Origin of the sequence: Phenylobacterium sp. (genome assembly GCF_025351295.1) — a bacterium.
Classification (GTDB): domain Bacteria; phylum Pseudomonadota; class Alphaproteobacteria; order Caulobacterales; family Caulobacteraceae; genus Phenylobacterium.
This window is the reverse complement of sequence record NZ_JANXWD010000105.1, coordinates 57216-113546: the sequence shown is the minus strand read 5'-3', so window position 1 is coordinate 113546 and position 56331 is coordinate 57216. Positions and strand designations below refer to the sequence as shown.

The window sequence follows — 56331 nt, the reverse complement described above, 5'->3', positions numbered from 1 at the left end:
ACCCTGCTGCGCAGGGTCCCCCTCCCCCTACGGGTGAGGAGAACTCGGCTTCAGCCTCCGGGGTCGAAGGCTGGCGGACCGCTGGCCTTCGCCAGGATCGCCTCCAGCGCCGCGTCGTCCTCGAACACCGCGCGCACCGGCCAGGGCGTGACGCGGTCGCGCCAGGCGGCCGGCAGGCGCGCCCAGTCCTTCTCGGTGGTGACAAGGCCCGCGTCGAACAGGGCGGCCCGCTCGGCGATCCGGCGCAGGGTCGGCTCGTCATAGGCGCGGTGGTCGGGGAAGGGCCAGAAGTCGGCCAGCTCGCAGCCGGCGGCGCGCAGGGTCCGCTCCACCTTCCAGGGTTTGCCGACGCCCGCGAAGCCCAGCTGGGGCCCCGACGGCGGCGGCGCGGCGGGCGTCAGCCGCGCCACCAGCACCGGGACCGAGGCCAGGGCCGCCAGCAGCTCCGGATCTGGAGCCTCCACGTCGGCCGGCAGCAGGATCACCGCGGCGTCAGCGCGGGCCAGCCCCACCTTCAGCGGCTCGCGCATCGGCCCGGCGGGGAACACCCGGCCGTCGCCGAACGGCCACTCGTCGTCTCGCGTCTCGCCGTCCACCACCACCAGCGACAGGGTCTTGGCGACGTCGGGGTTCTGGTGGCCGTCGTCCATGACGATCAGCTTCGCCCCGCCGGCCGCCGCTGCCTGCGCGCCGGCGGCCCGGTCGCGGCAGACCCAGACCGCCAGGTCCTGGGCCAGCATCAGCGGCTCGTCGCCCACCTCGGCGGCGGTGTGGCGCGCCGGATCCACCCGCACTAGTCCCGCCAGCGACCCGCCGTAGCCGCGTGACAGGACCGCGCCACCCAGCCGCCGCGCGATCTCGCGCACCACCGGGGTCTTGCCGGTCCCGCCCAGCGTGAGGTTGCCGACGCAGATCACCGGCACGCCGGGGTCATAGGGCTGGCCCCGGGCGATCCGCCGCGCGGTGACGGCGGCCCAGATCCAGGAGACGGGGGTCAGCAGGGCGCGGCTGACCGGGGCGATGCGGGCATCGCGGAAATACCACCAGCGCGGCGTGGCCAGCTTCATGCCGGCAGCAGGGGCTCGAGCAGGGCCATGGCGCCGTCCAGCGCCGCGCCCTGGCGGCCCGCATAGGCCAACGCGGCCTCGCCCATCCGCCGCGCGATGGCGGGGTTGTGCAACAGGCCGCGGAGGTGGCGGGCCAGCGTGGCGCCGTCGCTCGCCTCGATGGCGGCGGCGTCCGAGACCATGTCGGCATAGGTGTCGGCGGCGTTGAAGGCGTACGGCCCGGTCAGGATCGGTCGCCCGATCCGCGCCGGCTCCAGCGGATTGTGGCCACCGACCCCGGGGACGAAGCTGCCGCCCATCACCACGACGTCCGCGAGGCGGATGAACAGCCCGAGCTCGCCCAGGGTGTCGGCGACGTGGATCGCCCCGGTGGGCGCCTCATCCGCGCCCCGGCGGGTGGCGCCGAGCTCGCGTGCGATGGCCGGGCCACGGTCGGGGTGGCGCGGGACGACGATCAGCAGCGCCGCCGCCGGATCCGGTGCGGCCTTCCTGAACGCCTCGGCGATCGGGGCCTCCTCGCCCGGATGGGTGCTGGCGGCGAGCACGACCTTGCGGCCGGCGACGGCGGCCTGGAGACGCGCCAGCTCGGCCGGATCGGCGGGCAGCGGCTCACCCACCAGTTTCAGGTTGAGGCGCGCGCCGGGCGCGACGCCCAGGGTCCGGAAGCGCGCTTCGGTGGCCGCGTCCTGCGGCAGGATCAGGTCGAAGGCGCCCAGCAGGGCCCGCGCCGAACCCGCCCAGCCGGCCCAGCGCTCGGCGCTGGCCTGGGTCATCCGCGCGGAGACCAGGGCCAGCAGCACGTCGCGCGCCGCCGCCGCCAGGATCAGGTTCGGCCACAGCTCGCTCTCCACGAACACCGCCAGGCCCGGCCGCCAGTGGTCCAGGAAGCGCCGCACGGCGCCGGGCGCGTCCACCGGCGCATATTGGTGGATCACGCCCTCGGGCAGCCGCTGGCCGAGCAGGCTGGCGGCGGTCACCGTGCCGGAGGTCACCAGCAGGGTGAGGTCGGGGCGTCGCGCCCGCAGCGCCGCGATCAACGGCAGCAGCGAGGTGGTCTCGCCCACGCTGACGCCGTGCAGCCAGACCAGCCCGCCGTCGGGCCGCGGCCTCGGAGCCCGGCCGAGGCGCTCGGACAGCCGCCGGGCGTCCTCCTTGCCCCGCCGGGCCCGACTGCGAAGGATGGCCGGCGCAAAGGGCTCCAGGACGCCCGTCGCCACGCCGTAGAGGGCCAGCGGCAGGGTCGTCGTCACACCACCTCGGCCGGGGCGAGGCGGCAGGCGTGGGCGGCGTCGGTCTCCACCTGCAATGTGGCGTGGCCGATCTGGAAGCGGTTCGCCAGACCCTCGCAGGCCATGTGCAGGAACCTGTCGCCGTCCGGGTTCTGCGGGCGCAGGACGTGGGCGGTCAGCGCCGTCTCGGTGGTGCTCATGGCCCAGATGTGCAGGTCGTGCACGTCCTCGACCCCCGGCAGGCCCCCGAGCCAGCCGCGCACCGCGTCGACGTCGATGCCGCGCGGGGCGGCGTCCATCGCCAAGTCCACCGAGTCACGCAGCAGCCCCCACGTGCCCAGCACGATGACCGCGGCGATCGCCACGCTCAGCGCCGGATCGATCCACAGCAGGCCGGTCCGGGACATGACAAAGGCGCCGACCACCACGGCCAGGGACACCGCCGCGTCGCTGGCCATGTGCACGAAGGCGCCGCGGACATTGAGGTCGGAATGGCTGCCGCGCATGAACAGCATGGCGGTGGCGCCATTGATCAGCACCCCCAGGCTGGCGATCAGCATGACCACCTGGGTGTCGACCGGGGCCGGCGAAGCGATCCGGTCCACCGCCTCCGAGACGATCGCGCCCACCGCCACCAGCAGCAGCACCGCATTGGCCAGCGAGGCCAGGATGGTGGCCTTGCGCAGGCCGTAGGTCCGCCGCCCGGCGGGCGCGCGCTTGGCGAGCACCGTGGCCCCCCAGGCCAGCAGCAGGCTCAGCACGTCGGAGAGGTTGTGGCCGGCGTCGGCCATCAGCGCCAGGGACCCCGTCCACAGCCCGGTCCCGCCCTCCGCCAGCACGAAGACGCTGTTGAGGATCACCCCGATGGCGAAGGCGCGGCCCATGTTGGCCGGCGCATGGTGGTGGTGGCCGCCCGCGTGGCTGTGGCCCCCATGGCTGTGCGCGCCCTGGCCCTGGCCATGGTCGCGCGCATCGGCGTCCGCGTGCCCGTGATCGTGATCGTGATCGTGATGGTCGTGCGCCATTGCCGCCTATGTCTCACCGACCGCCCGGGCGATCAATGCGCGGGGCGTCCCACCAGGATCTCCGCCCGCCGTGTGGCGGCGGAGAGGCGCCGCGACCAATCTTCGATCAGGGCGGCGACGGTGGCCTCATTTGCGTCGGCGGGGACATGCAGCGGCCCGTCCCACACCACGGCGCCGCGGCCGAAGGGGGCGGCGAACAGCACCTTGTCCCAGGTGCTTGCCACCTGCCACGCGGGGTTGGCGGCGATGCCCATCAGGAAGACCGGCTGGCCGGAGCGGCGGGCGATCTGCAGGGCGCCGGGCGCGATCGCCTCGTTCGGACCGCGTGGGCCATCCGGGGTGACCACCAGGGCGCCGCCGTCCCGGACCCAGTTGGTCGCCTCGCGGATCGCCGCGATCGCCTGGCGCATCTTCTCGGTGTCGCCCGTCTTGGCGGACGAGACGCGGATCGCCGGGAAACCCGACATCGCCAGCGCGCGGGCGATGAACTCGCCGTCGCTGGAGGGCGAGATCAGGGCCCTGGTGCGCTTGCGCCACCACTGCGGGGCGGTGGCCAGGCAGAGCGGGATGCGGCCGTGCCAGAACAGCGCGATGGCCCCGCTGTCGCCGGCCAGCACGGGCTCGACGCACGCCAGGTTCTCGTGCCGCCAGCGCACGGTGGAGAGGATTATCCGCAGATAGGTCCCCAGCAGCCAGCCGAGCACCGCCTGCACCGCGTCGCTGCGCAGGAAGGCCTTCACGCGGCGGGCTCCGCCTCCAGGTCCTGGCCCCCAAGGTCTTGAGTCTGCGCTAACCGGGCATAGAGGCCACGCTCCTTCACCAGGCCGGTGTGGTCGCCGGTCTCGACGATCCGGCCCTTGTCGACCACATAGATGCGGTCGGCGCCGCGCACGGTCGACAGGCGATGGGCGATCAGGATGGTGGTGCGCCCGGCCATCAGCCGCTTCAGCGCCGCCTGCACCTGGGCCTCGCTTTCGGTGTCCAGCGCGCTGGTGGCCTCGTCCAGCAACAGGATCGGGGCGTCCTTCAGGAAGGCCCGCGCGATGGCAACCCGCTGGCGCTGGCCGCCGGACAGCCGCGCGCCGGCCTCGCCGACCAGCGCGCCGTAGCCGCCCGGCAGGGCCTCGAAGAACTCATGCGCCGCCGCCGCCCGCGCCGCTGCCTCGACCTCAGCCGGGCTTGCTTCGGGACGCGCATAGGCGATGTTGGCGCGGATGGTGTCGTCGAACAGGAACGGCTCTTGGGTGACCAGGGCGATCTGCTCGCGCAGCGACGGCAGGGTCACGTCGCGCACATCGTGGCCGTCGATCGTCACCCGCCCCGCGGTCGGGTCGTAGAAGCGCGGGATCAGGTTGAGGATCGTGGTCTTGCCGCCGCCCGAGGGGCCGACCAGGGCCACCGTCTCGCCGCGCCGCGCCTCGAAGCTGACCTCGGCGAGGGTCGGCGGCCCGTCGCCGCCATAGGCGAAGCTGACCGCCTCGAAGGCGATGGTGGCTTGGCCGACCGGCAAGGGCAGGGCGCTGGCCCGCTCGCGCACCTCCGGCTCCACATCCAGGGCGGCGAACAGCCGGCGTGCGGCCGACATCCCCTCGGCGAACACCGTCTGCAGGTTGGCCAGCTGGCGCAGCGATTGCGAGGCCACGCCCAGCGCCGCCAGGAAGGCCACGAAGGCGCCGACCGTCATCCCGCCCTGCCTGGCGCGCCAACCCGCATAGCCGATCACCACGGCCATGATCAGGGTCATCAGCAGCTCGGTGGCCGGCGCCGCGCGGGCCCGGGCGTTGGCGCCCTTGACCAGGTGCTGTTGCCGCCGCCGCACCACCTCGCCGACGCGGGCCTCCTCATAGGCCTCGCGGTTCTCCAGCTTCACGACGCGCACGCCGTCCAGGCTCTCCATGATCGCGGTGGACAGCGCCGAGGTCTCGGCCATGGCGCCCTTGGCGGCCTTGGTGGTCCGCTTGGCGAAGCGGCGCATGATCCAGGTGGCGATCGGCGCGGCCAGGATCAGCACGATCGACAGCAGCCGGTCGTTCGACACCATCACCGTGATCGCCCCGATCACGATCAGCCCGTGCTGGGTGTAGTTGATCACCCCCGAGGTCGCCGCCTCGCGGATCAGGCCGGCGTCATAGAGCACCGAGGACACATAGGCCCCGGAGTGCTGGCGGCGCAGATGCGCCAGGTCGGCGCGGACCAGCTTGCCGAACAGCTGCAGCTGGATGTCGCCGACCACGGCGTTGCCGATCCGGTTGACGAAGGTCGCCTGCACCACCTGAGCGACGGCCCGGCCCACGGCATAGGCCGCGATGGTCAGGGGCAGGACCAGCAGGGTCCCGGCCTTGGGGTGGCCGATCAGGTCGTTGGTGGCCGGCTCCAGGATCTGCACCAGGGCGGTGGTGAACCACGCCGCCGCGATCCCGGCGACCAGCGCGGCCGTCCAGGCCATCCAGCGCGGCGCCAGATAGTTGCGCGCCACCCGCGCGACCAGGGCGCGGGCGGAAAGCTCGGGCGGGGCGCGCTCGCTCATCGGCCTGGGGTCGGATGTTGCGCCGCCGGTGTCAAGCTTGGCCCGCCTAGCCAAAGCCCCGCCTAGCCAAAGCCCTGGCGCGTCAGGCGACCCGATCGGCCACGGCGTCCGCGTCCGCCGGCTCCGCTGCGCTCGCGGCCGCGGCAATGGCGGCATAGAGCTCGGCGATGGCGATGGGCTTGCCGACATAGCCATCCATGCCCGCGGCCAGATAGCTCTCGACCTGGTGGCTCATGACATTGGCGGTAAGCGCCACAATCGGCGTGCGGCGCCGGCCGCTGGCCGCCTCGCGGGCGCGGATCAGGCGCGTGGCCTCCGGTCCGTCCATCTGCGGCATCTGGACGTCCATCAGGATCAGGTCGAAGCCGCCCTGTTCCCAGGCCGCGACGGCCTCGGCGCCGGTGTCGACCAGGGTGGCCTGGACGCCGATCTGTTCCAGCAGGGTGCGCAGGACCAGCTGATTGATCGCATTGTCCTCGGCGGCCAGCACCCGCAGGGGCGTCTCGCCCGGCCGGTGCGGCTCGATGGCGAGCGGCGCGTCGGGCGCGCCCTGGGCGTGGCTCCGGGCCAGCGACAGGTCGACGATGAAGGTGGCGCCGCCGCCGGGCGGGCTCTCGACGCAGATAGTCCCGCCCATGGCCTGGCAAAGCTCCCGGCTGATCGCCAGGCCGAGGCCCGTGCCGCCGAAGCGCCGTGTGGTGGAGGAGTCCGCCTGGGTGAACCTGTCGAACAGCCGCTCGGCGAGGCCGGCGGGCACGCCGGGCCCGGTGTCGGTGACGCTGAGCCGCACGCCGCCGGGCCGCGCTGCGACCGACACCGTCACCGCGCCGGCTTCCGTGAACTTCACCGCGTTGGAGATCAGGTTGCAGAGCACCTGGCGGACCCGCGCGGCGTCCCCGTCGAAGGCGCCCCGGACCTCCGGGTCGAAGGCGAGCTCGCACGCCAGGCCCTTGTTGACGGCGCTGGCGCTGAAGGCGTCCATCGCGCTCACCACCACGGCCTCGAGGTCGAACGGCGCGCACTCGACGTCGAGCTTGCCGGCCTCGATCTTCGACAGGTCAAGGATGTCGTTCAACAGCTGCAGGAGCGCCGCGCCCGACTGGCGGATCACCCCGACGCGGGCCCGCTGGTCCGGCGACAGCGCGTCGTTCTCCATCGCCTGGGCCATGCCCAGCACGCCGTTGAGCGGCGTGCGGATCTCGTGACTGGTGACGGCGAGGAAGCTGCTCTTGGCCCGGCTGGCGGCCTCCGCCGCCTCCAGAGCCTCGCGCAGGGCATGGCCTTCCTTAAAGAACGCGCCGGCCAGCCTGACGATGAAGATCGTGTAGGCCAGGGCGCCGACCGTCATCACCACGGCCCCCGTCAGGGTCAGGGAGTTGCCCGTCGCCCAGGCGGTCAGCGGCAGGGCGGCCAGCACCACTGACGAGGGCGAGGTGATGCTCAGGGTGAAGCGCCGCACGCCGCGGGTCATCATGACGTTGTTCAGGTTGATCGCGCAGGCCGCCAGGATCGCCGCGGCGAGGCCGAACCCGGAACGGTCGGTGAGCATCAGCAGGCACACCGCGGCGAAGGAGGCCGCCGAGACCGTCCGGGTGATGTCGTTGATCACGGCGAGGCGGCGGTCATGGATCCTGGACAGGAAGCGCCGTGACACCGCCGAGTCGATCAGTGCCGTGGCCACGGCGACGGCGAGCCACGCGAACGCCAACGGCGACCGGATCTGCAGCCACACCAGCGCGCCGATCAGCACCGCCTGGGAGAGGCGGGGAACCAGGTCCTCGACGCGCCACCGCAGCACCCGAAGGCTGGCAGGGTCTATGGCTTCCATGCGCGCTTGGCCCCCCGGCCTACGACCTCGTGACGGAACCGTCGCATGGCCCGGCTTGTGAAAGTGCAAACGCGGATGACGCCGTTCGCGGAGCCGGTGGACAGATTGTCGCGGCGCCGGCCCGCACGCCGACCGCTTTCGCTGGCGCGCGCCGCGGCCTACTTAGGCCCGATGACCGATGCGCCCGCTCCCGAACCTGGCCGGTTCGACCTGACCACGCCGCTGGGGCGGGCGGTGACCTATGCGGACTACCTCTGGAACGACCACGCCTATCTTCGGCTGGGCTTCTCCAACGCCCACTGGATCTCCGAGGAGCTGGTGCGCGCCAACCAGCCCTGGCCGCACCAGCTCGCCGCGTGGAAGGCCCGCGGCATCCGCACCGTCGTCAACCTGCGCGGCGGCTTCGACGCCAGTTTCCACGCCCTGGAGAAGGACGCCTGCGCGCGGCTGGGCCTGACCTTCGTCAACTTCACTATCACCTCGCGCGAGGTCCCCAGCCGCGAGCGGGTGCTGGCGGCCAAGCGGCTGTTCGAGACCCTGGAGTATCCGGCGCTGATGCACTGCAAGTCCGGCGCGGACCGGGCCGGGATCATGAGCGTGCTCTACCTGCACTTCCGCAAGGGCCTGCCGATCCGCGCGGCGCTGGACCAGCTGTCGTTCCGCTACCTGCACATCCGCCACGGCAAGACCGGCGTGCTGGACTACACCTTCGCCCGCTACCTCACTGAGGGCGAGCCGGCCGGGATGAGCTTCCTCGAATGGGTGCAGAGCCCGCTGTACGACCCGGCCGGCATCAAGGCCGATTTCCGCACCAACATGTGGGCCAATGCGCTGACCGAGGGCGTGCTGCGGCGGGAGTGACCCCTACGAGCGTCATCCCGCGGACAAGCCGCGGGATGACGGCCTAGTGGTGGTGGTCGTGGTGCTCGTCGCTGTCGGGATCCAGCAGCTTGTGGGCGTGGATGATGAAATAGCGCATCAGCGCGTTGTCGACGGTCTGCTGGGCCCGTGCGCGCCACGCCTTGGCGGCGTCCTGGTAGGTCGGATAGGCGCCGACCAGGTCGACCTTGGTCAGGTCAGAGAACTCGGGCGGTCCATCGAGCGATTTCAGTTCCCCGCCGATGACGAGGTGGAGGAGTTGTTTGTCGGGCATGTGCGGTTCGTTTCAGCAGAGGTCATTTCGCCGCGCCAATATGCGACACCCGCGCCAGGATCAATGGCGCGAGGGCCGGGGTGGCGCAGATCAGGCTGGCCTGTGACGGGCGCCGGCGATTGTAGCGGAACGCGCAGCCGTTGTGATCACCCACGAAGCAGCCGGCTTCGCGGGCGATGAGATCGCCGGCCGCGACGTCCCAGTCGGACTTGCGCACCGGCGCCACGGCGGCGTCGAACTCCCCGGCCGCCACCAGGCACATGCGGTAGGCGGTGGAATTGCGCTGCTCGACCCGCATGGTCTCCGGCCACGGCGTGGGCCAGGACCAGTGGGCGAAGACCATCGGATCGCCGGCCATGCGGCAGTCGTCGAGGTCCGTGGCGCCACTGGGCTGGATCGGGCGGTTGTTGCGGGTGGCGCCCTGGCCGGCGGTCGCCGCATAGATCTCGTCCACCTCAGGGGCGAAGACCACGCCGGCCACGGTCAGGCCGTCCTCCACCACCGCGATCGACACCGACCACCAGGGCCGGCCCTTCAGGAACGCGCGCGTCCCGTCGATCGGATCGACCACGAAGATGCGTCGGTGCTCCATGCGCCGGGAATCGTCGGCGGTCTCCTCGGACAGCCAGCCGTAGTCGGGCCGTGCCGCGCGCAGGCGCGCGGTCAGCAGCTTGTCGGCGGCCAGGTCGGCGTTGGTCACCGGGGTGTTGTCCTCGGCCTTGTACTCGACCTCCAGGCCCTTGCGACGGAGGTTACGGGCCAGGGCCCCGGCCTCCTGCGCGGCCTGCACGATCAGGTCGAGGTCCTGCTTCATCGACCCGCGATGGCCAGCGCGTACACCAGCAGCGACGGGGCGTTGGCGGCGCCACGGATCTCCAGGTCGGAGCCCGGAACCACGCGGCTGAAGATCTCCAGCAGGTTTCCGGCCACGGTGATCTCGTTGACCGGATAGGCGATCTCGCCGCCCTCGAACCAGAAGCCGGAGCAGCCCACCGACCAGTCGCCGGTGTTGCCGTTCAGGGACGGGCCGAACATCGAGGTGATCAGCAGGCCCTCGCCCGCGTCGGCCATCAGCCCGGCCTGGTCGCGATCACCCGGCTGGAAGGTCAGGTTGGAGGTCGAGACGCCGGGCGGGCCGGCCAGGCCGCGCGAGGCGTGCCCGGTGGTGCTGAGGCCCAGCTGGCGGGCCGAGGACGAGTTCAGCAGCCAGGTGGTCAGCACCCCGTCGTCGATCAGATTGTGCGCCGCGTTGGCCACGCCCTCGTCGTCGAAGGGCGAGGAGCCGAGGCCGCGCAGCTTGTGCGGGTCGTCCTTCAGATAGATGCCCTTGGCGAACAGCTGCTGGCCCAGCTTGTCCTTGAGGAACGAGGTGCCGCGCGCGATCGAGGGGCCGGAGATGGCGCCGATCAGCGGACCCATCAGCGATCCGGCCAGGCGGTTCTCGAAGATCACCGGGGCGGTGGTCGAGGCGATCTTGCGCGCCCCCAGCCGCGAGGCGGCCCGGCGGCCGGCCTCGGCGCCCAGCGTCTCCGGCGCCGGCAGGTCGGCCTGCCAGCGGACCGAGCGGCCGTCATAGCCGGTCTCCATACCGTCGTCGTCGCCGGCGATCGCCGAGGCGCCGATGGAGAAGCCCGAGGCGCGGTGCACGCCGGTGAAGCCGGCGCTGGTCACCATGGTCCACTGCGAGGACGACCAGGCGCCGCTGCCGCCGTCGGAGTTGGTGACCTTGGGCACCGCGCGGGCGGCCGCTTCGGCGATCCGCGCGCGCGCCTCCAGCGCCTCGGCGGAGGGCTCGGTCGGGTCGTAGAGGTCGAGGTCGAGCAGCGGCCCCTTGGCCAGCCGGTCTGGGTCGGCCAGGCCGGCATAGGGGTCCTCGGGCGCCAGCCGGGCCATGGCCACCGCGCGCTCCACCAGCTTGGCGCGGGCCTCGGCGGAGATGTCCGAGCGGGAGACGGTGGCCTGCCGCCGGCCCACGAACACCCGCAGGCCCAGGTCGCGTGATTCCTCGCGCTCGACCTCTTCCAGGGCGCCCATGCGGACGGAGATCGACAGGCTGCGCCGGTCGGCGCCGACCGCTTCGGCCGCATCGGCTCCGGCCTTCAGGGCGGCGGCCACGACCTCGTTCAACAGGGTTTCGTCCATCGCAGGGATATGGCGGGAACGGGCAGAGGGAACAACCCCGGCGCTTCGCCGCATCCCTGGCCGTCACGGTTCGCCCCCGACTCGTGGGGGATCGGGGTCTGTGGTTTGATCGATTTTGGTGTCGCTTATAGTTGACGATCCTCTTGTCTCGCCTACGGTGTCGCATGCTCGAGGTGCGCCAGACCGAGGCGTTCGCCGAATGGCTCGGCGCGCTGCGAGACCGCCGCGCGATGCAACGGATCTCCGATCGGGTGCTCAGGATCGCAGTCGGCAATCTCGGCGATGTCGCCTCGGTTGGCGAGGGTGTCACCGAGGCGCGCATCCACTACGGGCCGGGTTACCGGCTCTATTTCGTGCGGCGCGGCGAGCAACTGATCGTGCTCCTGTGCGGCGGAGACAAGTCCACCCAGGCCCGGGACATCGCGGGCCAGGCAACTGGCGAAGGAGGTATGAGATGACCCCGAAGACCCTTCCCTTCGATGCGGCCGACGGGATCGAGACGGCCGACGACGTGGCGTATTTCCTCGAAGCGGCCTTCGAGGACGCGAACGCCGCGCACATCGCGACTGCGCTGGGCGTCGTGGCCCGGGCGGGCGGCATGACCGAGCTGGCGGAGAAGACCGGGCTTTCGCGTCAGGCGCTGTACAAGGCGCTAAGTGCCGACGGGAACCCAAGCCTTGACACCGTGCTACGGGTCATGGGCGCGCTCGGCCTCCATCTGACGGTAAAGACGCCGCAGGCGGCATAGGCGGACCCCGAGCCCAGGCGCGCGGGGTGCCGTAAAGGCCGCAGCCTCGACGTAGTGCGTCATCCCGCGGACCAGCCGCGGGACGACGGTCAGGCTCAGGGGATGGCGTAGAACAAAAGCGCCGCAGCCGCGGCGATGTAGGCGACCCAGGTGGCCAGCACCCCGGCCGCCCTCGGCCACCCGGTCCCGTCGCCCCGCGACAGGCCCAGCGCATGCAGCACCCGGCCCCCGAACAGCACCAGGCCGATGCCGTGGATCAGCATCGGCTGCGCGCCCGCCTGCGCCAGGATCGCCAGCGCCACCAGGGCGGCCGGCACATATTCCGTCGCATTGCCGAACGCCCGGCCCGCCTGGGTCAGGCCTGGCACGCCGCCGTCGCCCAGCACCACGTGGTGCTTGCGCCGCTGGCGGGTGACCAGCACGGCCAGCACCAGCAGCAGGATCAGATGCAGCCCTGCCCAGAGGGCCGCGGCGTGAACGGAATCCTTCGGATCCATCGTGGCGTCCTCTTTGTGTCGCTACTCGACCGGTCGACCGTCGCCGGGCAACCCCAGCCTAGCCCACTTCTCGGTCACCGCGTCGATGGTGGCGCGGTCCATCCCCAGCTTCTCGCCCCACTCGCGGTGGGTCTCGGGCGGCCATTTGTTGGTGGCGTCCAGCCCGATCTTCGATCCCAGCCCGCTCTCCGGCGATGCGAAGTCCAGGTAGTCGATGGGGGTATTCTCGATGAGCGTGATGTCGCGGGCCGGGTCCATGCGGGTGGAGAGCGCCCACATGACGTCCTTCCAGTCGCGGGCGTCGATGTCGTCGTCCACGACGATCACCCACTTGGTGTACATGAACTGGCGCAGATAGCTCCAGACGCCCATCATCACCCGCTTGGCGTGGCCGGGGTAGGCCTTCTTCATCGACACCACCGCGATGCGGTAGCTGCAGCCCTCCGGCGGCAGCCAGAAGTCGACGATCTCCGGGAACTGCTGCTGCAACAGCGGGATGAACACCTCGTTCAAGGCCTCGCCCAGCACCGACGGTTCGTCCGGCGGCCGGCCAGTGAAGGTGGAGAGGTAGATCGGGTCCTTGCGCATGGTGATCGCGCTGACCTGGAAGACCGGGAACTGTTCGACCGAGTTGTAGTAGCCGGTGTGGTCGCCGTACGGCCCCTCGTCGGCGTACTCGTCAAGCAGCACATGGCCCTCCAGCACGATCTCGGCCTGGGCCGGGACCATCAGCGGGACGGTCTTCGCGGGAACCAGGTCCAGCTTGGCGCCGCGCAGCAGGCCGGCGAACTGGTACTCCGACAGCGTGTCCGGCACCGGGGTGACCGCGGCCAGGATCGTGCCCGGATCGGCGCCGATCACTGCGCAGGCGGGCAGCGGCTCGCGCTTGCCCTGCGCCTTCCAGCGGCGGTGGTGCTGGGCCCCGCCGCGGTGGGCCAGCCAGCGCATGATGGTGCGGTCCTTGCCCAGCACCTGCATGCGATAGATGCCCAGGTTGTAGTCGTCCTCGCGGGTCTGCGAGGGGCCCTTGGTCACCACCAGCGGCCAGGTGATCAGCGGCGCCGGCTCGCCCGGCCAGCAGCCCTGGATCGGCAGCCTGGTCAGGTCGATCTGGTCACCCCTCCAGACGATCTCCTGCACCGGCGCGGTCTTGCGCACCTGCGGCCGCATGCTCATCACCGTCCTGGCCAACGGCAGCATCTCCATCGCGTCCTTCAGGCCACGCGGCGGTTCGGGCTGGCGCAGGAAGGCCAGCAGCTCGCCCACCTCGCGCAGTTCGCCGGCGGTGGTGCGTTCCTTGCCCTCCAGGGTGACGCCCATGGCCACCCGCTTCACCGTGCCGAACAGGTTGACCAGGCAGGGCATCGTCGAGCGCTCGCCGTCGGCGCGGATGACGTTCTCGAACAGCACCGCCGGGCCGCCGTCGCGCAGCAGCCGGCGCTGGATCTCGGTCATCTCCAGCTGGGTGGAGACCGGTTCGCTGACGCGGACCAGTTCGCCGGCGGCCTCGAGCTTGGTCAGGAATTCGCGCAGCGATCGGTAAGCCATCAATGTTCCCTTTGGGCGGGTTTACCCGCGGCGCCGGAAGCGGTCTAGGATTGCCCCATGGCCCGCCTCGACCTAGATGACCTGCCGCCCAGGATCGCCGCCGTGCTGACCGACCTGCCGGCCGGCGAGGAACTGCTGCTGGTGCAGCACGGCGCGGTGGTCGGCCGGCTGATCGCGCCCGACGCGCCGGAGCCGGAAGACGCCGAGCCGGAGATCGAACCGGACCAGAAGCTGCGCGAGGTGTTCGAGCACTTCCGCGCCTCTATCGAAGATGAATTCTAGGAGCGACCCATGAAAACCCTCACCGCCACGCTGATGGCCCTCGCCCTGGCGGGACCCGCCCTCGCCGCCGATGCGCAGAAGGCGCCGGAACCCGCCAAGCCGGTGGACGCGGCCAACTTCTTCAACGGCCGCTGGTACGAGATCGGCCGCACCCCGATGAAGCTCACCGACGGCTGCGTTGCCGGCTATACCGACTACCTGCGCAAGGGCGACAAGGTCACCCAGCGCGACGGCTGCCGCGACCAGACCCCGACCGGCAAGGAGAAAGTGATTGGCGGGCCGCTGAAGATCCTCAACCCCGGCCAGAACACCAAGGTCCACGTCAGCTACCAGCTGTTCGGCTTCGTGCCGATCGCCCGCGAGTACTGGATGATCGACCACACCAACGAGTGGTTCCTGCAGTCCACGCCCAACATGGACATGATCAACATCTACACCCGCGACCCCCACCCCTCGGCCGAGCTGGTCGAGAAGCTGACCGCCGAGGTGAAGAGCTGGGGCTACACCGGCGCGCTGGAATTCCCGGAATTGGCGGCGAAGTAACCACCTCCTGTCTCTTGATCGTCATCCCGCGGCTTGTCTGCGGGATGACGATCATTAGGAGCGCGCGCGCTCCGCCTCCCACGCCTTGACCGCCGTCTTCTTGGCGATCTTGCGGAAGCGGCGTTCCAGGAAGTTGCGGAACGAGCCGGGGTGCAGGGTCTCGATCCGCGCCAGCACGCTGGGATAGTCCTTGTAGTGCGGCGTGATGTGGAAGGTGGCGGGTTCGGCCTCCATCAGCATCTCGCGCTCGTCCGGGCCGATGTCCAGCAGCACCACGCTCTGGTCCTCGCGGCGCAGGCGGGTGAAGAACTTGCCGTTCAGCTTGAACGACGGGCTGCCATAGCTCATCCCCGGTTCGGCGCCCGGAAAGGCCATCACGATGGCGGTCATCTCGTCCTTGGTCATGGGGCGTCTCAGCCTCGATCGATCTGGGTGGGCGAGCCCAGTCTAAGGCCTTGCGCCGAGGCGTCGATCAGGAAGTCGAGGCGTCTGAGCCGGGTGGCCGCGCCCCTGGCCGACACCACGCGATGGATCGAGACCTTGCGGTAGCCGGCCGGCGTGGCCTGGAAAAAGGCCCAGGCGGCGGCGTTGGCCTGGAAGCGCGCGGCCTCTTCCGGCGTGAACTCGGCGGTCGCGCGTTCATAGGAATAGACCTGGGTGCGGTCCTTGCCGATATCGTAGGCGGCCTGGCCGGCGGGGCGGATGCGGCCCTGCGCCTGCAGCTCGGCGTACCGTCTGACGTTCACCTGGCTCCAGATGCCACCGGGCTTGCGGGGCGTGAAGCGGATTCGGTAGGCCGCGTCGTCGATCCGATGGCGGACCCCGTCGATCCAGCCGAAGCACAGCGCCTCGTCGACGCTCTGCGGCCAGGTGATCGAGGCCTTGCCGCTGTCCGTCTTCCAGAACCCGACCGAGAGCTCGATTTCGGTGGCGTGGTTCGCCTGCAGCCAGGCGCGCCATTCGCCCGGCGTCGCAAAGAACATGGGCTCCGCATCCGATCCCACAGCCGCTCTCCTCACCCGTAGGGGGGTTATAGGGATCGCGGGATCGAGCGACACTTTTGACCAGATGCACTCCAGGTCGATTGGCGGGCGTCGCTTCGTTGGAAAGAACGATCAGGACGACGGTCCGCCGAGCCGCTCGCCTGCCGACTTAATCGTGGCGGCGCTCATGTTCTCTCGGATGAATTTCACGTCGCTACGATTTCGGGCCCACACGAATTCCGCCGCGCCTCGGACTGTGTATCCATTGCGCACCCGAACGATTTCGCGCGGTGCCATGCCTCTGATGAATTCGAGCGTCTCACGCTTGTTGGCCGCCACGAATAGCCGGCGCGGACCTATCGGGAGGGCGATGAGTGCGCCCGGATCACCAAGTCCTTTGACCTGCTCCAGGCTACGATCTGAGGTGAAAAGGTCGAGGTTCGATTCCAACCGCAGGACGTCCCACTGCATGCCGTTGATGTGCTCGCCGATCTTCGGGTTATCGATGAGCTTAGTGGCGATGAGCATGGCAACGTTTTCGACGATGCGCGGCTCGCGCTTCACAAAGAACTCTTCCAGCGTCGCAGGATCATCGGGCTTTCTTATCGCGTCGTACTGGGCCTGAATTTCGGGAACAGTTTGCCCCCAATCCCGCTCGGTCGCGGCCTTAATACCCAGAATATCGGCTGGGGTCCGGAGGCGCGTGGACTGTAGAAAGCGGCTCCAAGCGCTGCGGGTGGCGCTTGTCCATTTTATCGGTCCACCGGCCTCCAGCATCGCGAGAACATCCGCAGCCTGATCGTCAACTTGCTGCATGAACTTCTGCTCGACCTGTTGGACGAGATGGGGCTCAAGACCAGGCATTGCGTAGAGATCGTCTGCGTATCCCGTGGCTGTTGGCGGAAGCCTTCGAACCTTGACCTCAGCGCCGCCGGGCCGGCTGAACTGTTCAAGTCGGCAGTCAGCGCCGGCCCACCTCCTGAGGTAAAAGACCGGTGCGAAATGGTGACGTCGTGGTGGATTCGCCGGCTTCACGCCATCCCGCTCCCTTGGCTCTGCGAAGCCGCGCCCTAAAGTGTTGCGATAGGCCCGCGCGATCAACGCCCTACGCAAGCGCTTCAGCTAGCGAAACCAATCTGACGCAACGTGCCATTGCCCAACACCCAGACCTCCTTGAAGACGTTCAACGCGGGGGCTACCGCCGGGCCAATGCCACGCTGGTAGGCGGCTTGGCCTGCAACCGGCCAGATATTCAGATAGAGGACCAGCGACGTATAGGCCGGATAGCCCTTGTCAGCTTTCTCCCGCGCGACGCGGGCTACCTCTTCCAGCGCGCTTGCGGCAGGGGTCCACTGCTCTTGGGGAATGTGCTGAGGTTTATTTCGCTGTTCGGGGGCCAGAAGACGGTCGGCCTTTAGTTCGTTGCCGCGCCGGCGACCGGGCGCAATGAATTCAGCGACCTCGTACCGCTCGACCCGCCCGGCGTGTTTCAGTTCGAAGTCTGGTGGATCAGCACCTAGTCTGACACCATCGGCCTTCCACGCCGTCGCACATTTCGCGGCAACGTAGGCGTCGCGGAACACAGAGCCGGGTTGGTCCAGCGTATGGTCGGCATGGTGACGACGCATCGCCTGGACGATCATGGCGAAGCCCCTGGGCTTCCGCCAACCGCCCAGCTTCCATTCCCAAACCGAAAGCTCAGCCTTGGTGGCGCGGCGGCTAGATGTCGGGTGGGTGCCCATGACGCCCTCGATTCTAGACGGAGAGGGACACGCTACCTGGACGATTGCGTTTCCCTCAGTGCTACCTCTGTCAATCTCGTGTAGTTGCGCGCGGGGATTAGGCGCAGTTTTTGGTCATTAGGTTTGCGGTCGAAGAGGGACGCTGCTGCGTGCCTGTTGCGCACTAGCGTGGGGCCCCCGCCGCGCGACGAGCAATAGGCCCGACTATCCACTTTCCCGCGTTCTGAAGTTCATGAGGGCGTTGCTCATGCCCGCAATAGGGATTCCCAATCGATCCTCGATGCTGTGAAACACTGTCGAAAGTGTCGCTCGATCCGGCAATCACTATAACCCCCTCCCCCTACGGGTGAGGAGATAGCCCTCAGTTGAGCGGAGAAGATCGGCTCAGTACGCAAGCGCGACCCCGTCCTTGCGCATCTCGGTGGCGGCAGCGTAGCGGCCGGGCCAGGCCTGGATGGCTTGGTAGCCGCCATAGCCGCCGGGGGCCGGCTTGAACTGCCAGCCGATTTTGGCCAGGCCGGCCTTGGTGGCCTCCGGCACGCCGGTCTCCAGGTTGACCACGCCGACGGCGCCCAGGTCCTCGCCGGTGGGCTCGCTGCCGCCGTCGTGGTGCCACCGCGGGCTGTCGCCGGCCTCCTGCAGCCCCAGACCGAAGTCGACGATGTTGGAGATGATCTGGCTCTGGCCCTGGGGCTGCATGTCGCCGCCCATCACCCCGAAGCTGAGCAGCGGGTGGCCCTCCTGGGTGGCGAAGCCCGGGATGATGGTCTGGAACGGCCGCTTGCCCGGCGCATAGACGTTGGGGTGGCCGTCGGCCAGCGCGAACAGCTCGCCGCGGTCCTGGAACATGAAGCCCAGCCCGTCCGGCATCAGCCCCGAGCCCATGCCGCGATAGTTGGACTGGATGATCGAGATCATCATCCCATCCCGGTCCGCCACGGTGAAATAGGTGGTGTCGCCATGGGCCGGCGCCTGGCCGGGATAGACCATCGGCTGGATGCGGTCGGGCCGGATCAGCTTCGCCCGCGCCCGCGCGTAGTCCTCTGAGATCAGCCATTCCGTGGGCTGCCGGTGGAACGCAGGGTCGGCGTAGTAGCGGGCGCGATCCTCGAACGCCAACCGCTTGGCCTCGATCTCGTGGTGCAGGGCCAACGTCGACTGGAAGCCCATCGCCTCGATGTCGAACTGCTCCATGATCTTCAGCATCTGCAGGGTGACCACCCCCTGGCTGTTGGGCGGCAGGCCCCAGACGTCGACGCCGCGGTAGTTGACGGTCACCGGCTCGACCCACTCGGTGCGGTGGGCGGCCAGGTCGGCCCGCGTCATCCAGGCGCCGATCCGCTGGAAGTAGCGCTCGATCCGCTCGGCGATCTCGCCCTCGTAGAACGCCCGGCCGCCGCCCTCGGCGATCAGGCGGTAGGTGTGGCCCAGCTCCGGATTGCGGAACAGGTCGCCCTCCCGCGGTGTCCTGCCGCCGGGCGCCCAGAGGCGGTTGAAGTTCTCCACCTCCTCCAGGCCGGCATCGGGCCGGTTGAAGATCCGCTGCGAACTGGCGACGTAGAAGGCGGTGTTCTGGATGACCGGATAGCCCGCCTCGCAGGCCTCGATCGCCGGTTGGAACAGGTCCTTCCAGGGCAACTTCCCGTAGCGCTGGTGCAGCGTCGCCCAGGCATCGACGGCGCCCGGCACGCTCACCGAGATCGCGCCATAGGACGGGATCGTCCCCCTGGCCGTCGCGCGCTTTCGCACCGTCTCGAGGCTGAGCCCCTTGGGACTGCGGCCCGACCCGTTCAGCCCGACCACCTGCTTCAGCTTCGGGTCCCAGAGCAGCACGAAACAGTCGCCGCCGATCCCGCACGCGATCGGCTCCCCGAAGCCCAGCACCGCGTTGGCCGCGATGGCGGCGTCGACCGCCGAACCGCCGGCCTTCAGGATCTCGATGGCGGTCAGGCTGGCCAGGGGATGGGCGGTCGCCGCGGCCCCGTGCGTGCCCCACACGGTCGAGCGGCTGGCCCACGTCGCCCCATCCACCCGGTCGCCCATGCCCACGTCGGACCGGTCGCGGTTGGGGTTCTCCCCCCGCGACGTCGCGAAGGCCGGCCCGCCCAGGGCGGCTGCGGGCAACGAGGCGAGGAAGGTGCGGCGGCGCATGCGGGCTCCGGAGCGGCAGGGACCCGCAAGGTTAGCAGGATCGCGGCCGGGCGCGCGACCACCTACGCGGCGGCTTCCATCGACGAGTCGTCCAGCACCCTTTGCAAGGCCGCGAGGAGCTGGCCGACCTCGATCGGCTTGGCCACGACGCCGTCCATCCCGGCGGCGAGATAGGCTTCGGCCTGGTGCGACATGGTGTTGGCGGTGAGCGCGAGGATCGGGGTGCGGCGGCGACCAAGCTCGGCCTCGCGCTGGCGGATCAGGCGCGTGGCGGTGGGGCCGTCGGTGTGAGGCATCTGCACGTCCATGAGGATCGCGTCCCATTCGGCGCTTTCCCAGGCCGCCACCGCCTCGGCGCCGTCGGCCACCACCGTCGTCTCGATGCCCAGCTGTCCGAGCAGGGTCGTCAGCACCAGCTGGTTGATCTCGTTGTCCTCGGCCGCCAGCAGCCGCAACGCGCCGGTCTCCTGTGGCGCGGCGCGGGCGGCCGCCGGCGGCGGGGCTTTGCGCGCCCCAGCGATCCTCGGGAGCGGCAAGGTGACGACGAAGGTCGTGCCCTCGCCGAGCCGGCTGGTCACCTCGATCCGCCCGCCCATCATGTCGGCGAGCTGGCGGCAGATGGCGAGCCCCAGGCCGCTGCCGCCGTAGCGGCGGGTGGTGGACGTGTCGGCCTGCTCGAACTTCTCGAAAATGCGCTCGATATGCTCGGGCGCGATGCCGATGCCGGTGTCGCTGACCTCCAGCCGCACATCCTCGCCGTGGCGGGATAGTCTGACGGCGACCCGGCCGCCCTTGTCGGTGAACTTCAGGGCGTTGGAGATCAGGTTGCAGAGGATCTGGCGCACGCGCGTCGCATCGCCCAGGCACGCGCCCCCGCCGGCGGGCGCGACCTCCAGGCTGAGCGCGATGTCCTTGGTATCGGCCAAGCCGATGAAGGCGTCGCGGGTGTCCTCGGCGAGCGCCTGGAGATCGAATTCGGCCGCCTCCAGCTCCAGCTTGCCGGCCTCGATCTTGGAGATGTCGAGGACGTCGTCGATGATCGAGAGCAGGCTCTGGCCGGATTCGCGGATGATGCCGAGGCGGCCGCGCTGAGCGCCGCTGAGCTCGTCCGCCTCCATGGCCTGCGCCATGCCGAGGACGCCGTTCAGCGGCGTGCGGACCTCGTGGCTGACCGTGGCCAGAAACATGGTCTTGGCGAGGTTGGCGGCCTGCGCGGCGGCGGTGAGCGACTGGGCGACGGCGCGCAAGCGCTCATTTTCCCGCAGCTCGACGGTGAGGGTTCGGTTCAGGGCCTCCGCGGCCAGGCGCGCGCTGAGCTCGCGCAGGACCGCGCCGCGCACCAAGGCCGCCATGCCGATCGCCGCAAAGCCGCCGGCCAGGCCCACGAAGGCGTATTGGGCAATGAGGTCGCCTGGCGCCTGCCGCGCCATGGTCAGCATGCCCAACCCGGCCGCGGCCACGCTCACGTAGCCGAGACGCCGGGTCGGCGCGGCGATCGCGAACGCCAGCGCCATCAGCACGAAGTAGAACAACTTCAGCGGCTCGAAGTGAATCATGAGGTAGGCCGTGACGTTGCCGATGAACAGCGCATTGACGGCGCCGATCCCGGCTTCCATCGGCAACATCTTCGGCGGACGACGTCCCCACGCGTACCACAACGCGCCGGCGACGGCGGACGAGACAGCCGCCAGGCCCGCGAGGACGAGGAGATCCACCCCGGTCTCGTAGAAGAGATGCGACAGGACAATCAGGCCGTAGTAGACGCTCGTCGCCACGAGAAACCCGCGCACCACCGGCAGGTAGGCGGCGGCGATTTCGCGCGGCGGCAGGGTGTTCTTCTGGGGCCGGCGAGCCATCGGATCACATTCCGCGCAGGGATCGGCCAAGCTTATGGCCGCGAACTCACACCGAGAGATGAACGTTATGGGATTGCGACCCGTCGCCGCAGGCTGCCGGCCGCGGTGCAGCGCATGCGGGCTCCCAAAGGCGACGCCGAAGGTTTAGCAGGACCCTGCGCCGGCGCGATGGGCCCGGTGGCCGGGACCGGCGTCAGCAGGGGGATGGTCGACATGGCGCCTGAAGTGGTTCCGCCTCGCGCCGACGCCGGCCGGTCGCGCGCCTGTTTCATGACCTCGGAACGTCTCGGGTTCGGGACGTGGACGACGGACGACGACGCCCTGGCGACCGCGATCTGGGGCGACCCGGAGGTGACGCGGCTGAGCGGGGGCCCGTTCACCCCCGTCCAGGTGCGGACGCGCCTAGAGGCCGAGATCTCGAACCTGCTTCACCACGGAATCCAGTACTGGCCCCTGTTCCGCCGCGACACCGGCGCGCCGGTCGGCTGCTGCGGCCTGCAGCCTAGGGACCCGGCGGCCGGCGTCCTGGAGCTGGGATACCATTTGCGCCGCGAGGCCTGGGGGCAGGGCTACGCCACCGAGGCGGGGCGGGCGGTGATCGCCTGGGCGGCGGCCCGGGGCGTTCCGGCGCTGTTCGCCGGGCATCACCCGCAGAACCACGCCTCGGGGCGGACCCTGCGAAAGCTCGGCTTCACCTACACCCACGATGAGCACTATCCGCCCACCGGCCTGCTGGAACCCTGCTACCTGCTGAGGCTCACCGACGAGGGGGGATGACGAGGCCGTACGGAGCCTGCGCCCTTAAGCCTAGGCGCCCATCGCGACGCGGGCGATGGCTGCGGCGTGCACCAGGGCGCTGTCGATGAGCGGGTAGGGTGGTGGCCGGCCGTCGAAGGCCAGGAAGAGGTCCGTGCCGCCCAGCACGATGGCCTCGGCGCCGGCCTCATGGAGCTTCTGGCCCTGCTCGGCGAGGTAGCGGCATTGCGCGTCCGTGGCCTCCGCCGCCGCGGCCATGGCGACATAGGTGGCGTGGACGGTAGGGAGGTCTTCGTCGGCCGGCGCCATCACCTCCACCGAGCCCACGCCGTACAGCCGCGATGCCATGGCGTTCCGCGAGTCCAGGACGCCGACCCTGCGCAAGCCCGAGGCGGCGAAGTGGCGGTCCAGGGCCGGGATGGCGTCGATCAGCGGCAGGCTGGAGATGGCTTCCAGTTGCCGGATGCAGAAGTGACCGCCCATCGAGGTCACCGCCACCGCGCCGCAGCCGCCGGCCTTCAGCCGATCCACGTGGCGCGCGAAGGCGGCCGCCTGGGCCTCGGGGCGGCCGGCGTACATGTTGGCGGCCATCTCCCGCAGGTCGGCGTGGGCGATGGTCAGCTCCAGCCGGCGCTCGGCCGCGGCATGCGCCCGGACCAGGGCCCTTTAGTAGAACTCCGTCGCCGCCGGCCCGATGCCGCCGATCAGGCCGATGTGCATGGGGAGACCTCGTGGCTTCGATGATCGCGGACTTGAGCGGACTTTGCGGCGCGTGGCGACGGCCAGTTGGCGAATTGCGGCCCGCTTCGGTGGTGCGCGCGGCGGCGCTTTATCGGATGCGGTGCGCGTCGCGATCGGTCAGTCTGCGAGTCTTGGCCGAGGGGCAAACGATCATGCTGAAGTGGACGACGCTGGCTCTGGCGGTGGCTGCGGGGACGTCTGTGACGTCGTCCGGGGCGATGGCGGCCGGGTCGATGACGGCTGGGCGGCCGATCGGGCCGGACGATATCGCCCGCCTGCTGGTGGTCAGCGAGCCCCAGGTCGATCCGGCCGGCCAGTGGGTGGCCTATACGGTGGCCGGCACGGATGTGACCGCCGACAAACCGGTCAGCCACATTTGGATGACCTCGTGGGACGGCGCGCGCAGCGTGCAGCTGACCAGCCGCGCCAAGGAAAGCGAGACCACGCCCCGCTTCAGCCCCGACGGCCAGTGGCTGGCGTTCATCTCGGCGCGTGGCGGCGACGACAAGGCCGACGACCAGCTGTGGCTGATGTCGCGGGCTGGCGGCGAGGGGCGGCCGATCGGCGGCGTGCACGGCGCGGTGACCGACTATGCCTGGTCCCCGGACTCCAGGACCCTTGCCCTGGTGGTCGAGGACCCGGACCCTGACGCCCGCGCCAACGCCGCCGCTGAGGCCATCGTGCCCTCGCCGGCCCGGCCCGGCGGCGCGCCCGCGCCCGAGGCGGCGATGTCGCCGACCCCCCAGAGCGGCGGGGCCGACAAGGACAAGCCGCCCAAGCCGATCGTCATCGACCGCTTCCAGTTCAAGCAGGACATCGACGGCTACCTTGGCAAGAAGCGCCAGCGGCTGTTGCTCTACGACATCGCCACGGGCGCGGCGCGGCGGCTGACCACCGGCGACTTCCGCGAGGCGCTGCCCGCCTGGTCGCCGGACGGCCGGCAGATCGCGTTCTCGTCGAAGCGGGCGGCCGATCCCGACCGGACCTACGACTCCAACCTCTATCTCGCGACCGTGGGCGCCGCGCCGGCCGAGCCGGTGCGGCTGACCGCCTACGAGGGCGCGGACAACGACGACGAATGGGCCAGCCGGCCGGCCTGGAGCCCCGACGGGCGCGAGATCGCCTATCTCGAGGGCGGGCCGGTCAAGCTGATCGGTTATGGGGTGCACAAGCTGGCGGTGGTCCCTGCGGCCGGCGGCGCGGCGCGGGTGCTGACCGCCGCCCTCGACCGCAATGTCAGCAACCCGGTCTGGTCGGCCGACGGCCGCTGGCTCCGCGTGCTGGTCGAGGACGACGAGGCGCAGCGGATCGTCGCGGTCCCGGCGGCCGGCGGCGCGCCGAAGGAGGTGGCCGGCGGCTGGCGCAAGTTCTCCGCGCCGGCGGCCGCGCCCAGGGACGGCCTGGCCGTGCTGCTGTCGACGCCCATGGCCCCGGCCGAGGTCTATGCCGTGGACGCCGGCGGCAAGCTGCGCCAGCTCAGCCACCAGAACGACGCCTGGCTGAAGGAGGTCGCCGTCGCGCCCACCGTGCGCACCAGCTTCAAGAGCGCCGACGGGACCGAGGTGCACGGCTTCCTGGTGACCCCGCCGGGCGCGCCGGCCGGCCAGCGGCTGCCGACCATGCTGTACAGCCACGGCGGGCCGCAGTCGCAGGTCGCCGCCGAGTTCGCGATGAACTTCCAGATCTTCGCCGGCCATGGCTATGCGGTTGTGGCGCCCAACTTCCGGGGCGGCACGGGCCGGGGCGAGGCCTATGCCAAGGCGATCTATGCCGCCTGGGGCACGGTGGACGTGGCCGACGACCTGGCCGCCGTCGACGACGCGGTGGCGCGCGGCGTGGCCGATCCGGACCGGCTGGTGGTGGGCGGCTGGAGCTATGGCGGCATCCTGACCAACTACGTCATCGCCAGCGACCGGCGGTTCAAGGCGGCGGTGAGCGGGGCCTCGATCTCCAATGTGTTCGCCGGCTACGGCACCGACCAGTACATCCGCGACTATGAGACGGAGCTGGGCCGGCCGTGGGAGCACCCGGAGGCGTGGCTGAAGCTGAGCTATCCGTTCTTCCACAACGAGCGGATCGTGACGCCGACCCTGTTCATGGCCGGCGACAGGGATTTCAACGTGCCGCTGCTCAACAGCGAGCAGATGTACCAGGCGCTGAAGAGCCGCGGGATCGACGCCGAGCTGGTGATCTATCCCGGCGAGTTCCACGGCCTGCGCCGGCCCAGCTTCCTCAAGGACCGCATGCAGCGCTGGCTGGCCTGGTACGACGCGCGGGTGGGGAAGGCGCCGTAGGTGCTTGCCTGACGTCCGCCTGTCGGCGACGTTCCTTCCCCATTTGATCGTCACCCCCGGCCTTGTGCCGGGGGCCCATGCCTCAGCTTGCCCGATTCCCTGCGGCAGGCCGCGCGGCGCGGCCTGCCGCCACCACCGTGCCGGCGGCCCGATGGATCCCCGGCACAAGGCCGGGGATGACGAGCTGATGGGGGGGATCAAACACGGCCAGCCGCCCCCGCCACCGCGGCCCGGCGCGGGAACAGCCGGCCGCGCACGGTCGCGCCGAACACCAGCAGGGCCAGTCCGCCGCCGCCGACTACTGCGGCGTGAAGGGCCCAGAACTGGGCCGCCGGGAGGCGTTCGTAAAGGCTGCCCAGGCGGCCGCTGACCACGCTGCCGAGCGACACCGAAAGCGAATAGAGGCCCATCATCGTCGCGGTCACCGAGATCGGCGCGGCGCGGGAGAACAGCGCGTTGGCGGTGGGGGCGAAGAACAGCCAGCCCAGGTTCGAAGTCAGGTGGAACACCACCGCCCAGATCAGCGGCGTGCGGCCATGGGCGTCGGTGACGAACTGGCCTCCGGCCAGCCACAGGGTGGAGGCGGCGAAGATGAAGCAGCCCACGGCCATCTTGCCGAACTCGTCCGGCTCGCGGCCGCGCCTGGCCTGCCAGCGCCAGAACCACAGCGCCGGCGGCAGGGTGATGAACGGGGCCAGGCCGTCCACCGCCTGCAGCCAGGGGACCGGCACGGTGAAACTGCCGATGGCCAGCTCCAGGTGGTCGCGGACCCACAGGTTGTAGGTGTTCCAGATCTGCGACTGGGCGACCCAGAAACTGGCCGCCACCGGCACCAGGGCGGCCAGCAGCAGCACCACCCGCCATTCCGCGCCGGTCAATCGGGCGTGCGCCACGGCGGTCCGCCGCCGCGCGGTCTCGGGCACGATCCGCTGGCCGGCGAGGTAGGTGATCAGGCCCACGATCATCCCGACCGCGGCGAACCCGAAGCCCACATGATAGCCATAGCTCTGCTTGAGCAGGCCGGTGATGACCGGGGCGACGAAGGCGGCGAGGTTCACCGCCGCGCCATAGATCTGGAACGCGATGGTGCGACGCCGGTCGTCGCGGTCGTACAGGTCCCCAACCTGCGGCGCGAGGTTGCCCCGCAGCGCCCCGGTCCCCAGAATCAGCAGCAGCAACGCCAGCAGGAACGAGGCGTCGAAGGCCATGCACAGGTGGCCGGCGGTCATCAGCAGCGCGCCCAGGGCCACGCTGCGCGAGCGGCCCAGCAGCCGGTCGCCCAGTGCGCCGCCGAGGATCGGCGCGAACAGGGCCAAGCCCAGGTAGAGGCCGAAGGTCTGGGTGGCCAGCGCCTGGGTGGAAAGCGGGCCGGTGACCGTTTCGACCGCGGCGCGGAACGGGGCGAACCCCACCACATGCTCGATATGGCCCGGCAGCAGCAGCTGCTCGACCATGTAGAGGGTCAGCAGCGCCTGCATGCTCTGGAACGAGATGCGGTCCCAGAACTCGGTGCCGGCCAGCACCGCCAGCGCCCGGGGGTGGCCGAACAGCAGGCGTTGGGGTGCGGGCTGATCGCGCGCCGGCGTGGTCATCGGCGTCGGCCCCTCGGACACGGTCACGTAGCGCGGCCAGCCGCCAGCGGCACAGTCGGGGCGTGAGCCTCCGTGGCGGTGGTCATGTCATCCCCCGATGCGGGCGGCCCTCGGCGCCGTGACCGGAGACGGGCGCCCATTCCCCGGGCGAGTGGACGGCGCCCGCCGGGGTTTGGCAAGCCGGGGCTGGCGTGGCTGGCGGCGGCGGGCGCAGATGGCCCCGGAACGGATCGGGAGAGATCGATGGCGATGCGGATGGCGGCGGCGCTCGCGGCCCTGGCCCTGGCTTCTGCGGCCCAGTCTTCGGCGGCCCTGGCCGAGCCGGCGCGGACCTTCACCCTGGAGGCCACACCTAGGTCGGTGGCCTGGGGCAACTATGACGCCGCCCACGCCCCGGCGCTGACGGTGAAGTCCGGCGACACGGTGGTGGTCCACACCCTGCTGACCAACAGCCCCGCGGGCCTGGAGAAGAACGGCGTCCCGCCCGACCAGGTGGAGGCGGCGCTGCGCACCGTCTACGCCCAGGTCACCGACAAGGGGCCGGGCGGCCACATCCTGACCGGGCCGATCTACGTGGAGGGCGCCGAGCCCGGCGACACCCTGGAGATCCGCATCCTGAAGATCGACCTGGCGATCCCCTATGCCTACAACGGCTTCCGCTACGGGGCGGGCATCCTGACCGACGACTTCCCCTATGCGCGCACCAAGATCATCCCGCTGGACCGCGCCAGGATGGTCGCCAATTTCGCGCCCGGGATCACCATCCCGCTGCACCCGTTCTTCGGCAGCATGGGCGTGGCGCCGCCGGTCGGGTTCGGCCGCTATGACAGCACGCCGCCCACCGTCATCGGCGGCAACATGGACAACAAGGACCTGGTCGCCGGCGCGACCCTCTACCTGCCGGTGTTCAACAAGGGCGCCCTGTTCGAGGTCGGCGACGGCCACGCCGGCCAGGGCAACGGCGAGGTCGACGTCACCGCCCTGGAGACCTCGCTCACCGGGACCTTCCAGTTCATCGTCCGCAAGGACCTCAAGACCGCCTACCCCCGCGCCGAAACCCCCACCGTCTACATCGCCATGGGCTTCGACGACGACCTGGCCATCGCCGCCCGCAAGGCGGTCCGCGAAATGGTCGACTTCCTGATCCGCGAAAAAGGGATGTCGGCCGACGACGCCTACATGCTCGCCAGCGTCGCCGGCGATCTGGCCATCACCGAGGTCGTGGACCGCAACAAGGCGGTGCACATGAGCATGTCCAAGGCCGTTTTCGGGAAGTAGGTGTTGCCTGCCAGCATCCACAATCGACGCCCGTTGCAGACTTATGCTAAGTCGGCGCAGTATAGTTCGTGGCGGCGATGACAAGAATTGATGTGGCGGGTAGCAATCCTCTCATCCTTAATGATCGGTGCAAATGAGCCGACGCTGCGTCTGCGATATCGACGGCCGCCCGTCCCGCCACATGCGCGGTTTGGAATGAGAACCGCTCCGACAGCCCGATGCGCCACGCCATGACCTTCTGGGTCCGAACCTATCTGTCGCCCGCCAATGGTCATGCGGCTGTACTGCGCGCCTATCGGGACAAGGACGTTCAGCGGCTTCTGAACGATCACTGCATTGCGAACCCGACCGATGACATACAACGGGCTGCAGATACGTTGGAGCAGAGGGCGCTCGCGAATGCGGCCCGCGACCAACCTGGCTGGGTCGCTAATCACCCGTAGCTACACTTGGATAAGCAACCGTCCGCCTACTCCGTCCACACCGCCAGTTCATTCCCCGCCGGGTCCGTGAAGTGGAACCGCCGGCCGCCCGGGAACTCGAAGATCGGCCGGGTGATGGTCCCGCCGGCGGCGCGCACCTTGGCCTCCATGGCCTCCAGGTCGTGGGCGTAGAGGATCACCAGGGGCGTCTTGATGGCGTCGGGGTCGTCGGTGTGGAAGCCGCCGTCCAGGCCCTCGTTGAAGCCGGCGTAGGTCGGGCCGTAGTCGATGAAGGTCCAGCCGAAGGCCGCCCCGTAGAATGCCTTCACCTTGGGAAGGTCGCCGCCGGGGAACTCCACATAGTCGACCTTGCCGTCATCGCGCATGGCTTAGCTCCTCGTCCTGACCTGGGCCGAGCCTAGGCCGGGTTGTGTGCTCTTTCAAGAACAAAATAGCAACATGTGCGGAGGCCCGCCTTGACAGCCCGGCCGCGCAGGCGACATCTCCCGGTGGTTCCGAGGGGTTGTCATGGCTTTGGGTTGCCTGCTGAGCGCCTGTCTGCTCGCCCACGTCGACGCCGCCGCCGGGTCGCAGGTGCGGCCGCAGAGCGCGCATCGGGTGGCGCCCGCCGAGGCCGGGCTGGCGACTGATCCGACCTTCCAGGAGACGGCCGGCGAAGTGCGCAATGCGTTGCGCGCCGCGGGCTTCACCCTGGCCGAGGGCGCGGGGCCGCCGGCGCAGGTGGTGGTGATTGTCGCCTATGGCGTGGACGCGCCGCGCGTCCGGCTCCGCGCGCGCACCGAGGACGTCGCGGCCTTCACCCCCGGCGGATCGCCGTCCACGACCGGCGCCGCCGGGCGCGCTCCGAGCGTCGACTATGGCGCGGTAGGGACCCGGACGGTGACGCTCCGCGCCGCCACCTCGGTCCGCCATGTCTCGTTCGCCGCCTACGACGCCCAGGCGGTGGCGGCCGGCCAGGCCCCGCCGCCGCTCTGGACGGTGACCGTGACCAGCGAGGGCGCCGACGACATCGGCGCGGCGCTGCCAGCCATGATCGTCGCCGCCGCGCCCTGGTTCGGCAAGTCCACCGGCCGGCGGGTCGACGTGGCGACGCCGCTGGAGGGCCGCGCGGTGGAGGCGGTGCGCAGGGGCGTCGGGCCGCCGAAGTAGCTGCGCCCGGGGCGACCGAGCCCCTTCGAGGCGGAACGAAGCCCGCGAGACGACCCTTCGTCGGGCTTGACCCTGATTGATGTTATCTTATAACGGACAAGTTACGTTATAACATCACATAGAGGGCGGTCCCATGGCGCTGAAGTTGTCTGTGTTCGTGTCTGTCAGCGCGGCCGCCCTGGCCGCCGCCATGTCCGCCGCGGCGCAGACCACGACCGCCGGGCCGGTGGAGGAGGTGGTCGTCACCGCCCGACGGCTGGACGCCGCCCGCTCGGCCATCGAGCCGGCCCTGGGGGCGACCAGCTATTCCCTGCCTGAGGCTTTCATCACCAACCTGCCCGGCGGGGCCAATACCCAGCTGAACCAGGTCGTGCTCCAGGCTCCCGGGGTGGCGCAGGACAGCTTCGGCCAGCTGCACATCCGCGGCGACCACGGCAACATCCAGTACCGGCTGAACAATGTGATCCTGCCGGAGGGCCTGGCGGTGTTCGGTCAGACCCTGTCGCCCCGGCTGGCGTCGAACATCGAGCTGATCACCGGGGCGCTGCCGGCCCAGTACGGGCTGCGCACGGCCGGCATCATCAACATCACCACCAAGAGCGGCTTCCGGACCGGCGGCGAGGCCTCGGTCTATGGCGGCAGCCACGGGGTGATCACGCCCAGCCTCGAATATGGCGGCTCGTTCGGGCGCTCCAGCGCCTTCGGCTCGCTGAGCTACACCGGCACCGACGTCGGCATCGAGAGCCCCGACGGCCGCGCCGACCCGCTGCACGACCACTCCGACCAGTACCAGGGCTTCGGCTATTTCGACCACATCCTGGATGACCAGAGCCGCGTCTCGGCCATCGTGGGCACGTCGCAACAGCGCTTCGAGATCCCCAACACCGCGGGCCTGCAGCCGGACCTGGGCCTGAGCGTGAACGGCCGGACCGCCTTCGCCAGCCAGGACCTGGACCAGAACCAGCGCGAGGGGACCAGCTTCGCCATCGGCGCCTACCAGCGCTCGACCGAGCGGTTCACCGGCCAGGCCTCGGTGTTCGCCCGCTACTCGACCCTCACCTACCGCGCCGACCCGCTGGGCGAACTGCTGTTCAACGGCATCGCCCAGGATGCGCGCAAGACCGACCTGGCGCTCGGCCTGCAGCTCGAGGGCGTCTACACGCTGAACGACCGCCACACCCTGCGCGGCGGGGTCATCGCCCAGCGCGACCGCACGACCAGCCGCACCAGTTCCCAGGTGCTGCCGGTGGACGCCGACGGCGTCCAGACCACCGACCGGCCGCTGGTCCTCGCCGACGCCGACCACAACACCGGCACGACGCTCTCGGCCTTCCTGCAGGACGAGTGGAAACTGGCCGACACCCTGACCTTCAACTACGGCCTGCGCTTCGACCGCCTCGACGCCTTCCGCCAGGAACACCAGCTCAGCCCGCGCGCGAACCTGGTGTGGACGCCGGCGCAGGGCACGACCGTCCACCTCGGCTATGCGCGCTACTTCACCCCGCCGCCGTTCGAACTGGTGGCCAGCGACACCGTCAGCCGCTTCGTCGGCACGACGGCCCAGGCGCCGGGGACCCTGAACGACCTGCCGCTGTCGGAGCGCGACAACTACTACGACGTGGGCGTGTCGCAGCGGTTCGGCCCGCTCAGCCTGGGGATCGACGCCTACTACAAGCTGGCCCGCAACCTGGTGGACGAGGGCCAGTTCGGCGCGCCGATCATCCTGACCCCGTTCAACTATCGCTCCGGCTACGCCAAGGGGGTCGAGTTTTCGGCCAACTACGCCAGCGGCCCGTTCAGCGCCTACGGCAACCTGGCGGTCTCGCGGGCCAAGGGGAAGGACATCGTCTCCAGCCAGTTCAACTTCCACCCGGCCGACCTGGCCTATATCGCCGGCCACCACGTCTATCTGGACCACGACCAGACCTACACGGCCTCGGCCGGCGGCACATACCGGTTCGGCGGGACGCGGGTGTCGACCGACGTGATCTATGGCTCGGGCCTGCGCCGGGACGGCGCGGTCCCCAACGGCGACAAGCTGCCGGCCTATGTCCAGGTGAACCTGGGCGTCGCCCACACCCTGGACGGCCTGCCGGGCGGCCCGCTGACCCTGCGCGCCGACGTGATCAACCTGTTCGACCGGCAGTACGCCATCCGCGACGGCTCGGGCATCGGCGTCGGCGCCCCGCAGTTCGGCCCGCGGCGCGGCCTGTTCGCCGGGGTAAGCAAGGCGTTCTAGCCGCCCGGGGTCGGGCGCCGCGCCGCCGCGCCAGGCGCCAAGGTGCACGGGGCTGCGACATTTCAGGCCTGAAAAAAATCCCCGGCGTTCACAATCGCGAAAGCGCGTCGCGCATATGGATGCGGCGTCTCAGAAGGAGAAGTCAGCCCATGAACATCAGCTCAGCTCCCCCGCAGGCGGCCCCGACGCCGGCCGCCGCCGCACCGGCAGCTCCCCCGGCCAAGGCGCCGGATCGGCCCCACGACGGCGACGGCGACGACGTCAAGGCGAAGGCCTCGCCGCCCCCGGCTCCGGGCCAGGGCACCAAGTTCGACCTGAAGGTCTGACGTCGGCGCGCTCCTTCCGGCGGGTCCGGCGGGAGCGCGTCCCCCCGCCCGACGCCAATCTACGGGCGTCGGGGCCTGGGGAAGTCCGCCGTCACGCACTGCCGTTCCGCGAGCGTGGCCGGCGGGATCTTCTCACCCTCCGGCAAGGCCCGATGGAAGGTGAACGAGGCGATCAGCGGCGGCTCATCGTCGGCGAAGATATCGGCCGGCGTGGCATGCAGTTCGGCGATGATGTCGATCTCGCCGGGCGGCGACAGCGTCGCGCCGAACCCCCAGGGCTTCTCGGGCTTCTTCGCCCGCAGCGAATAGGTGCCGCTCCCGGGCGAATGGGACCGTGAGCCCTCGCTCTTCAGGCCCTCGCCCTTGATCATGTAGTAGAGGTCGACGTCGCTGTCGGACTCCAGCCACAGCGTTACCTCGTGCAGGTCCGCGTCGCCGACTTTCTCGGTCATCCAGGCGCAGACCTGGGCGGCGTGGACCGGTCCGGCGGCGGCCAATACGGCCAGCGCGGCGAGCCCGCCCCTGAAAAGAAGCGCGGCCCTGAAAAGGGTGGTCATGGATAAATCCCCTGTCCGCGCAGACGACCCGAGCCTAGCAGACAAATCCACGCCGGCCCCAGGGTTTGCGCCGCGCCCGTTTGGGGGCATGCTTCGGCCGGGGCGGAGGACCAGACCATGGCGGACGGCGCGGGCACGATCGGAGACCAGGCCAGGGCCGCGGCCTATTCGACCCCACTGGAGGATCTCAATCCCGGCGACCCGGAGCTGTTCCGCACCGACAGCCACTGGCCCTATTTCGAGCGCCTGCGCGCCGAGGCCCCGGTCCACTGGTGCAAGGACAGCGAGTTCGGCCCCTACTGGTCGGTGACCCGCTACAACGACATCATGGCGGTCGACACCAACCACGCAGTGTTCTCCTCGGACGCCGCCCTGGGCGGGATCACCATCCGCGACGCGCGGCCGGACCTGCGCCGCCCCAGCTTCATCGCCATGGACCCGCCGCGCCACGATGTTCAGCGCAAGACGGTCAGTCCCGCCGTCGCGCCCGCCAATCTGGCACTGATGGAGCCGATCATCCGCGAGCGGGCCGGGCGCATCCTGGACGAACTCCCGGTCGGCGAGACGTTCGACTGGGTCGACCGGGTCTCGATCGAACTCACCACCCAGATGCTGGCCACCCTGTTCGACTTCCCGTTCGAGGACCGGCGGCTGCTGACCTTCTGGTCCGACTGCGCCACGGCGCTGCCGATCAAGGGCGGCATCGTTGAGACGGAAGACGAACGTCAGGAGAAGCTGCTGGAGTGCCTGGCCTATTTCACCGGGCTCTGGAACGAGCGGGTCAACGCGCCGCCGGCCGGCGACCTGGTGTCGATGATGGCCCACGGCGAGCACACCCGGAACATGACCCCCGACGAATACCTCGGGAACCTGACCCTGCTGATCGTCGGCGGCAACGACACCACGCGCAACTCGATGACCGGCGGGGTCTATGCCCTGAACAAGTTCCCCGGCGAATACGACAAGCTGCGCGCCAACCACAGCCTGGTCGAGGGCATGGTGCCGGAAATCATCCGCTGGCAGACCCCGCTGGCCCACATGCGGCGCACCGCGCGGGTGGACACCGAGATCGCCGGCACGCCGATCAAGCAGGGCGACAAGGTGCTCATGTGGTACGTCTCGGGCAACCGCGACGAGGCGGTGATCGCCAATCCCGACGCCCTGATCATCGACCGCGAGCGGCCCCGCCAGCACCTGTCCTTCGGCTTCGGCATCCACCGCTGCGTCGGCAACCGCCTGGCCGAGCTCCAGCTCAAGATCGTCTGGGAAGAGATCCTCAAGCGGTTCAGCCATATTGACGTCGTCGGCGAACCCCGCCGCGTCCGCTCCAGCTTCGTAAAGGGCTACGAGACCCTGCCGGTGGTCATCCGCCGATAGGGGCTGGGAGCTTTTAGGCGCCCGGGAAAGCAGGAACACATGCGGATGATCGACCGCGACGAGGTCCGCGCGCGGCTGACCTACGAGGTGTGCATCCCGCTGGTGCGAGCCGCGATGATCGCCTTCTCGCAGGGCCAGACCCGCCAGCACCTGCGCTCGATCCTGCCGCTGGGCGAGAAGGGAGTGTTCGGGATCATGCCGGGGGCGCTGGGCGAGGGCGAGGTGTTCGGGGCCAAGCTGATCAGCGTCTTCCCCGGCAACTTCGCCAAGGGAATCCAGTCGCACCAGGGCGTGGTGGTGCTGTTCGATGGCGAGAGCGGGGCCCCGGTGTGCATCGCCCATGCCGGCGAGATCACGGCGATCCGCACCGCCGCCGCCAGCGCGGTGGCGACCGACGCCCTCGCCCGCCCGGAGGCGCATCGCCTCGCGATCCTGGGCTATGGCGAACAGGCCCTGACGCACGCCCGGGCGATGATGCATGTGCGGCCGATCTCCGCCATCACCGCCTGGGGCCGCGACCCCGGCCGCGCGCAGGCCTTCGCGGCATCGGTGTCGGGCGAACTCGGCGTGCCGGCGAGCGCCTGCGCCGACGCCCAGACCTGTGTCGCCGAGGCGGACATCATCTGCGCGGTCACCAATGCCCACGATCCGATCCTGTTCGGCCGCTGGCTGCGGCCCGGGACCCACGTCAACCTCGCCGGCGCCAGCGGCGTGAGGCCCGCGGAGGCGGACAACGACCTGGTCGCCATGTCCCGCTTCATCGCGGATAGCCGCGAGGGGGTGCTGGCCCAGAGCGGGGAGTTCCTGAACGCCAAGGCCGCCGGCCTGGTCGACGCCAGCCATGTGGTGGGCGAGATCGGCCAGGTGCTGGCCGGCGACCTCGCGGGCCGCCAGTCGCCCGAGCAGATCACGGTCTACAAGTCCCTGGGCCATGTGGTGCAGGACCTCGCCGCCGCCAAGGCGCTGTACGAACTGGGATTGGCGCCCGCCGGTTAGGCTGACCCCGCGGCGGCCTTGACCGGCCAGGGTCCCGGTCCTCTAGTCGCCGCCCGCGCCACCCTGGAGCAGACCCTATGCGCCTTCGACAGATCGCCCTGGTGGGCAAGGACCTCGCGGCCGCCCGGGCCGATATCGTGGCGGTGCTGGGGCTTGGCGGCGACTACGCCGACCCGGGCGTCGGCAAGTACGGCCTGGAGAATGGGGTCTGGCCGATCGGTGACACCTTCCTGGAGGTGGTCTCGCCCAAGGCGCCGGGCACCACCGCCGGGCGGCTGATCGACAAGCGCGGCGGCGACGGTGGCTACATGGTCATCCTGCAGACCGGCGACATCGCCGAAGCGCGGGCGCGGGTGGAGGCTCAGGGCGTCCGCATCGTCGACCAGACCGATCACAAGGGCGCGTCCTTCACCCACCTGCACCCGCGCGACGTCGGCGGGGCGATCCTCTCCATCGACGCCATGGTCCCGCCGGAGCGGTGGGAGTGGGGCGGGCCCAACTGGCGCGATCAGGTGCGGACCGAGACCTCCACCGCGATCGTCGGCGCCGAACTTCAGGCCGACGACCCGGCGGCGATGGCGGCCAAGTGGGCGGCCGTGCTGGGACGCGAGGCCAGCCCGGCTGGCGACGGCTGGCGCGTGTCGCTGGAGGGCGGTGAGCTGCGGTTCGTGGCGGTGGCCGACGGCCGTGGCGAGGGCCTGGGCGCCTTTGACGTCGCGGTCCACGACGCCCCGGCCGTGAAGGCGCGTGCGAAGGCGCGGGGCTGCGTCGACGCCGGGGGCCAAGTGACGCTTTGCGGAACCCGCGTGCGGCTGGTCGCGGCATGAGCGGCGCCGGACAGCTGCCCGGGTATGACGTTCCCGCGGTCGAGGCCTGGCTCGGCGAGCATGTGCCGTCGCTGCGCCGCCCGCTGACCTGGACACAGTTGGAGGGGGGCCATTCGAACCTCACGTATAGGCTGGAGGACGCCGGGGGCCTGCTGGCGGTGATCCGCCGGCCGCCGCTGGGCGAGCTGCTGCCCAAGGCCCACGACATGGCCCGCGAGTGGGCGCTGATCCGCGCGCTCGGCCCGACCCCGGTGCCGGTGCCGGCGGCGCTGGGCTTCTGCGAGGACCCGGCCGTGACCGGCGCCAAGTTCTACGTCATGGGCCACATCGACGGACACCCGCTCTACAACGCCGACGACACGCGACGCTATGTGCCGGACAACAGGCGCGAAGCCATGGCCCACTCGTTCTTCGACGCGCTGGCCGACCTGCACGCCCTCGATCCCGACGCGATCGGGCTGAGCGACCTGGGCAAGAAGGAAGACTACGTCGGCCGCCAGGTGAAGACCTGGTACCGCTCGTGGACGGCCTCGGTGGAGCACGCCAGGCTGGACGATCCGCGCGCCCATGGCCTGCATGACTTCTTCCTGGCCCACACGCCCGATCAGGGGCCGGCGCGCGTGGTGCACGGCGACTACGGCGTCCACAATGTGCTGATCGGCAAAAGCGGCGTCGTCGAAGCCGTCGTGGACTGGGAGATCTCCACCCTGGGTGACCCGCTGGCGGACCTGGCGTATGCACTCAATGTCTGGCCGGACCCGACCGATGCGACGCCTCCCGCCGAAACGGCCGCGACGTCGCCGCCGGGCTTTCCCAGCCGCACGGCCCTGGCCCGGCGCTATGCCGAGCGGACCGGACGCGATCTCTCAAAGCTGGACTTCTACGTCGGGTTCAACCGCTGGAAGTCGGCTTGCATCGTTCACGGGGTCTACGCCCGCTACATGGCCGGACAGAAGAGCACCGAAGGCGTCGATCTCGTCGCCCTGCGCGCCAGCATAAACCGTTCGCTCGAATTGGCGGAAGAAGCGGTGGGGCGCCTTTAGGAGTATCGATGCTCGATCCCCGTTCTATCGATTCCTTGCTCTCCAGCCGTCATCCCCGGCCTTGTGCCGGGGACCCATCGTGCCGCCGCCCAGGTCGCGGGATCAGGCCGCGCGGCGCGGCCTGCAGCAATGACTCGCGCAAGCTGAAGCATGGGTCCCCGGCACAAGGCCGGGGATGACGAGCGTAGGTTGGGATGACGAGCGTGGGGTGGGGATCAATGCGGCATGCGCCGGATCCCCTCCTAAACCTCGAATCGGAATGCTGCGCCGTCGCGTTTGACATGCCCCGCGGTGGGGGCGGCGTAGTGGGTGCCGATCACCAGGATCGGCTGGTCGGCCCATTCGGCGAACATCCGCGCGCGGGTGACGGCCGCGGCCTTGCCGTCGCTGTCGAAGGGCGGCGACCAGTCCGGGTGGGCGAGTTGGCAGGGATGGTGGGTCATGTCGCCGGTGATCACCGCCGTCTGGCCCTCGGACTCGATCATCACGCTGACGTGGCCCGGCGTGTGGCCGGTGGTCGGCGTCAAGCGCAGCTCTGGCGAGATGCGGTAGTCCATGGCCACGAACTCGGCGAGGCCGGCGTCCAGGATCGGCTGGACGGAATCCGACAGGATGGTCTGCTGCTCTTCGTCGTCGGTGGCGCTCCAGTGGGCGAACTCGGCCTGGCCCAGCAGGTAGCGGGCGTTGGGAAAGGTCGGGACCCAGGCGCCGTCCACCAGCATGGTGTTCCAGCCGACGTGGTCGACGTGCATGTGGGTGCAGACCACGGCGTCGACGCTCTCCCGCGACCAGCCGGCCTCGGCGAGGGACTCCAGGAAGGCGGTGGCCAGCGGCCGGCCGCCCAGCATGCTGCGGGGCTTGTCGTTGCCGATGCAGGTGTCGACCACCACCCGCAGGCCGGGCGCCTCGACCAGCAGGGCATGGATCGACAGCAGCATCTCATCCTGCTCGTTGACGAAATGCGGATAGAGCCAGGGCGACTGGCGCAAGGCCTCTGGCGTCGCCTGTGCCAGGAACGAGCCCTCCGGGCTGTAGGCAATCGGAATTTCCATCTCGACCACGCGCGTGACCTTCACTGCGCCAACCTGCCAACTCAGCATCGTCTCTTCCCCGTTTGGTTCTTGTCGGAGGAAGCCTAGGCGATCACGAACGGTCTGTCAGACCCTCTGCTTCGGAGCCTCGAATGATTCCGCCCGCGCCGCTCTGCCCAACGGGACCGGCGGAGATCCTGCTGCCGTGCGCGAACCTGCCGGCGGCGCTGGATTTCTTCGTGGGGCGGCTGGGTTTTCGGATCGAGACCATCTTCCCGGCCGATGAGCCCACGGTGGCCAGCCTGTCGGGCCACGGCCTTCGGCTGCGCCTGGCGCCGGGCGGCGGCGATCCCGGGACGATCCGGCTGGCCTGTGCGCCGCTGGGCGAGGAACGCCGGCTGGTCGCGCCGAACGGGACGCGGATCGAACTGGTGGACGCGGATCCGCCGGTCGAGGTTCCGCCGCTACGGGCGGAATTCATCCTGACCCGCCAGGCCGATGGACCGGGGGCCGGCGAGGGGCGTGCGGGGATGCTCTACCGCGACCTGATCCCTGGCCGGCTGGGCGGGCGGTTCATCGCCTCGCACATCTCGATCCCTGAGGGCGGGCCGGTGGCCGACTGGGTGCATTTCCACCGGATCCGCTTCCAGATGATCTTCTGCCGCCGTGGCTGGGTGCGGCTGGTCTACGAGGACCAGGGACCGCCGTTCGTCCTGGTGGCCGGCGATTGCGTGCTGCAGCCCCCGCGCATCCGCCACCGGGTGCTGGAGAGCTCGCCCGGGCTGGAGGTCGTCGAGATCGGCTGCCCGGCGCTGCATGAGACCCTGGCGGACCACGCCATGGCGCTGCCGAACCCGACCGTGGCCCCGCGGCGCGACTTCGAGGGCCAGCGCTTCCTGCGCCATGTGGCGGCCGAGACGCCGTGGATCGCGCACGGGACGAGCGGCTTCGAGCGCCGGCAGACCGGCATGGCGGCTGCGACCGCAGGCCTGGCCGACGCGCGGGTCCTGCGTCCGGCCAAGGCGCGCGCCCTCGCCGACCGGGCGCCCGACGGCGAGCTGACGTTCGGGTTCCTGCTGGAGGGGTCGGCGGTGCTTGAGCACGCCGGCGACCATGCGTTGGGGGCCTGCGACGCCTTCGTGATCCCGCCGGGCCAGGCCTGGGGCCTGCGCGATGCCTCGGACGACCTGGCTCTGCTGGAGGTGATCCTGCCGGCGGACGCCGCATGACCCCAGCGGACGAGGTAGCGGTCGTCGCGCGCGAGGCCGGGCTGAGCAAGGTCCTGACCCGGGCGCAGATCACCATGATCGGGCTGGGCGGCGCCATCGGCACCGGCCTGTTCATGGGCAGCGGGATCGCCATCGGCTACGCCGGGCCCGCGGTGGTGATCAGCTACGCGATCGCCGCCTTCATCGCCGTGATCATGGTGTTCAGCCTGTCGGAGATGGCTGTCGTGCATCCGGCGGCCGGGTCGTTCGGGGTCTACGCCGAGACCTATCTGAACCCCTGGGCCGGGTTCGTGGTCCGCTACACCTACTGGGCCGCCCAGGTGATCGCGGTGGGCGGCGAGGCGGTGGCGGCCGGGACCTACATGACCTTCTGGTTCCCCGGGGCGCCGGTGTGGATCTGGTCGCTGGGGTTCGCGGTGATCCTGCTCTACGTCAACGCCCGCTCGGTGGGGAATTTCGGGACCTTCGAATACTGGTTCTCGTTCATCAAGGTCACCGCCATCGTCGGGTTCATCATCCTGGGCGGCGCGGCGATCCTCGGCGTCGGCCAGCCCGCCGTGGGCTTCCACAATCTGACCGGCCTGCCGGGCGGGTTCCTGCCGCATGGCTGGGGCGGGGTCTGGATGGGGGTGATCATGGGGATCTTCTCCTTCACCGGCATCGAGCTGATCGCCGTCACCTCCGGCGAGACCCCGGATCCGAAGACCGCGATCCCGGCGGCCCTGCGCTCGATGGCGGTCCGGCTGGCGCTGTTCTATGTGCTGGCCCTGACCATTCTGGTGACCTTCGTGCCGTGGACCGAGACCGGGGCGACGGTGGTGTCGCAAAGCCCCTTCGTCCGGGTGTTCGTCCACACCGGCGTGCCGCAGGCGGCGGGGATCATGAACTTCGTGGTGCTGAGCGCGGCGCTCTCCAGCATGAACGCCAACACCTATCTGGCGGCGCGGATGCTGTTCTCGCTGGCGCGTGGGGACTATGCGCCACGGATCCTGGGAAAGCTGTCGAAGGCCGGTGCGCCGATCGCGGCGATCGCCACCTCCGGGGTCGGCATCCTGCTGGCCGCCGCCGTCTCGCGGTTCACGCCGCTGGCCTACAACTACCTGTTCGGCGTGGCCCTGTTCGGGGCGATCTTCGTCTGGATCATGATCCTGCTCAGCCACCTCAGCTTCCGGCGCCGGCATCGGGCGCAGGACCTGCCGGTCCGCATGCCGTTCTTCCCCGGCCTGCAGATCGTGGGGCTGATCCTGCTGGCCGCGATCCTGGTGACCATGGGCCTGGACACCCAGTTCTGGAACATCTCCTGGATCGTCGGGGTCCCATGGCTGGCGTTGCTGACCGGGGCCTACTTCGTCTGGAGACGCGTCCGGCCGCCGCCTATTTCTCGGTGAGGTTCCAGACGCCGTCCCAGTCGTCGGCCGGCGGGGTCCTGGCCAGCAGCTTCAGCCGCTGGCTGTAGACGGTGGCGGGGCCGTCGTTCGGATAGAGCTCCAGCGCCCCCTTGAAGGCGTTGGCGGCGGCGCTCCAGTCCCGCGCCCGATAGGCCTTGATCCCGGCCGCATGCAGCTCCAGCAGGGCGGGCAGCCCCGGCTCGCCGGCGCGGTAGCCCAGGGACTCATAGACCGCGACCGGGCGGTCCTTGCCCTTGGCGCGGATCAGGTCGAGTTCGCGCAGCGTCGCCGGGCGCTTGAGGTCCCGCACCGTCATCTCCGACAGCACGACGCCGGCCCCGTACTGCTTGGTGGCCCCCTCCAGCCGCGAGGCCAGGTTCACCGTGTCGCCGATCACCGTGTATTCCATCCTCCGCACCGAGCCGATGTTGCCGACCACCGTGGCGCCGGTGGAGAAGCCGATGCCGATCTCCAGCGCCTCCTGCCCGGCGGCCATGCGCCGCGCGTTCAGGCCGGCCAGGCGCTGCATCATGGCGTCGGCGGCGGCCAGGGCGTTGTCGGCGTCGTTCGGCCCGACCAGCGGCGCGCCGTACAGCGCCATGATCCCGTCGCCCATGTATTTGTCGAGGATGCCGCCGTGCAGGAAGATCACGTCGACCATCTCGGTGAAGTACTCATTCAGGAGCGAGACGGTCTCGCGTGGCCCCAGCGCCTCGGCGATCGAGGTGAACCGGCGCACGTCGGAGAACATCACCGTGACCTTCTGCTCCTTGCCCCCCAGCTCCAGGTCGCCGGCCGACAGCAGCTGGTCGGCCACCTCCTTGGACATGTAGCGGCTCATGGTGGAGCGGACGCGCTTCTCCTCGGTGATGTCCTCCAGCACCAGCATCGAGCCGATCCGCGCCTCGGTGGCGTCGATCAGCGGCATGGTGGTCAGGTTGACCGTGGCCACGCCGCCGTCGCCCCGCGCCAGCTCGGCGTCGACGGCCAGGGCGGTCTCGCCGGTGGCCTGGGTCTTGGCCAGGCTGTCGGCGATCCAGCGGTTGGCGCCGTCGAACAGCGCGCCGGCGGTGTGGTCGATGATGGCGTCGCGCGACAGGCCCAGCAGCGCCTCGGCCGCGACATTGGCGGTGACCACCCGGCCCTCGGCGTCCAGGGTCACGATGCCGTTCGACGTGCTCTTCAGGATGCTCTCGTTGTAGTTCTTCATGTTGAGCACGTCGTCGAACAGCTTGGCGTTCTCCAGGCTGACGGCGACCTGGGCGGCGAACGCCTTCAGCCGCGATTCGTCCTTGGCGGAGAAGACGCCGCCCTTCTTGTTCAGCGCCTGGGTGACGCCGATCCGCGCGCCGGCCTTGTTGGTGATTGGCACGCACAGAATGCTGCGGGTGGTGAAGCCGGTCCTGAGGTCGACCTCCTTGTTGAAACGGGGGTCGGCGTAGGGGTCGGTGATGTTCTCGGTCTTGCCCGAGGTGAACACCGCGCCGGCGATGCCGCGGCCGGTGGGCACGCGGATCTGCCGCGTCTCCATGCCGTCGGCGTAGAGTGAGAACAGCTCGTCGGCCTTCTCGTCATAGACGAACAGCGAGGCGCGTTCGGCGTCCAGCAGCTGGGTGGTCGCCGTCATGATCCGGGCGATCAGCACCTCCAGCAGCAGTTCGCCGGCCAGGTCCTGGGTGACCTCGAGGATCTGCTGCTCCTCGCGAAGCGAGTCGAGCATCAGGCCGAAGCCACGGTTGATGTCGGCGTATTCGTCGGTGCTGAGCACGTCCAGCTCGGCCTCGTCCAGCTGGCCGCTTTCGACGCGGCGCATGGCCTCGATCAGCCGCCCGGCGGCCTGGGACACCTCGCGGGAGGTGAGGATCGCCATGGCCACGGCGCCCAGGATGCTGACGATCACCACGCCGCCCGCCCAGACGTAGAGCGACAGGATTTCCTTCTGCGGCACGGCGAACGCGTGCGCGCGGATCATCCGGTCGAACTTGTACATGAACGACACCGCCGAGAAGATCAGCGGCAGCGACGACACGAAGATCGCCAGGAACAGCAGCTTGTTGCTGAGCGGCACCGAGATCAGCTTGGCCTGCTGCGCCGCCGGGATCGGCCCGTCCAGGGCGCGCGACAGGCGCTTGACGACCGGCTCCATGGCCTGACTGACGGCGAAGAACTCGAAGATCGCGTGGGCCGGCGAGGCGAAGACGAAGATCATGGTAGCGAGCGCGATCAGCTGCCAGGTGGCGATGCCGGCGTCGAAGAAGGTGTTGAGCGTGAAGATCACGCCGCACAGGGCCATGGTGGCGGTCGGGCCATGCAGGGCGGTCACCCGCACGGCGGAGAACTGCGGCATGTTCAACGCCCGCACCAGCGCCGCGGCCAGCGTCGCGTCGTCCGGCCGCTCGCCGCGATCCAGGGCGCTCAGCACCGGCGAGACCGGCTTGAGCTGCAGGTGGATCACCGCGAAGTCGATCGAGGTGAAGAAGGCCGTCCCGAACGGCACCGCCATCCAGAAGATCAGCCACTGGCGGCCGTTGAACTCCAGCCCCAGCAGGCCCAGCAGCAGGGTCACCGACACCGCCACGAAGGTGGCGAGCGAATAGATCCAGATCAGCCGCCAGAACAGCGCGCGCCCGGAATCGACCGCGCGGCGGCGCGTCTTGTCTGCCGGGATATGCGGCGCCAGCGCGTTCACCGACGCCCCACGCCCCATGCGGCCGCGCGCTCTGTCATCACCCGCCTCTAGCCCCCTTGCGTCGCAACACTCTAGCCCCCGATCGCAGAGGCGGCCAGATGGCGCGCCGCCGTTCGGCAAACGGGCGCAAAGAAGGATTCAGACCGAGGCCGCTTCGTCCACGGCCCCCATGGGTTCGAGCCCGTCCCAGACCCCATCCCAGTTGGCCGCCGGCGGGCGGCGGGCCAGGATGCGTGCGCGGTCCAGCATCAGGGCGCAGGGATGGTCGGCGGGCGCGGCGGCCAGCGCCGCCTCGAAGGCCGCGATGGCGTCCGCCCAGCGCCGCTCGGCCAGGGCCTCGCGTCCCCGGGCATAGGCGTCCAGCGCCGCGGCGGCGATCGGGACACTGTCGGTCAGCACCTGGAAGATCCGCTCCGGCCGCTGGCGGCCGCGGACCCGGATGGTGTCCAGTTCGCGCATCGGGTGCGCCGTCCCGACCGCCGCGGCGGTGTCCTCGCAGATCACGATGCCGACCTTGTAGACCTTGGTGATCGCCTCGAGCCGGGAGGCCAGGTTCACGCTGTCGCCGATCACCGTGTAGTCCATCCGCTTGGGCGAGCCGATGGTGCCGGCCACCACCTCGCCGCTGGCGATGCCCAGGCCCAGGCCGACGTCGGGCAGGCCGCGGCCCCGCCGCCGCGCGTTGATGGCGACCACCATGGCGACCATGGTCACCGCGCTGTCGACGGCGTTGAGTGCGTCGCGGCCCGAGCTCAGCGGCGCGCCGTAGACCGCCATGATCGCGTCGCCGATGAACTTGTCGAGCATGCCGTCGCAGGCGGCCACCGCCTCGAACAGGTCGGTGAAGATCTCGTTCAGCATGTCGACCGTGTCGCGCGGGCCCAGGTGCTCCGCCAGGCTGGTGAAGCCGCGGATGTCGGCGAACAGCACGCTGGCCTGGCAGGCGGCCCCGAACAGCAGCTCGTCCTCGCGGCCCATGATCTGGTCGACCACGTTCTGGGTCATGAACCGGCGCATGGCGCCCTGCAGGCGCTTCCCCTCGCTGATGTCGTCGACGATGATCAGCAGCCCGGCCTGCTCGGTCTCGCCCACCAGGGGCACGATCGAGAGGTTGGCGGATACCGTGTCGCCGCCCGGCGTGATCACGTCGGCGTCCAGCAGCGTCTTGGGCCGGCCGCTGGCGCTGACCGCCTCGATCTCCTCCATCAGCCAGGAATTGCGCCCGCTCAGCAGGAGGTGGGCGTCCGCGCCGCCCGCCTGCTCGGCCGAGACCCCCAGGATCGCGCAGGCCGCGGCGTTCAGCTTGGCGACCTTGGCCTCACGGTTCAGGGTGATCACCCCGCTCGACATCGAGCGCAGGATGCTCTCGTTGTAGTTCCGCTCCGCCGCCACCTCGGTGAACAGGGTGGCGTTCTCGATGGCGATGGCCGCCTGGGCGGCGAAGGCGCTCATCCGCTCCACGTCGCTGTCGCCGAAGTTGGTCATGTCCTCATGGTTGAGCGCCTGCATGACGCCGACCCGACGGCCGTCACGGGTGGTGATGGGCACGGTGAGCACGCTGCGGGTCCGGTATCCGGTGGTCGCGTCGACATCGCGGTTGAACCGCGGGTCGGCATAGGCATCGGGCAGGTTCACCGCCTCGCCATTGGTCAGGCACCACCCCGCCAGGCCGGCCGTCGCGGGGAAGCGGATCTCACCGCCCGCCACGCCCTCGGCGACCACGGACGCCAGTTCGTCGGTCCGCTCATCGTAGAGGAACAGCGAGCTGCGGTCGGCGTGGATCAGGGTCGTAGTGACCGCGACGATCTTCTTGAGCAGGGCCTCCAGCCGCATCTCGCTGGAGATCGAGATGTTCACGTCCAGCAGCCGGCGCAGGTCCATGTTGGTCTGCTCGGAGGTGTCGATCGCCGTGCTCCACCGCTCGGCCAGGATCAGCAACTGCGAGAACAGCATCAGCAGCGATCCGACCGGCACCAGGTTCACGCCGAGCACCGCCGGGAGGTGCAGGTTGTTGACCGTGTCGGTGTAGACGAGCGCCAGCACGAAGGAGCCGAGGCCGAACAGGAAGAGCAGCGCGCCGTCTCGGCGGCGAACGCAGGCGGTGACGATGACCGCGAGCATGAGCACGAACGAGAGGGTCCGGAACGACGAAGCCATCCCGGACAGCGTGGACAACAGCACCGTGTCGCCGGTCATGCCGACTCCGGCGTAGAGGATGAACCGCGCGGCGTTCAGCCCCTGGAGCACCCAGTAGGGCCACCTCGGCGTCTCGCGTGGATAGAGCTCCCGCACATAGGCGATCACGCAGCTCAGGGCGGCCGTGGTCGCGAGGTACTGGCCCATGAGCATGGCGTTGAAGCCCAGGGCGGGCAGGGCCACCTTGACCATGTTGTCGTGGGTCACGAAGGCGGCGAACGGCAGCAGCAGCAGGCAGGCCGCCCCGAAGTAGAGCGAGGCCCGCTCGCGCGGCCGGAACAGGAAGACCACCACGCTGTAGGACGCGATCAACAGCAGCGAGGTGATCAGCATCAGGCTCTGCAGCCAGTCCAGGGTGATCCAGTCGTTCATCGCCGCCGACAGGCCGAAGATGGGAACGTCGCGGATGCCGGTGTCGTGATGATGGAACGACGACAGGTCGATCCGCAGGTCGACGTCCGACCCGTCCGCGTCGAAGGTCACCTGCTGCGAGCGATAGAGCGGCTGCGAGGTGCCCGGTGTCAGCCCGACGCGGCCGCGCTGCGACATCAGGCGGCCGTTCACGAACACGCTGCAGGCGCTGAAGGACTGCCGGACATAGAGCGTGTACTGACCTGCCGGGAGGCCCCGCATCAGCAGGTGGTACTGGGCCGCGCCACCGATCGGCAGGGTCGGTCCGCCCGGATGGGGCCCTTCCCATTCCCCCGGCACGCGGATCGGCAGCACGGCGCCCGGCGCGGGCGCGGTGAGCCACACCATCCGCCACTCGCCCTTCAGTTCGACCGGGCGGGTGAGCGGCCCCCAGCCCGCATAGCTGACAACCCCGGCGCGGGCCTGCGGCGGGTGGTGTTCGACGGGGTCGATGAAGAACGGGGCGCAGAGCAGGCCCAGCAGCATCAGCAGGACGGCGGCGAAAATGAATCTCCGGACAGCGGACCGCGCGGCAGCCGGCGTGGCGTTCGGCGACGCGGCCTCCAAGCTGGTCACTGCCTTACCCTCCCCCCGGGAACCCGATAACGGACGATTTTACCGTGAAAGTCACGCGCAGCTTGACCTTGCGCAGGCTCGCCGGCGTGTCTCGCGGCCCGCGCCCGAACGATGCTTTCGCACCGGCGGCGATCTCCTATGCTGACCCCAAGGGCGGCCAACGCGCCGCCGCGACCGGAGGAACCAGGACCGACCATGACAGCGCCCGTGAAGATCTCCGACGTCGGACATGTCCGCACGATCACGCTCGACCGTCCGGAGAAGAAGAACGCCATCAGCCAGACCCTGGCCTGGGGCGTGGTGGCGGCGGTCGACGCGGCCGCCCAGGACGACAACGTCTGGGTCGTGGCGATCACCGGTCGTGGCGACGCCTTCTGCGCGGGGCTGGACCTGTCCGGCTCGGACACCCATACCCCCTACTCGCCACAGACCGCGCAGCTGGACGATATCGGCTGGGTGGGCCAGTTCCTGCTGGCCATCCGAAAGCGCTGCGACAAGCCGGTGGTCGGCGGGATCAACGGAGTCGCGGTCGGCGCGGGCCTGGGCCTGGCGATGGCCTGCGACGTCCGGTTGATCGCCCACAGCGCCCGGCTGATGGCCGGCTATACGCGGATCGGCGGCTCGCCGGACGCGGGGCTGACCATCACGCTGCCGCAGGTCATGGGCTATGAGCGGGCCATGCGCTTCATGATGGAAAACCGTACGATCACCGGCGCCGAGGCCCTGGCGTGGGGCATGGCCGGCGAGGCGGTGGACGACGCCGGGTTCGCCGAGCGGCTGGCGGCCTACTGCCAGGAGCTCTGCGCCTGGTCGCCGATCACGCTGCGGCTGCTGAAGCGCGGCATGGCCCGGTCCTACGAGACCACCGACATGGAGCAGCAGCTTCGCTACGAGGTCTCCAACATTCGCAAGGCATTCGGCAGCGAGGACGGCCAGGAGGCCCGGCGAGCCTTCCTCGAGAAGCGCAAGCCGGTGTTCCAGGGGCGGTAGGCGGTCCGCGACGGCCGGTCCGCGCGTGCCCTTCGGGTGCGCGTTTGCCCGGGCCATGAACGGGCGGAAAGACCAAACCTTAAGTATTGCGTGGGATCGTACGTTCAGGCTCTCCGCCGACAAGCCCAGGCTCGATGCATGACCGAATCCCTTGGACGCCAGGACCGTCCGATACCCGACCCGTCGCCGTTTGGGCTCGATCTCTCGCTCGCGGTGTTCAACCGCGCCACGCGCTGCGCCCGCAGCCTGTTCGAAGCCGCTGACGCCAGCATCATCCTGGTCCACGAAGGCCAGGTCTGGCGCAGCCGCTACGCGGGCGAGTTCCCGGTCAAGGATCCGGTGGCGGAAGCCGTCCTGGCGGGCGGTGAGTTGTTCTGGGTCGAGGACGGCCTAATGGACCCGCGGGTCCGCGATCATCCGCTGGTGACCGGGCCGCCGTTTCTGCGCTTCAACGCGGCCATCCCCATCCGCCTGAAGGACGGCGCGACGCCGGGGGTCCTGAGCGTCTCCGGGCTGGTCCCCCAGGCCTATGACGCCGGCAAGGCGGCGCGCCTGGAGGACCTGGCCGACTTCGCGGCGGACGAGTGGGACCGCGCCCAGGTCGCCCGCGCGCTCTCACGCTCGATCGAGGAAAGAGACGCGGCCCTGCAACGCAGCGCGCGCTCCGAGGAGCGGCTCGAGCTGGCCCTGTCGCTGGCCGACGTCCATGTCTGGGAGCTGGACTACGAGCGCCGCGAACTGATCAAGGCCGGGGCGGAGGACAGCCTCTTCCACCGGCCGCAAACCTACGAGAGCCTTCGCAAGGACCTGTTCGTCACCGTGGATCCGCGTGACCGGCCCGCGGTGGCCGCGGCCTGGAGCGCGCATATCGAGACCGGCGGCCGCTATCGCCCGGAGTATCGGATCGACCGCCCCGATGGCGCGGAGGTCTGGGCGATGGGCGCGGCGAAGCTGTTCACCGGCGACGACGGCCGCCCGGCCCGGCTGGTGAGCGCCGTCCAGAACATCACCGACCGCAAGCTGACCGAGCGCGCGCACCTGCAGGCCAAGATCGACGCCGAGGCCGCCAACCGCGCCAAGAGCGTGTTCCTGGCCACCATGAGCCACGAGATCCGTACGCCGTTGAATGGGGTGCTGGGCATGGCGCAGGTGATGGCCGCCGACCATCTGGCCCCCGTCCAGCGCGAGCGCCTGGATGTGGTGCGCCGGTCGGGGGAGGCGCTGATGGGCGTCCTCAACGACATCCTCGACATCTCGAAGATCGAGGCCGGCCGGATCGAGCTGGAGGAGATCGACTTCGACCTGGGCGAGGTGGCCGCCGGGGTGCATGCCAGCTTCGCCAGCCTGGTCCAGGAAAAGGGCCTGTCGTTCGTGCTCGACGCGGACCGGGCGGCCGGCGTCTATCGCGGCGATCCGGCGCGCCTGCGCCAGATTCTCAGCAACCTGATCTCCAATGCGCTCAAGTTCACGGAGGCCGGCGAGATCCGCGTCGCGGCCCAGCCGCTGGACGGGCAGCTCAAGATCGTGGTCAGCGACACCGGCGTCGGCATGTCCCGCGACGGCCTGACCATGCTGTTCCACCGCTTTACCCAGGCCGATTCCTCGACCACCCGGCGCTATGGCGGCACCGGCCTTGGACTGGCCATCTGCCGCGAGCTGGCCAGCCTGATGGGCGGCTCGATCGAGGCGGCCAGCGACGAGGGCCGGGGATCGACCTTCACCGTCCTGCTTCCCCTGCGCCGGGTCGGTGAGGCGCGGACGATCCCGGCGAGCCCTATGGACCCGGGCCCCCCGGAGCGTCGCGAGCTGGGCAAGCTCCGACTGCTCATCGCCGAGGACAATCCGATCAACCGGCTCGTGCTGAAGAGCCTGCTGGAACAGGCCGGCCTGGATCCGTGCATCGTCGGGAACGGCGCCGAGGCGGTCGAGGCCTGGCGGGCGGAGGCGTGGGATGTCGTCCTGATGGATGTCCAGATGCCGGTGATGGACGGGCCCACGGCGACGCGCACGATCCGCGAGCTGGAGGCGGCGGCCGGCCGGCCGCGCACGCCGATCCTGGGGCTGACGGCCAACGCCATGGCGCACCAGGTCGCCGAGTACCTGGCCGGCGGGATGGACGCCGTGGTCACCAAGCCGATCGAGATCCGCAAGCTGTTCGACGCCCTCGAGGCCCTGCTCGCCGACCAGGACGGGGGGCGGCCGGTCCCGATGGTGGGCGGCGCGCCCGCGCCGGCGGTGCTCGGCCGCACCGGCGCCTAGCTCCGGGCGCGCCGGCTTTTGTCATGAGCGTCCACATCCTGCGGCGACAACCTGCGGTGAATTCCTTATCGTCGCCGGTCAAGCGGTGCGTCCGCGAGCGCGCGTCCAGCGCCGTGAGTATGGGGGGAAATGCCGTGGCGCCTGCCGGGCCGCCCGAGGAGGCTGCGGAAGAGAGCCCGCTGGTCCGCGTCTTTCTGGTGAAGCGCGAGAACCTGCTGCTGTTCCTGGCCGCCCGGACGCGGTCGATGGCGGCCGCCGAAGACCTGGTCCAGGACCTCTATCTGAAGGCGGCCGCGGTCGAGGTGGATGTGCAGTCGCCGGCGGCCATGCTCTACCGCATGGCGGCAAACCTCCTGATCGACCACGTGCGCAGCGCCCAGCGCGGCGCGCGGCGGGGCGCCGAGTGGCGCCAGGAAACCCGAACCGCCGTGGGGGGTGAGGACGTCGTCGACGAGCCGGCCGCCGACGAGGTGGTGATCGGCAAGCAACGTCTGCGCCAGCTGGCCGAGGCGGTCGCCGCCCTGCCGCCGCAGATGGGCCGGGCGTTTCGGCTGCACAAGCTGGAAGGCCTGAGCCAGGCCCAGACCGCCGAGGCCATGGGCGTCTCGGTGAAGATGATCGAACAGCACATCCAGGCGGCGATCAGGAACCTGTCGCAGCGGCTGCGCTCATGAGCGGCGGCGAATTTCGCGCGGGACCTAGGGGCAGGGCGGGGCGGCGACGTCTCACCGCTGTCCAGCGCGCTTGGCGCAGATCGGGCAGGCGAGCCTATGACCGTTAGCAGTGTGGCGCAGGAGGATCGGGCGATGGCTGAAGCCAGCGCCTGGCTGTCGCGTCTGCAGCGCGACGAGGTCACCGAGGCTGACGGGCTCGAGTTCGAGGCCTGGCTGGCGGAGGCCCCGGCCAACCGGGCCGCCTATCGCCAGGCCGTCGCGGTCTGGCATGAATTCGAGGTCTGCGCGGACGACGTCCTGGCGCAACTGGCGACGCAGGCGCGGCATACGGCGCTTCGGCGGCCTCCCCCGATGCGGGCCCTGACGCGGCCCCTCTTGACACGGCGATGGCTGCTCGGCGCCGGCGGCTTCGCGGTCGCCGCGGGCTTGGGGCTGGCGGTGCTGCCGTCGGTCCTGGTCCAGCCCACCACCCGGACCTATGTCACCGGCAAGGGTCAGCGCCAGCGGGTCACCCTGGCGGACGGCTCGATCGTCGACCTCAATGCCGAGACCCATCTCAAGGTCAGCTTCGCCCGGTCGGAACGGCGGGCGGTGCTGGGCGACGGCGAGGCGATCTTCGACGTCGCGCATGACGAACGGCGGCCGTTCACGGTCGAGGCGTCGAATCGCCTCGTGCGGGTCGTCGGCACGCAGTTCGACGTCCGCAATCGCCAGGGCGAGCTGACGGTCACCGTCGCCCGCGGCAAGGTCCAGGTGCGGCCCATCGCCGCCGCTTCGTCGGGTCGGACGTTCATGCTCACCCCCGGCCAGCGGCTGGACGTCGATCGCGCGGGCGTCGAGCAACTGCGCGCCGTCGACCCGCAGGAAGCCTTCAGCTGGCGGGCCGGTCGCCTCGTCTACCGCGGCCAGCCGCTCGCCGATGTGGTCGCCGACCTCAACCGGCAATTCGTCGAACAGGTCGAAATCTCGGACCCGGCGCTCGGCAAGATGCCGATCACCGGCGTGATCGTGCTTGACGATCAGCACGCGGTCATCGCGCGTCTGTCCTTGATGCTACCCATAAGATCGGTACCTTCGGACCGGGGGCTGCTGCTTCTTCCGAAGTAAGGCCGAAGGGTAGGGCGGAGCTGACCATCCTCGCGCGCCGGGATCTGGTGGCGGCTGTCACGTGCGTCGTGGCGGCGATCGGCGGGGGCGACCTGGCCGAGGCCGCGCCCGCGCGCATTGCGTTCCACATCGAGCCCAAGCCCTATGCCGAGGCGCTGCTCGACCTGGCGCAGCAGGCCAACATCACCCTGATCGGCGCCGCGGCCTGCACCGGCGCCTCGCGCAACAGCCTGGCCGCGACCCTGACCCTGGATCAGGCGCTGGGCCAGCTGCTGGCCGGCGCACCCTGCGTCGCCAAGGTGATCGCGCCGGGCATGGTCGAGGTTTCGCCGCTGTCGGCGTCCGAGCCGGCGCGGCTGTCGCCGCCGGTCACCGTGTCGGAGTTGCTGGTCACCGCGACGAAGCGCGTGCGCAACGCCCATGAACTGGCGGTGGCGGTCACCGCCATTCCCCGCGGCCAGCTGCTGGCCACCGGCGCAACCGACGCGGGCGAGGCGGCGGGCCAGCTGGCCGGTGTCCTGGCGACGAACCTTGGCCCCGGCCGCAACAAGCTGCTGCTGCGGGGGCTGTCCGACGGCGCCTACACCGGCCGGGCGCGGTCGATCGTCGCCACCTACCTCGACGACATCCCGATCAACTACAACGCCCCCGATCCCGACTTGCGGCTGGTGGACGTGGAGCGCATCGAGGTCGCGCGGGGTCCGCAGGGCGCGCTCTACGGCTCGGGCTCGCTCAGCGGCATCTACCGGATCGTGACCCGCAAGCCGGACCTTCGCCGGTACGGGGCGGAGCTTCGCGCGTCGGGCGCGACCACCAAGGACGGCGCACCGAGCTATGAGCTGGAAGGCGACGTCAACGCACCGATCTGGGGCGATGTGCTGGGCCTGCGGCTCTCAGCCTACCAGGAGATCCAGGGCGGCTATCTCGATGATATCAACCTGCGGAAGAACAACGTCGACCGGACGGAGCGGCGCGGCGGGCGGCTGACCCTGCTGCTGCAGCCCAGCGACAGATGGTCGGTCAATGTCACCGCCGTCGCCCAGCACCTGCGCTCGGACGACACCCACTACACGACGCCGGGGATGGGGCTGACCCGCTCGGTCCGCATCCCGGAACCGCACGTCAACGACATCGAGTTCGTGACCGCGACGGTCAAGGGATCCTGGGGCTGGGGCGACCTGACGTCCTCGACCGGCTATATCCGCCACGCCTACGGCAGCCTGTACGATGCCACGGCGCGGCAGGACCTCTACACCTCGTTCGCCCGGACCTCGGCCTATTCCGAGCGCACGCGCACCAGGATGCTGGTGCAGGACCTGTTCCTGACCTCGCGCGGGGCCGGGCGGTTCGAGTGGCTGGCGGGGCTCTATGGCTCCAAGACCTCGGAACACTCCCCCACGCAGTTCCTGGCGCAGAACCCCTTTGCGCCCAACGTCGAGGTCTACGGCGACGACCGCAACGACCACATCCGCGAACTCGCCGCCTATGGCGAGGCCTCCTACGAGCTGGCGCCGCGATGGACGCTGGCGGTGGGGGGGCGCCTGTTCAATATCCGCTCGCGGACCCAGTCGGACGTGGTCTCCGAGCGCTTCGCGCCGCGGACCGTCGACCGCACCGTGAACTTCACCAGCTTCTCGCCCAAGATCTCGCTGCAGCGGGAGTTCGCCTCCGGCGACCTGGTCTATGCGGTCATGTCGGAGGGCTACCGCGCCGGCGGGACCAATTCCGGCGGCGCCCGGCCGCTGTCCCCGGCGCGCGAGACCTTCGCCCCCGACCGGCTGCGCAACTTCGAGCTGGGGCTGAAGCTGGAGGCGCTCCAGAGGCGCCTGTCGCTCAATTCCGCCGTCTATTACGACATCTGGAAGGACATCCAGACCGACCAGTTCCGCCCGTCGGGGATCCCCTACACGACCAACGCCGGCGACGCCCAGATCCTGGGCCTGGAGACCGAGCTGGCGTACCGGGCGGACAATGGCCTGACCGTGCAGCTGAACGGCCGGCTCTCGCGAACCCGCACCACCAACGCCAATCCGGACCTCACCACGCGGCTGGCCGACGGCTTGCCGGGCGCGCCGGCGATCTCCGGCGGCGCCCTGCTGAGCTATGATCGCCGCGTGTTCGGCGACTGGACCGTCCGGCTGGCCGGGCAGGCCACCTATGTCGGACGCTCCCGGGTCACCTTCGACGCCACCCTGCCCAAGATGGGCGGCTACGCGACCACCAAGCTGTCGGCGGAACTCAGCGGCAAGACCCTGGGCGTGCAGGTCTATGTGATCAATCCGCTGAACGCCTACAGCGACACCTTCGCGTTCGGAAACCCGTTCAACCCGGCCCAGATCCGCCAGATCACGCCCCAGCGTCCCCTGACCGTGGGCGTCACCCTGTCGGCCGGCCTATAATTTTTTCGTCGCGACCTAGGGATCGGCCCGGGCGGCGCCGTCTCCGCCGTGACCTTCGCCTTTCTAGTGAAGCTTGGGTCGCAAGGCGCCATTGACCCGGCGCTGAAGTCAAATGTAGCGCGCCTCCCGAGCCCAATAAACGCGCTATGGCTGGCTGAGCGCGGCCCTGACGAGGAGAGCGTCCAGGGCCGCGCCCCCTTGCCTGCAGGGTCGGGCGAGATGCGATTTGGCCAGAATTCCAGGAAATGCTATAGCCGGCAGGCTGAGTGCGGTCTTTTCGGACCGTGCCGGCAACCCGCGTCGGCTCTCCAGTCGCTGGCACGAGACCTACCGCCCCGGTCTGAGGCCGTCACACCTCGGCCGGGGCCTCTTGCCCTGAACAGCATCTGCACGGGTTCGCGAGCCCAGCGCCTGTCCGACGGGCAGAACCGGGTTCTTGTACGGCATTGACGCCCGCGGGGCTGTTCGCCGCGCCCGACCTGGGGCATCGAGGCCTCAGGTCGCCCGGTCGGGTGCGGGGCGACGTCTCAGGCCATGAGGCGATGTGGCGATGCCGGATGACCAGCCCCTAGCGGATACGACCGTGCCGATCAGCGGCCGACAACTGACGCCGCCGGCGGGGCCGATCTTCCACCTGTGCCGCGCCGTCCAGTCGGACTACGAGGTCGGCGAGTTCCGCGCCTGGGCCGGGTACAAGAACCTGGGCTCCGACGCGGCCACCGGCGACCTGGCGCACTTCCAGCATGTGCTGAGCTTCGCCGACACCGAGGCGGCCGGCCGCACCGGCATCCACGCCCACCTGGCCCACGCCCACATCGTCATCCCGACCTCTGGCCGCGGGGTCTTCTCCTACGACGGGGTGGTGACCGAGGCGACGGCCGGCACGGTCATCGTCCAGCACGGCGGCACCGTGCACGACCAGTTCGACTTCAGCTATGCCGCCGCCTCCGACGCCGACAACCGCGCGACGCCGCAATGGATCGAGGCCAGCCCGGCTGCGGCGGCCAGGTCGTTCGGCTTCCTGGAACTGTTCGTCCCGCTCGCCTTCGCCAATGTCGAGATCGTCCCGCCAGCCGAGGTGACCCCGGCGGATCAGGCGACCGCCTGGGAGCATCCCTACCACCTGCCGGGCGCGCACTTCGCGATCCAGGACGAGCGCTCGCCGGGCGCCGCCTACCGGCCCGTCGCGGGGCGGCCCGATCTCGAGGCCCGCGACGCCGCCACCTGGGAGCCCTCGGCCGGCCTGGTCGCCACCTGGATCCTCCGCCCGGCCTCCGCCAAAGCCGCCGAAGGTCCCGCCGTCACCGTGGGCATGCCCGGCGAGGCGGGTGGTATCGACATCTTCTACATGGTCGGCGGATCGGCCCGGTTGCGGCGCGACACCGGCGAGGACGTGCTGCTGCAGGCCGGCGACACGGCCACCGTCAGCCAGGGCGCGCTGGGCGACCCCTACGACGGCTCCGCGGACATGCGGCTGCTCCGCTTCTTCATCGCCGCCAAGGCGCAATGCCTGCGGGAACGCACGCCGGACGAGATCCGCCGGCTCGAAGACCTTGGCCCGCGCATCATCCGCCGCCGGCAGGTCCGCCCCGCGGGCGACGCGCGTCCGGTCAACGTCCTGCGCGGCGCGCGCTGACCCCTATCCCTGCGAGGCGGCGCGCCGAAGCACCGGGCGCCGGGCCGTCGCCACCGGGGGCGCCGTCCGGTCGAGGAAGCCCAGGGGGTGCGCCCAGCTGAGGGTGCGCACCTTCGCCGCCGCCTGCGCCGCGCGGGTCTCCTCGCGCAGAGCCCGCATCTGGGTCCAGTGAACCTTGGGCCGGTGGTGGTGTTCGGCGTGGTAGCCGTTGTTCAGGAAGGTCCAGTTGTAGAGCGTCCCATAGGTCGAGACGCCGGTGGCGATCGGCAGGTCGGGATTGGCGCCGGCGTGCTCGTACCAGGCGATCAGGAATGAGAGGCACTGCCCCAGGTAATAGAACGGGGCCATGAACAGCACGAAGCGCCAGTTCAGGATCGCCAGCACCGCATAGAAGGCGGACATGGCCCAGAATTCCTCCAGGGCCTCGCGCGCCTCCTTCGGCCGCTTGGCGGCGATGGCGCGGGCCACCGTGAACGGCCCGTCGTCGCGCCAGAACTGCAGGAACACGTAGGCGAGGGCCGGCTCCACCTTGCCGTCGCCTCCGTATTGATAAAGCGAGATCGGGTCGACCGTGGTCCCGTCCGCGCCGACCCGGTCGGAGTTGCCGGCGTGGTGACGCATGTGGACGTACTTGTACATCGTCTGCGGCGTGCCCAGCGAGAAGGTCAGCGCGAAGCTGGTCAGGCGGTTCAGCGGCTCCCAGGCGAAGAACGGATTGTGGATGAAGTTGTGCGAGACCGAATCCAGGTTCCAGCCGATGCCGAGCGCATAGAGCGTCGCGCCCGCGAACCGCGCCGGCCAGCTCAG

The 56331-nt window shown here is 70.1% G+C and carries 48 protein-coding genes (1 of these 48 cut by a window edge); 23 read left to right on the top strand and 25 right to left on the bottom strand.

The window, feature by feature from the left end; translation table 11 throughout:
* Nucleotides 1-50: 50 nt before the first annotated feature.
* The 6 genes from lpxK to Q0R13_RS14955 all read right to left on the bottom strand — a co-directional run bounded on the left by lpxK (nt 51) and on the right by Q0R13_RS14955 (nt 7676).
* Nucleotides 51-1067: a tetraacyldisaccharide 4'-kinase gene (gene lpxK, locus Q0R13_RS14980; RefSeq protein ID WP_293905281.1), complete on the bottom strand. Its 1017-nt coding sequence runs from the start codon at nt 1065-1067 to the stop codon at nt 51-53.
* Nucleotides 1064-2317 carry a 3-deoxy-D-manno-octulosonic acid transferase gene (locus Q0R13_RS14975; protein ID WP_293905279.1) on the bottom strand — a complete coding sequence of 418 codons (1254 nt, stop codon included), beginning with the start codon at nt 2315-2317 and terminating at the stop codon, nt 1064-1066. Before Q0R13_RS14975 ends, lpxK begins: the two co-directional genes overlap by 4 nt.
* Nucleotides 2314-3321: a cation diffusion facilitator family transporter gene (locus tag Q0R13_RS14970; RefSeq protein WP_293905277.1), complete on the bottom strand. Its 1008-nt coding sequence runs from the start codon at nt 3319-3321 to the stop codon at nt 2314-2316. Before Q0R13_RS14970 ends, Q0R13_RS14975 begins: the two co-directional genes overlap by 4 nt.
* A gap of 32 nt (nt 3322-3353) precedes the next feature.
* Complete coding sequence (locus tag Q0R13_RS14965) at nt 3354-4061, bottom strand: lysophospholipid acyltransferase family protein (RefSeq protein WP_293905275.1); 708 nt, start codon at nt 4059-4061, stop codon at nt 3354-3356.
* Nucleotides 4058-5848, bottom strand: coding sequence for an ATP-binding cassette domain-containing protein (locus Q0R13_RS14960; protein WP_293905273.1), 1791 nt, complete (start codon nt 5846-5848; stop codon nt 4058-4060). The genes Q0R13_RS14965 and Q0R13_RS14960 overlap by 4 nt, the downstream gene beginning before the upstream one ends.
* A gap of 82 nt (nt 5849-5930) precedes the next feature.
* Nucleotides 5931-7676, bottom strand: coding sequence for an ATP-binding protein (locus tag Q0R13_RS14955; RefSeq protein WP_293905271.1), 1746 nt, complete (start codon nt 7674-7676; stop codon nt 5931-5933).
* 171 nt (nt 7677-7847) lie between these two features.
* Between Q0R13_RS14955 and Q0R13_RS14950 the strand changes: the two genes are divergently transcribed.
* Complete coding sequence (locus Q0R13_RS14950) at nt 7848-8537, top strand: sulfur transferase domain-containing protein (RefSeq protein ID WP_293905269.1); 690 nt, start codon at nt 7848-7850, stop codon at nt 8535-8537.
* Between the two features lie 43 nt (nt 8538-8580).
* Here the strand turns inward: Q0R13_RS14950 and Q0R13_RS14945 are convergent, their stop codons facing one another.
* Genes Q0R13_RS14945 through Q0R13_RS14935 form a run of 3 tightly spaced genes read right to left on the bottom strand, consistent with a single transcriptional unit; the run spans nt 8581 to nt 10971 of the window.
* Nucleotides 8581-8829, bottom strand: a complete 249-nt coding sequence (locus tag Q0R13_RS14945; RefSeq protein WP_293905267.1) for a DUF4170 domain-containing protein — start codon at nt 8827-8829, stop codon at nt 8581-8583.
* A 22-nt stretch (nt 8830-8851) separates the two neighbouring features.
* Nucleotides 8852-9643, bottom strand: a complete 792-nt coding sequence (locus Q0R13_RS14940) for a 3'(2'),5'-bisphosphate nucleotidase CysQ (protein ID WP_293905265.1) — start codon at nt 9641-9643, stop codon at nt 8852-8854.
* On the bottom strand, nt 9640-10971 hold the full coding sequence (locus Q0R13_RS14935; protein ID WP_293905263.1) for a TldD/PmbA family protein: 1332 nt from the start codon (nt 10969-10971) through the stop codon (nt 9640-9642). Before Q0R13_RS14935 ends, Q0R13_RS14940 begins: the two co-directional genes overlap by 4 nt.
* Before the next feature lie 164 nt (nt 10972-11135).
* On the opposite strand from Q0R13_RS14935, the gene Q0R13_RS14930 reads away from it, so the two are divergent.
* Together Q0R13_RS14930 and Q0R13_RS14925 are read left to right on the top strand one after the other, a co-directional pair.
* Nucleotides 11136-11429, top strand: a complete 294-nt coding sequence (locus tag Q0R13_RS14930) for a type II toxin-antitoxin system RelE/ParE family toxin (protein ID WP_293905261.1) — start codon at nt 11136-11138, stop codon at nt 11427-11429.
* Nucleotides 11426-11719: an addiction module antidote protein gene (locus Q0R13_RS14925; protein ID WP_293905259.1), complete on the top strand. Its 294-nt coding sequence runs from the start codon at nt 11426-11428 to the stop codon at nt 11717-11719. The genes Q0R13_RS14930 and Q0R13_RS14925 overlap by 4 nt, the downstream gene beginning before the upstream one ends.
* A gap of 95 nt (nt 11720-11814) precedes the next feature.
* Here Q0R13_RS14925 and Q0R13_RS14920 read toward each other — a convergent pair whose 3' ends face one another.
* Entirely contained in the window at nt 11815-12216 is a 402-nt protein-coding gene (locus tag Q0R13_RS14920; RefSeq protein ID WP_293905257.1) for an MAPEG family protein, read from the bottom strand.
* 21 nt (nt 12217-12237) lie between these two features.
* Nucleotides 12238-13764, bottom strand: a complete 1527-nt coding sequence (locus tag Q0R13_RS14915; protein ID WP_293905255.1) for a UbiD family decarboxylase — start codon at nt 13762-13764, stop codon at nt 12238-12240.
* Between the two features lie 57 nt (nt 13765-13821).
* On the opposite strand from Q0R13_RS14915, the gene Q0R13_RS14910 reads away from it, so the two are divergent.
* The gene (locus Q0R13_RS14910; RefSeq protein ID WP_293905253.1) at nt 13822-14046 is read left to right on the top strand and encodes a hypothetical protein; all 225 of its coding nucleotides are present in this window, start codon (nt 13822-13824) and stop codon (nt 14044-14046) included.
* 9 nt (nt 14047-14055) lie between these two features.
* On the top strand, nt 14056-14589 hold the full coding sequence (locus Q0R13_RS14905) for a lipocalin family protein (protein WP_293905251.1): 534 nt from the start codon (nt 14056-14058) through the stop codon (nt 14587-14589).
* Nucleotides 14590-14643: 54 nt separating this feature from the next.
* Here the strand turns inward: Q0R13_RS14905 and Q0R13_RS14900 are convergent, their stop codons facing one another.
* From Q0R13_RS14900 to Q0R13_RS14875, 6 genes are all read right to left on the bottom strand, one after another.
* Nucleotides 14644-14994, bottom strand: coding sequence for an MmcQ/YjbR family DNA-binding protein (locus Q0R13_RS14900; RefSeq protein WP_293905249.1), 351 nt, complete (start codon nt 14992-14994; stop codon nt 14644-14646).
* 8 nt (nt 14995-15002) lie between these two features.
* Nucleotides 15003-15572, bottom strand: a complete 570-nt coding sequence (locus tag Q0R13_RS14895; RefSeq protein WP_293905247.1) for a YdeI/OmpD-associated family protein — start codon at nt 15570-15572, stop codon at nt 15003-15005.
* 132 nt (nt 15573-15704) lie between these two features.
* Complete coding sequence (locus Q0R13_RS14890; protein ID WP_293905245.1) at nt 15705-16607, bottom strand: DUF4238 domain-containing protein; 903 nt, start codon at nt 16605-16607, stop codon at nt 15705-15707.
* 83 nt (nt 16608-16690) lie between these two features.
* Complete coding sequence (locus Q0R13_RS14885) at nt 16691-17215, bottom strand: hypothetical protein (protein ID WP_293905243.1); 525 nt, start codon at nt 17213-17215, stop codon at nt 16691-16693.
* 483 nt (nt 17216-17698) lie between these two features.
* Nucleotides 17699-19465, bottom strand: coding sequence for a gamma-glutamyltransferase family protein (locus Q0R13_RS14880; protein WP_293905241.1), 1767 nt, complete (start codon nt 19463-19465; stop codon nt 17699-17701).
* Nucleotides 19466-19527: 62 nt separating this feature from the next.
* A complete protein-coding gene (locus tag Q0R13_RS14875) occupies nt 19528-21321 on the bottom strand; it encodes an ATP-binding protein (RefSeq protein WP_293905239.1) in 1794 nt (597 codons plus the stop codon).
* A gap of 213 nt (nt 21322-21534) precedes the next feature.
* On the opposite strand from Q0R13_RS14875, the gene Q0R13_RS14870 reads away from it, so the two are divergent.
* Nucleotides 21535-22098, top strand: a complete 564-nt coding sequence (locus Q0R13_RS14870; RefSeq protein ID WP_293905237.1) for a GNAT family N-acetyltransferase — start codon at nt 21535-21537, stop codon at nt 22096-22098.
* Nucleotides 22099-22128: 30 nt separating this feature from the next.
* Here Q0R13_RS14870 and Q0R13_RS14865 read toward each other — a convergent pair whose 3' ends face one another.
* A complete protein-coding gene (locus tag Q0R13_RS14865; protein ID WP_293905346.1) occupies nt 22129-22737 on the bottom strand; it encodes an aspartate/glutamate racemase family protein in 609 nt (202 codons plus the stop codon).
* A 233-nt stretch (nt 22738-22970) separates the two neighbouring features.
* Here Q0R13_RS14865 and Q0R13_RS14860 point away from each other — a divergent pair, with 233 nt between their 5' ends.
* Entirely contained in the window at nt 22971-25112 is a 2142-nt protein-coding gene (locus Q0R13_RS14860; protein WP_293905235.1) for a S9 family peptidase, read from the top strand.
* A gap of 197 nt (nt 25113-25309) precedes the next feature.
* Here Q0R13_RS14860 and Q0R13_RS14855 read toward each other — a convergent pair whose 3' ends face one another.
* Nucleotides 25310-26704 (bottom strand): oligopeptide:H+ symporter, encoded by a 1395-nt coding sequence (locus Q0R13_RS14855; protein WP_293905233.1) that lies wholly within the window; start codon nt 26702-26704, stop codon nt 25310-25312.
* 243 nt (nt 26705-26947) lie between these two features.
* On the opposite strand from Q0R13_RS14855, the gene Q0R13_RS14850 reads away from it, so the two are divergent.
* Nucleotides 26948-27982, top strand: a complete 1035-nt coding sequence (locus Q0R13_RS14850) for an acetamidase/formamidase family protein (protein WP_293905231.1) — start codon at nt 26948-26950, stop codon at nt 27980-27982.
* A 469-nt stretch (nt 27983-28451) separates the two neighbouring features.
* Here the strand turns inward: Q0R13_RS14850 and Q0R13_RS14845 are convergent, their stop codons facing one another.
* Entirely contained in the window at nt 28452-28790 is a 339-nt protein-coding gene (locus Q0R13_RS14845) for a VOC family protein (protein ID WP_293905229.1), read from the bottom strand.
* Nucleotides 28791-28932: 142 nt separating this feature from the next.
* Between Q0R13_RS14845 and Q0R13_RS14840 the strand changes: the two genes are divergently transcribed.
* The 3 genes from Q0R13_RS14840 (at nt 28933) to Q0R13_RS14830 (ending at nt 32139) form a co-directional block, all read left to right on the top strand.
* On the top strand, nt 28933-29574 hold the full coding sequence (locus Q0R13_RS14840; RefSeq protein ID WP_293905227.1) for a hypothetical protein: 642 nt from the start codon (nt 28933-28935) through the stop codon (nt 29572-29574).
* Between the two features lie 133 nt (nt 29575-29707).
* Nucleotides 29708-31813, top strand: coding sequence for a TonB-dependent receptor (locus tag Q0R13_RS14835; protein ID WP_293905225.1), 2106 nt, complete (start codon nt 29708-29710; stop codon nt 31811-31813).
* Between the two features lie 149 nt (nt 31814-31962).
* The gene (locus Q0R13_RS14830; RefSeq protein ID WP_293905223.1) at nt 31963-32139 is read left to right on the top strand and encodes a hypothetical protein; all 177 of its coding nucleotides are present in this window, start codon (nt 31963-31965) and stop codon (nt 32137-32139) included.
* 59 nt (nt 32140-32198) lie between these two features.
* Here the strand turns inward: Q0R13_RS14830 and Q0R13_RS14825 are convergent, their stop codons facing one another.
* The gene (locus Q0R13_RS14825; RefSeq protein WP_293905221.1) at nt 32199-32696 is read right to left on the bottom strand and encodes a hypothetical protein; all 498 of its coding nucleotides are present in this window, start codon (nt 32694-32696) and stop codon (nt 32199-32201) included.
* A 117-nt stretch (nt 32697-32813) separates the two neighbouring features.
* Between Q0R13_RS14825 and Q0R13_RS14820 the strand changes: the two genes are divergently transcribed.
* The 4 genes from Q0R13_RS14820 (at nt 32814) to Q0R13_RS14805 (ending at nt 36939) form a co-directional block, all read left to right on the top strand.
* Nucleotides 32814-34073 carry a cytochrome P450 gene (locus Q0R13_RS14820; RefSeq protein ID WP_293905219.1) on the top strand — a complete coding sequence of 420 codons (1260 nt, stop codon included), beginning with the start codon at nt 32814-32816 and terminating at the stop codon, nt 34071-34073.
* A 39-nt stretch (nt 34074-34112) separates the two neighbouring features.
* Nucleotides 34113-35069 (top strand): ornithine cyclodeaminase family protein, encoded by a 957-nt coding sequence (locus tag Q0R13_RS14815; protein WP_293905217.1) that lies wholly within the window; start codon nt 34113-34115, stop codon nt 35067-35069.
* Nucleotides 35070-35146: 77 nt separating this feature from the next.
* Entirely contained in the window at nt 35147-35896 is a 750-nt protein-coding gene (locus Q0R13_RS14810) for a VOC family protein (RefSeq protein WP_293905215.1), read from the top strand.
* Entirely contained in the window at nt 35893-36939 is a 1047-nt protein-coding gene (locus Q0R13_RS14805) for a phosphotransferase family protein (RefSeq protein ID WP_293905213.1), read from the top strand. Before Q0R13_RS14810 ends, Q0R13_RS14805 begins: the two co-directional genes overlap by 4 nt.
* A gap of 242 nt (nt 36940-37181) precedes the next feature.
* On the opposite strand, the gene Q0R13_RS14800 is transcribed toward Q0R13_RS14805, so the two are convergent.
* The gene (locus Q0R13_RS14800) at nt 37182-38039 is read right to left on the bottom strand and encodes an MBL fold metallo-hydrolase (RefSeq protein ID WP_293905211.1); all 858 of its coding nucleotides are present in this window, start codon (nt 38037-38039) and stop codon (nt 37182-37184) included.
* An 83-nt stretch (nt 38040-38122) separates the two neighbouring features.
* Between Q0R13_RS14800 and Q0R13_RS14795 the strand changes: the two genes are divergently transcribed.
* Nucleotides 38123-39199 carry a hypothetical protein gene (locus Q0R13_RS14795; protein ID WP_293905209.1) on the top strand — a complete coding sequence of 359 codons (1077 nt, stop codon included), beginning with the start codon at nt 38123-38125 and terminating at the stop codon, nt 39197-39199.
* Nucleotides 39196-40587, top strand: a complete 1392-nt coding sequence (locus Q0R13_RS14790; RefSeq protein ID WP_293905207.1) for an amino acid permease — start codon at nt 39196-39198, stop codon at nt 40585-40587. The genes Q0R13_RS14795 and Q0R13_RS14790 overlap by 4 nt, the downstream gene beginning before the upstream one ends.
* Here Q0R13_RS14790 and Q0R13_RS14785 read toward each other — a convergent pair.
* Both Q0R13_RS14785 and Q0R13_RS14780 read right to left on the bottom strand, forming a co-directional pair.
* Nucleotides 40574-43294 (bottom strand): adenylate/guanylate cyclase domain-containing protein, encoded by a 2721-nt coding sequence (locus Q0R13_RS14785; protein ID WP_293905205.1) that lies wholly within the window; start codon nt 43292-43294, stop codon nt 40574-40576. The genes Q0R13_RS14790 and Q0R13_RS14785 overlap by 14 nt on opposite strands.
* A 120-nt stretch (nt 43295-43414) precedes the next feature.
* Nucleotides 43415-46459, bottom strand: a complete 3045-nt coding sequence (locus Q0R13_RS14780; RefSeq protein WP_293905203.1) for an adenylate/guanylate cyclase domain-containing protein — start codon at nt 46457-46459, stop codon at nt 43415-43417.
* Nucleotides 46460-46654: 195 nt separating this feature from the next.
* Here Q0R13_RS14780 and Q0R13_RS14775 point away from each other — a divergent pair, with 195 nt between their 5' ends.
* From Q0R13_RS14775 to Q0R13_RS14750, 6 genes are all read left to right on the top strand, one after another.
* Nucleotides 46655-47449 (top strand): enoyl-CoA hydratase/isomerase family protein, encoded by a 795-nt coding sequence (locus Q0R13_RS14775; protein WP_293905201.1) that lies wholly within the window; start codon nt 46655-46657, stop codon nt 47447-47449.
* Between the two features lie 138 nt (nt 47450-47587).
* Nucleotides 47588-49708 (top strand): ATP-binding protein, encoded by a 2121-nt coding sequence (locus tag Q0R13_RS14770; RefSeq protein ID WP_293905199.1) that lies wholly within the window; start codon nt 47588-47590, stop codon nt 49706-49708.
* A gap of 134 nt (nt 49709-49842) precedes the next feature.
* On the top strand, nt 49843-50382 hold the full coding sequence (locus tag Q0R13_RS14765; protein ID WP_293905197.1) for an RNA polymerase sigma factor: 540 nt from the start codon (nt 49843-49845) through the stop codon (nt 50380-50382).
* A 111-nt stretch (nt 50383-50493) separates the two neighbouring features.
* On the top strand, nt 50494-51489 hold the full coding sequence (locus tag Q0R13_RS14760; protein ID WP_293905195.1) for a FecR domain-containing protein: 996 nt from the start codon (nt 50494-50496) through the stop codon (nt 51487-51489).
* Nucleotides 51490-51536: 47 nt separating this feature from the next.
* Nucleotides 51537-53888: a TonB-dependent receptor gene (locus Q0R13_RS14755; protein ID WP_293905193.1), complete on the top strand. Its 2352-nt coding sequence runs from the start codon at nt 51537-51539 to the stop codon at nt 53886-53888.
* 583 nt (nt 53889-54471) lie between these two features.
* Nucleotides 54472-55524, top strand: coding sequence for a hypothetical protein (locus tag Q0R13_RS14750; protein ID WP_293905191.1), 1053 nt, complete (start codon nt 54472-54474; stop codon nt 55522-55524).
* Between the two features lie 3 nt (nt 55525-55527).
* Here the strand turns inward: Q0R13_RS14750 and Q0R13_RS14745 are convergent, their stop codons facing one another.
* Nucleotides 55528-56331 carry the 3' portion of a fatty acid desaturase gene (locus Q0R13_RS14745; RefSeq protein ID WP_293905189.1) on the bottom strand. 138 nt of this gene lie beyond the right edge of the window, so the window shows 804 of its 942 coding nt (coding positions 139-942); the start codon falls outside the window, past its right edge; the stop codon is at nt 55528-55530.

What these genes read in the sequence shown, in the direction of transcription:
- lpxK (WP_293905281.1), bottom strand. Translation starts at nt 1,067, where the DNA reads ATGAAGCTGGCCACGCCGCGCTGGTGGTATTTCCGCGATGCCCGCATC.
- Q0R13_RS14970 (WP_293905277.1), bottom strand. Translation starts at nt 3,321, where the DNA reads ATGGCGCACGACCATCACGATCACGATCACGATCACGGGCACGCGGAC.
- Q0R13_RS14960 (WP_293905273.1), bottom strand. Translation starts at nt 5,848, where the DNA reads ATGAGCGAGCGCGCCCCGCCCGAGCTTTCCGCCCGCGCCCTGGTCGCG.
- Q0R13_RS14955 (WP_293905271.1), bottom strand. Translation starts at nt 7,676, where the DNA reads ATGGAAGCCATAGACCCTGCCAGCCTTCGGGTGCTGCGGTGGCGCGTC.
- Q0R13_RS14950 (WP_293905269.1), top strand. Translation starts at nt 7,848, where the DNA reads ATGACCGATGCGCCCGCTCCCGAACCTGGCCGGTTCGACCTGACCACG.
- Q0R13_RS14945 (WP_293905267.1), bottom strand. Translation starts at nt 8,829, where the DNA reads ATGCCCGACAAACAACTCCTCCACCTCGTCATCGGCGGGGAACTGAAA.
- Q0R13_RS14940 (WP_293905265.1), bottom strand. Translation starts at nt 9,643, where the DNA reads ATGAAGCAGGACCTCGACCTGATCGTGCAGGCCGCGCAGGAGGCCGGG.
- Q0R13_RS14935 (WP_293905263.1), bottom strand. Translation starts at nt 10,971, where the DNA reads ATGGACGAAACCCTGTTGAACGAGGTCGTGGCCGCCGCCCTGAAGGCC.
- Q0R13_RS14930 (WP_293905261.1), top strand. Translation starts at nt 11,136, where the DNA reads ATGCTCGAGGTGCGCCAGACCGAGGCGTTCGCCGAATGGCTCGGCGCG.
- Q0R13_RS14925 (WP_293905259.1), top strand. Translation starts at nt 11,426, where the DNA reads ATGACCCCGAAGACCCTTCCCTTCGATGCGGCCGACGGGATCGAGACG.
- Q0R13_RS14920 (WP_293905257.1), bottom strand. Translation starts at nt 12,216, where the DNA reads ATGGATCCGAAGGATTCCGTTCACGCCGCGGCCCTCTGGGCAGGGCTG.
- Q0R13_RS14915 (WP_293905255.1), bottom strand. Translation starts at nt 13,764, where the DNA reads ATGGCTTACCGATCGCTGCGCGAATTCCTGACCAAGCTCGAGGCCGCC.
- Q0R13_RS14910 (WP_293905253.1), top strand. Translation starts at nt 13,822, where the DNA reads ATGGCCCGCCTCGACCTAGATGACCTGCCGCCCAGGATCGCCGCCGTG.
- Q0R13_RS14905 (WP_293905251.1), top strand. Translation starts at nt 14,056, where the DNA reads ATGAAAACCCTCACCGCCACGCTGATGGCCCTCGCCCTGGCGGGACCC.
- Q0R13_RS14900 (WP_293905249.1), bottom strand. Translation starts at nt 14,994, where the DNA reads ATGACCAAGGACGAGATGACCGCCATCGTGATGGCCTTTCCGGGCGCC.
- Q0R13_RS14895 (WP_293905247.1), bottom strand. Translation starts at nt 15,572, where the DNA reads ATGTTCTTTGCGACGCCGGGCGAATGGCGCGCCTGGCTGCAGGCGAAC.
- Q0R13_RS14885 (WP_293905243.1), bottom strand. Translation starts at nt 17,215, where the DNA reads ATGATCGTCCAGGCGATGCGTCGTCACCATGCCGACCATACGCTGGAC.
- Q0R13_RS14880 (WP_293905241.1), bottom strand. Translation starts at nt 19,465, where the DNA reads ATGCGCCGCCGCACCTTCCTCGCCTCGTTGCCCGCAGCCGCCCTGGGC.
- Q0R13_RS14875 (WP_293905239.1), bottom strand. Translation starts at nt 21,321, where the DNA reads ATGGCTCGCCGGCCCCAGAAGAACACCCTGCCGCCGCGCGAAATCGCC.
- Q0R13_RS14870 (WP_293905237.1), top strand. Translation starts at nt 21,535, where the DNA reads ATGGCGCCTGAAGTGGTTCCGCCTCGCGCCGACGCCGGCCGGTCGCGC.
- Q0R13_RS14860 (WP_293905235.1), top strand. Translation starts at nt 22,971, where the DNA reads ATGCTGAAGTGGACGACGCTGGCTCTGGCGGTGGCTGCGGGGACGTCT.
- Q0R13_RS14855 (WP_293905233.1), bottom strand. Translation starts at nt 26,704, where the DNA reads ATGACCACGCCGGCGCGCGATCAGCCCGCACCCCAACGCCTGCTGTTC.
- Q0R13_RS14850 (WP_293905231.1), top strand. Translation starts at nt 26,948, where the DNA reads ATGGCGATGCGGATGGCGGCGGCGCTCGCGGCCCTGGCCCTGGCTTCT.
- Q0R13_RS14845 (WP_293905229.1), bottom strand. Translation starts at nt 28,790, where the DNA reads ATGCGCGATGACGGCAAGGTCGACTATGTGGAGTTCCCCGGCGGCGAC.
- Q0R13_RS14840 (WP_293905227.1), top strand. Translation starts at nt 28,933, where the DNA reads ATGGCTTTGGGTTGCCTGCTGAGCGCCTGTCTGCTCGCCCACGTCGAC.
- Q0R13_RS14835 (WP_293905225.1), top strand. Translation starts at nt 29,708, where the DNA reads ATGGCGCTGAAGTTGTCTGTGTTCGTGTCTGTCAGCGCGGCCGCCCTG.
- Q0R13_RS14830 (WP_293905223.1), top strand. Translation starts at nt 31,963, where the DNA reads ATGAACATCAGCTCAGCTCCCCCGCAGGCGGCCCCGACGCCGGCCGCC.
- Q0R13_RS14825 (WP_293905221.1), bottom strand. Translation starts at nt 32,696, where the DNA reads ATGACCACCCTTTTCAGGGCCGCGCTTCTTTTCAGGGGCGGGCTCGCC.
- Q0R13_RS14820 (WP_293905219.1), top strand. Translation starts at nt 32,814, where the DNA reads ATGGCGGACGGCGCGGGCACGATCGGAGACCAGGCCAGGGCCGCGGCC.
- Q0R13_RS14815 (WP_293905217.1), top strand. Translation starts at nt 34,113, where the DNA reads ATGCGGATGATCGACCGCGACGAGGTCCGCGCGCGGCTGACCTACGAG.
- Q0R13_RS14810 (WP_293905215.1), top strand. Translation starts at nt 35,147, where the DNA reads ATGCGCCTTCGACAGATCGCCCTGGTGGGCAAGGACCTCGCGGCCGCC.
- Q0R13_RS14805 (WP_293905213.1), top strand. Translation starts at nt 35,893, where the DNA reads ATGAGCGGCGCCGGACAGCTGCCCGGGTATGACGTTCCCGCGGTCGAG.
- Q0R13_RS14800 (WP_293905211.1), bottom strand. Translation starts at nt 38,039, where the DNA reads ATGCTGAGTTGGCAGGTTGGCGCAGTGAAGGTCACGCGCGTGGTCGAG.
- Q0R13_RS14795 (WP_293905209.1), top strand. Translation starts at nt 38,123, where the DNA reads ATGATTCCGCCCGCGCCGCTCTGCCCAACGGGACCGGCGGAGATCCTG.
- Q0R13_RS14790 (WP_293905207.1), top strand. Translation starts at nt 39,196, where the DNA reads ATGACCCCAGCGGACGAGGTAGCGGTCGTCGCGCGCGAGGCCGGGCTG.
- Q0R13_RS14785 (WP_293905205.1), bottom strand. Translation starts at nt 43,294, where the DNA reads ATGGGGCGTGGGGCGTCGGTGAACGCGCTGGCGCCGCATATCCCGGCA.
- Q0R13_RS14775 (WP_293905201.1), top strand. Translation starts at nt 46,655, where the DNA reads ATGACAGCGCCCGTGAAGATCTCCGACGTCGGACATGTCCGCACGATC.
- Q0R13_RS14770 (WP_293905199.1), top strand. Translation starts at nt 47,588, where the DNA reads ATGACCGAATCCCTTGGACGCCAGGACCGTCCGATACCCGACCCGTCG.